The following is a 53,783-nucleotide window of genomic DNA, read 5'->3' as shown; positions in this document are numbered from 1 at the left end:
TTGCAGGATTTCCAGACCGTGGGCGAGTCGCTGGCGATGTTCGCCAGTCTCTATCGGCGCACGGCGGAGCGCGAGGAACTGATCCGGCTGTGCAATCTGGCCGAGATTCTGGAGCGTGATACCCGCAAGCTTTCGGGCGGTCAACGGCAGCGTCTGCTGCTGGCGGTCGCGCTGGTCAACGATCCCGAGTTGGTGTTTCTGGACGAACCGACGACCGGACTCGACCCCCAGGCGCGGCGCAATTTCTGGGGCCTGATCGAACGGGTCCGCCGACGCGGAACGACCGTGGTGATGACCACGCATTACATGGAAGAGGCCGAGCGGCTGTGCGACCGGGTCGCCATCGTCGACCGGGGGCGTCTAATTGCCGAGGGAAATCCGCGCGAGCTGATCGATGCACAGTTTCCCGCGCGCCTGATCCGTCTGCCGGATTCGGCTTGGCCGGCGGGAGTTCCGCTGCCATCCGGCGCCGTGGCGCGCGACGGCGAGATCGAGATCCAGACCGACGAGGTGCCGCCCATGCTGGCCGAACTCGAACGACTCGGCGCCGATCTGGCCGGTCTGCGGGTGGCGATTCCGAACCTGGAAGACCTCTTTTTGAAACTGACCGGGCATGCGTTAAGAACTTAAGCGATTTCCGGGAAAGTCTTTACCAGAATCAACGCTGCAAATGAACAGGATTGCTCAGGATGAACAGGATAGAAGCCATTGTTTTTAATCCTGTCAATCTTGAAACATCCTGTTAATCCTGTCCATTTTGAAGCCTTTGGCATGGGTATAAACTTTCCCGGAAATCACCTTAGGTGCTTCCCTGAAAACAATCTGCCTTAAACGATTCGCAGGAAACCGTCACGATGGACGATCTGGATATCCGCTGGAAACAGCGTTTCGAGAATCTGCGGGCCGCGTTTCTCATCCTGCAACAAGCCGTCGCGGCGAACGCGGAAACGCCCGACAATGATCTGATTCGGATGGCGCTGATCAAGGCATTTGAGATGACGTTCGATCTGTCATGGAAAACCCTGAAGGACTATCTCCACTACAACGGCATCGATGCAATCATGCCGCGCGAGGTTATCAAACAGAGCTTTGCCAATGATCTCGTGGCGGATGGGCAGCTCTGGATCGAGATGCTGGAGGATCGTAACCTGATGGCGCACGTCTACGATGAAGCCCGCGCGCTCGCGGCGGTCGAGCGTATCCGCGCGCGTTATCTCATGGGGCTGGAACAACTCCAGCAGTTTCTCGGCGCGAGGTTGGTCTGATGTTCGGCCTGAGCCCGGAAACCCTGGCGGCGATCGACGCCTGTCTGCGGCGCTACCCTGATCTGGTCTGGGTCAAAGTCTATGGCTCGCGCGCCAAGGGCACCTACCGACGCGGTTCGGATATCGATCTGGCCTTCGGCAGCCCCACCGACCGCTCGGCGGAACTGCTCGCGGCGCTCGACGACCTGCCCACGCCCTACCGGTTCGACGTGACCCATTACGAGAGCCTGAGACATACTGGCCTGAAGGAGCATATCGATCGGGTCGGGGTGGTCATCCTGAACCGCGCCGGCGATACCGTCCCTGGGTCCGGGCGGGACCGCACCCAGGCGCAAGCCCCGCCTTCCCCGCCGGAGGGGGTTTAACGATCATGTGGCACCGAATCCTTGCGATCCTAGTCGCGCGCAACCGCGAGTTCTATCGCGACCGCGCCGGACTGAGCTGGAACATCCTGATGCCGATCATGATGGTGCTGGCCTTCGCCTTCATCTTTCGGGCCGAGCCGGAGGATCTGCTCAAGGTTGGCGTCGTCACGCCGGACGGTCAATTGACCAGCGTGTCCTCGCCCTTTCTCGACCTTGAGTACATCGCCTTCATCCCCTTGACCGAGCCGGAATCGGCCATCGTGAAGGTCGAACGGCATCAGTTGGATCTGCTGCTCGATCCGCGCGAGGCGCCGGTTTATTGGGTCAATCCCGAGTCGCCCAAGGGTTCTCTGGCCGAGCGTCTTCTGCTGGGGAGCGCTGCGTCGCCAATCGGGCCGGCGCCGCAACGCCAGACCGTGAGCGGCGAGGCGCTGCGCTATGTGGATTGGGTGCTGCCCGGTGTGCTGGCGATGAACATCATGTTTTCCAGCTTCTGGGGCGTCGGCTGGGTGATCGTGCGCTATCGCAAGAATGGCGTGCTGCGCCGGCTCAAGGCGACGCCGCTCAGTCCCTGGGAGTTTCTGACGGCGCAGGTGCTCTCGCGGCTGATCGTGGTGCTGACGGCGAGTCTGGTCGTCTATCTGGGCGCCGCGCTGCTGCTGGACTTTCCGATGCGCGGCTCCTATCTGGCGCTGGCGCTCGTCTATCTGGCCGGCGCACTGTGTCTGATCAGCATGGGGCTGATCGTGGCGGCGCGTCTGCGCACCGAGGAGGTGGCCGACGGTCTGCTCAATCTGGTGTCCTGGCCGATGCTGCTGCTGTCGGGGGTCTGGTTCTCGATGGAGGGCGCGAGCGCGGCGGCGCAGGCGTTTTCGCGCCTGTTGCCGCTAACGCATCTGGTGGAGGGTGCGCGTTCGGTGATGATCGATGGGGCGGACGTGATGGGCGTCCTGCCTCAGATCGGACTGCTTAGCGGGTTGGCCGTGCTCTTCTTGAGCTTGGCCGCTTGGCTTTTCCGGTGGGAGTGACCGGGAGACGCTGCCGTGTTTGCAGGCTCTCGTCAAACCGTTGGGTCTTGCGATAGGTCCGACGCATGGTCCAGACGGAAACCCACCATAAACATCGGCTTATAGTGGGTTTATCAAAGAGGATTTTACCGCGCGTCAAGCGGCCAGTGCCAGCCTCCGGGAGGCGGCCACCGCACCTGCGTTAGGAATCCTTGCGCGGTGGCAGGCTCAGGACTTCGAGTTTGACGCTGCTCACTCCCCTCTTGATCATCCCCAGCTCGCTGGCGGCCTCGCGCGAGAGATCGATGATCCGGCCCTTGACGAAGGGTCCGCGGTCATTGACCTTGACCACGATGCTGTTGCCCGTCAGGGTGTCGGTGACGCGGATTTTGGTGCCGAGCGGCAGGGTTTTGTGAGCGGCGCTGAGCCGGTTTTTGCTGTAACGCTGGCCGCTCGCCGTCTTTTGGCCATGCAGGCTGTCGTGATAGTAGGAGGCCATGCCTTTCTGGGTGTGACCGGGGTTCGGGCGAGCCTGGGACTCGAAGGCGATGGGAAGCAGAGTCGTCAGGAGCGCGGCGGTTGCCAGGGTCTTTTTCATGAGGCCAATCTCTTTCAATGGACCGGCGATTCCGAAAGTCAAACAGCTCGGGATCGTGGTCGTTGAACTAGGAATGGCTCTAGTCTACGGGAAAACCCTACATGGGGTAAACCCTATATTTGCGGATTGGTCCATTTTGTTGCAACCGCTCGCCGGTCCGCGCGGTTGCAAGGCGCTTTATTTACGCTGGCATACGATTTGCCCGTTCAGTCGGAACGCTTGGAATCGCGCCGCCCGTTTCGCGCGCGGCCTCGTCCGCAAGGCGGGCACCCCACGCTTTTTATTTCGATTTAAGGTCTAAATAACGGCGTAGCCCCTTATCGAAGGTTTCGACCGGCTGCTGTCTGGCGGCAGCGTGAGCGGCGATCAAGGTGTCGACAAAACTCAGGTTGGTGTCGGCGTAAATGGCCAGCGATTGACGAAGGATTGGAAGTCCTTCGCCAGCGATGCCAGGGAAACCAAGTAGAATCGCAAGCTTCGAGGCGATTTCGGCACGCGGTACCTGGTAGATCCGTTGCATGACGTAGACGCATTCGGCGAGCACGGACTCAGGAATCAGAACCCGTCGCCCGCCAGTACGGACAGCGTCAAGGATTGCCTTGGAACGGAGATGCAGTTCCGGGTGATCCGCCAGCAGATACCGGAGGATGACGTTGGTATCAATCAGACTGATATCGCTCACGTAGCTCTGCCTCCCAAGCCGCTGCGCGCTCATTCTCGACCGGCGCTCCCTTGGCGTAGCCGGACAGACAGCCGGCGAGGTCGGGTATGGCTTCAATGCGCACGATGCCGTCCTCGATGACGAGCCGCACGAAATCCGACTGGAGGAGATCGCGAACGTGTTTGGGTAGAGTGATCCGGCCCTTGCTTGAGATCTTCGCGGTTTGCTCGAAAACGGTCATTCGATTCGCCTGGTGAAAACTGGTTTTACTGAAATGTAGCAGATGGCAACGGATACGCCCCGGCATGTCTCCGGGGCATGTGGAGGCTTCAACCCTCTCGTCCGACCGGCCGCGCCCCGCTCAACCGCTGACCACTCATCTCCGCCATGACCCCGACCAGATCGGCCGGCAGACGCTGCCAGGCGCTGACGAGCGAGACCAGCACCGAGGCCAGATAGGGGATGGACTGCACCGCCAGCACCGCGACCCAGATCCGCACGTCGAGCATGTAGGCATCCTCGCGCAGCAGGATCAGACCGGCGGCGAGCAGGAAGGCGAAGGCGAAGAGTCCCTCCTCGCGGGTGTCCGAAAGGGCGCGGATGACCGCCGGTGCCTCCGCCATCTTGGGCGTGCGGAAGAATCCCAGCTTGCCGGTGACGAGTCCGCCGAACATGGCGCGCGAGATGGTGTGCGACAGTGCCAGACCCGCCAGCCCGGCGGCGAGGCTCTGGCGCAGCGTGGCCGTGACCCGGCGCCGGTAAAGCACCAGGCTCTTCGATATCTTGAACACGAACAGCACCAGCGGAACCAGCGCGACCGTCAGGTAGGGCGGCGTGATGGTGTCCGGGAACATCACCATGGCGACCGACCAGGCGAGCGCGGCGAAGTTGAACAGCAGATTGAAGCCGTCCGCGAACCAGGGCAGCCAGCCCGCCACGAAGTGATAGCGTTGCCCGGCGGTGAGCGCGGTCTTGCGCAGCCCGAGCAGCTCGCGCCGATGGCGCAGCAGGATGCGCACCGCGCCATAGGCCCAGCGATAGCGCTGTTTCTGGAAGTCGGCGAAGGTGTCCGGCATCAGCCCGCGACCGTAGGTGCAGGGGATATAGAGCGCCTTGTGTCCGGCCTCGAACAGCCGCAGACCCAGCTCGGCGTCCTCGGTGATGCACCACTCGGCCCAGCCGTTGACCGCGTCGAGCGTCTGGCGCCGGATCATGGTCATGGTGCCATGCTGGATGATGGCGTTGCGCTCGTTGCGCGTGACCATCCCGAGATGGAAGAAGCCGCGATATTCGGCCATGCACATGGCCTTGAAGGCGTTCTGATCGGCGTCGCGATAATCCTGCGGGGCCTGCACGATGGCGACTTCCGGATCGGCGAAGCCGGGAACCAGATGACGCAGCCAGGTCGGGATCACGAGATAATCGGCGTCGATGACCGCGATCACCTCGGCGGCGGGGTCGGTCTGGCGCAGGGCGAAGTTGAGCGCCCCGGCCTTGTAGCCGGCGAGCGGGTCGACATGGAAGAAGCGGAAGCGTTCGCCAAGCGTCGCGCAGTGCGCCTGGACCGGCTCCCAGACCTTGGGATCCTTGGTGTTGTTGTCGATCACCAGCACCTCGAAGCGCGGGTAATCGAGCGCGGCGAGCGCGTCCAGGGTCGCGCACAGCAGTTCCGGCGGCTCGTTGTAGGCCGGCACATGCACCGAGACGAAAGGCAACTGCTCGTCCGGCACCGTGCGCAGCGGGAAGGGACGGCGCCATTTATTCAGCCAGATGGATTCGGCCCATTCGTGCGCCTCGGCCATCAGCAGCACGATGACGCCGATCCCGCCGATCAGCAGCAGTACCCCAACGATGGCCGTGGCGGGCGTCATGTACTGGCGGGTGTAGTCGTAGACGATCCAGACGGCGGCGGTGGAGATGGCGTAGGTGACGAGCGCCAGAAACCCCTTGCCGCGCTTGGCTAGCGTCGCGCTGTCCCGATAGAGGAAAACCAGCAGAAGCACGCCCATGACGACCGACAGACCGGCCAGTTCGCGCCATTGCGGGATACGCACCACCGGCTGACTGAACTCGAACTTGGCTTGACGGTTGGCGTTGTAGACGCCCCAATAGTTGCCGGTAGCCCCTTCGGTCTTGGCCTTCCAGGGCTGATCGAACGCCTCCATCACGTAATAGACATAGTTTTCGGCCTCGGCGCGGGCCAGGAAGCGGCGCAGAAAGCGCGTCTGATTGGTCGGCGACGCCTCCGCGCCGCGGTTGCGCCGACCGTTACTGGGCCAGCCGACCTCGCCGATGACGATGGGTTTGTTCGGGTAGGCTTCCTTCAGTTCGTTGTAGCGGCTGACGGCATAGTCCACGGCCTGATCGACCGGCAATCCTTCCCAGTAAGGGAGCAGATGCACGGTGATGAAGTCGACATGCTCGACCAGCTTGGGATACTTGAGCCAGACATGCCAGGGTTCGGCGGTGCTGACCGGCAGCCAGGTGAGCTTGCGGACACGGTCCAGATAGCCGATCAGCTCGGACAGCGGAAGGTCCCGGCGCAGAATGGACTCGTTGCCGACGATGACCCGCACGAGGTTGCGATGGCCCTCGTCGAGCAGCTCGGCCAGACGCTTGATTTCGGTCTCGTTGGCCGCGGGATCGGGACCGATCCAGGCCCCGAGCGTGACATTCAGATCATGGGCCGCCGCCAGCCGGGGAATCTCGGCCAGCGTACCCTCGACCGTGTAGGTCCGCACCGCATGGGCGCGCCCTTCCAGCAGGGCCAGATCCGCGTCGATCTCCTCCACCGAGGGGAATTTTTTCAGGCTCGGATCGTCGCCGGCGCGCATGGGCGCGAAGGAAAAGCCCTGAATCCGGTTCGGCCAGGGCGGCTCTTCCGAAGGCTGGTTCAACAGCCACCAGGCGGCGGCGGTCAGCGCGGCGATCAGGAATGGGATGACGAGATTGGTAGAGCGATTCATGCGCTAGTTCGCTTAGTCACGAGTAAAAATACGTTAAACAACGCCAACGACAACGACAATGGCGCCAAAGGTATTCGCTAATGGGCTTGTTGAGCTGATTAATGAACCGTTCCTTCGTTCGCTTGCTTGGGCGCGGTCGGTGTGTCGGGTGTCGTTCGGCGCGGTTCGACCGCGAACCATTGCCAGGTGCCGGCCAGGGGCGTCAAGGACCATTCAGGACCAATGGCGTCCCGCAATTGATCCGACGGGGTCAGAGCGATGAGGGTCGCGAAACCGGCGGGAACCGTGATTGGCTGGTCCCAGGGCTGCCCCCAGAGACGCACTCTCGGGTCAAGACGACCGGCGAGCGAGATCAGCTCGCCCAGCGCGACCCCGCTGTCGCTCGCCACGATCAGGGTCGAGTCCGAGGCATTGGCGATGCGGGCGATGTCGGCATTGTTCGCGCTGAAGTTCTTGGTCGACCAGGTCGCGGCGCGTTGGATGGCGAACAGCGACCAGCCGCCGAGTCCGACTAGCAAGGCCAGAGCTATAAGCCCGGAACGGCGCGACCAGGCGCCGGACGGCGCGGCGATGGCGGTGCCGATGACCCAGGCGACCATGATCTGAATGGCCAGCAGCGCCGGCAGGGCATAACGCGCGTGCAGCGAACGGCTGCCGCCGAGCAGCAAATCCGGACCCAGCGTGACGCCGATGTAGGTCAGCGCCATGGCGACCAGCAGCCAGACCGCCGGACGCGGGGCGCGGCGGACGAAGCGCGCCAGCGCCCAGACGAGCGGAACGATCAGCAGGCTCCACCAGAGCACGGGCGTTGGGGTCAGGTCGACAAAGGTTCGGGTCGGGTGCAGCGCCCAGGCCGCGAGCACGTCGCCGATCCCGACCGGGCGTTGCATCCATTGCGTGAAATGACCGACGCGCCCGGGCTGGGTGGCGATCACCCACAGCCAGGGCGTGAACAGCATCAGACTGACGCCAACCGCGCTGCCCCAGCGGCGGGCCAGCCGCCCAGCCTGAACCCCGCCGGCCCGAGAGACCGGCAGTCCGTAGAGCGCATGCACCGGGATGGTCAGTACGAACAGCAGATGGGCATAGACGCCGAGCGTCATGAACAGACCGTAGAGCCACCAGTCCGCGCGCAGTTCGCGGCGCATCGCGCGCGCCAGCGCGGCGCTCGATGCCGCCGTCAGCAGCAGCCAGAGCGCGTACTGGCGCGCCTCCTGCGCGTAGAGGAACTGGAGCGGGGAACAGGCGACCAGGGCGGCGGCGATCCAGGGGACGAGACCGCGCCCGAAAAGCTCGCGCGTCAGCCAGTAAACGGCCGGGATCAGGAGGATGCCGCACACGGCCGAGACACCGCGCGCGGCGCTGACCGGATCGAGCGGCAGCGCGGTCGCCAGCCGTGCCAGCGCATAGTAAAGGGGGGCGTGCTCCGGGTGTCCGGCGAAGGCGCGGAAGGCGTCGGACCAAGTGTGCGCGGGGTCCGGGCGCTGAAAGCGCAGCAGATCGTCCGGGGTCAAGAGTTGTCCGCTGAAGATCGCGGTCTGGACCTCGTCGTGGCGGTAGCCGAACACGCGCAGCAGGGTAAAAACCTCGTCGTGCCAGACCAACAAATGATCAAGTCCGAACAGCCGTGCCGCGCCAGCGCAGAGAATGACGAACAGCAGACCGATCAGGAGCTTGGTGTCCGTGCCCGAGACGGAGCGCGGACCGGCGACGGAGAGCGAGGAAAAGGGGTGTTGCAAGGGATGGTCCTGAAGGGGTGAGCAGAAACCGGCCGGTTGGCCTGTGACGGCGTCGACGAATGGGCGCGTGCGGTCTCCGAACCGAGGAGGGCTTATCATAACTTGAATCGCGGGGGTCGCCGACGGTTGTCGGCTGCTGGGGCCGTCAATCCGCTATCGGCGTTCCCAGGAGCGAATGACGTAGTTATACGGATCGCTTTCGTGTCGACGAATCGGTACAAATGGCATAGAGCGAATGTCGTTGCCTCGCGCTAACGGTGCGGATGGCGACGCTGGAGCGTCGCGACGTGCTCCCACGCCGGAGCGCCACTGCCATTAAGTTAAGGATTTTCCGTTCGCCCTGAGCTTGTCGAAGGGTGGACGGAAAATCCTAAGCATCTGAGCGTAAAGCCGTTCATGGTTCGACCAGCTCACCACGAACGGCTTAACTTAATGGCAGTGACGCCGGAGCGCGGGAGCCAGAGGATCTCGCCACGCACGGAGCCAATGACGAGTCTGCGCTTTTCCAACAATCGCCTCAATCGCTCACATTTTGACGGAGAGGCCCATGGGCAGGAAAAAAACCGACAACGCGCACCTGGCCCCCCCTTCGGCGGACGCCAGGGCGGTCGATGCGTCATCGGCCGCGTCAACCGAGGTGCTAAACGCACCGCTCGACGCAGAACCGACCGACGTGCCGAACGCCGATGCCGCGCCAGATCCCGACTCGGAACCAAGCTCGGAGCCGGACTCGGAACCAGCGCCAGCCACCGAGCCGCCGTTCCCGATCGTCGGCATCGGCGCTTCGGCGGGCGGTCTGGCGGCCTTCGAGGCGTTTTTCTCCGCCATCCCCGCCGATCTTCAGACCGGCATGGCCTTCGTGCTGGTGCAGCATCTCGCGCCCGATCACAAGAGCATCCTGACCGAGCTGGTCAAGCGCTACACGAGCATGGCGGTCCAGGAGGTCGTGGATGGCGTGACGGTTCGCCCGGACCGCGCCTACATCATCCCGCCCAATCTGGACATGGCCCTGCTGAACGGCAAGCTGCACCTGTTGGAGCCCAAGGCACCGCGCGGGCTGCGTCTGCCTATCGACTTCTTCTTTCGCTCGCTGGCCCAGGATCTGCGCGAGCGGGCGATCGGCGTCATCCTTTCCGGCACCGGCAGCGACGGGACGCTGGGCGCGCGGGCGATCAAGGGCGAGGGCGGCTTGATGATGGTCCAGACGCCCAAGAGCGCGGCCTACGACGGCATGCCGCGCAGCGCGATCGCCACCGGACTGGTGGACTTCGAGCTAACGCCGGCCGACATGCCGGCGCAGATCATGGACTATGTGGCGCATGCCTTCGGCAAACAAGCGCGCGCGCGCGCCGCCGCGCGCCCCAAGGCCGAGGATGCGCTGAACAAGATCTGCATCCTGCTGCGCGACCGCACCAGCCACGATTTCTCGCAGTATAAACAGAGCACCCTGGAGCGGCGGATCGAGCGGCGCATGGCGCTGCACCGGATCGAGAAACAGGGCGATTATGTGCGTTATTTGCAGCAGGATCCGACGGAGATCGACGCGCTGTTTCAGGATCTGCTGGTCGGCGTCAGTTGTTTTTTTCGCGATCCCGATGCCTTCGCCGTGCTGGAGCGCGAGGTGATTCCGGGGCTGTTCGCCAACAAGCCGGCGGGCGCGCCGGTGCGGATCTGGGTGTGCGGCTGCTCCACCGGCGAGGAAGCCTATTCCATCGCCATCCTGCTTCAGGAACACCTGGAAACCCTGAAAAAGACCTATCGGGTGCAACTGTTCGCCACCGATCTCGACAGGCGGTCGATCGAGCGGGCGCGCGCCGGCGTCTATCCCGCGAGCATCGCCGCCGATGTCTCCGCCGAGCGGCTGGCGCGCTTCTTCTCCCAGGATGCCGAGGGCGTCTACCGCATCCAGAAGGTCGTGCGCGATCTCCTGGTGTTCTCCGAGCAGAATCTGATCAAGGATCCGCCCTTTTCCCGGCTGGACCTGATCAGTTGCCGCAACCTCCTGATCTATCTAAAAGGAGACCCGCAGAAACGGTTGATAGCGCTTTTTCACTATGCCCTGAAGCCGGGCGGCGTGCTGTTTCTGGGCAGCTCGGAGAGCGTGGGCGATGCGCTGACCGCGTTCGCGCCGCTCAACCGGAAGTGGAAGCTCTATGTCCGTCAGGATCTCTCGCTGGGCCTCGCGATGCCGACCCTGGACGAATACGTCCCGCCAACCCCGACCAACGGCTTGCGGACGACTGCGCCCTTGGGCCGGGTCAAGGCCGGGAGCGATCTGCGCGTCCTGACCGAACGGGCCTTGCTGACGCATTTCAACCCGGTCGGCATTCTGACCAACGGGCGTGGCGAGATTCTCTACATCCATGGCCGCAGCGGGCTGTATCTGGAACCGGCCGCCGGGGACGCCGCCATGAACATCCTCGACATGGCGCGCGAGGGTCTGCACCGCGAGCTGACGCTGTCGCTGCAGCGGGCGGTGGCGCGCAAGCAATCGGTCCATCTGCCGGGCCTGCGGGTCAAGAGCAACGGCGACTTCACCGCCGTCAACCTGACCGTGCATCCGGCCCCATCGCTCGATGGCAGCCCGCTCCCGGATCTGTATCTGGTGGTGCTGGAAGCGCTGTCGGCACCGGTGCCAGAGTCGCGCGCCGCGGGAGACGCCGCGGGGGGCGGGGACAGCGCCCCGGAACAGGCCGGGCGCAGCATCGCGGAACTGGAATTGGAACTGCGGGCCAAGGAGGAATATCTCCAGAGCACCCTGGAAGAGATGCAGACCGCCAACGAGGAACTGAAATCCACCAACGAGGAGATGCAGTCGGTCAACGAGGAACTGCAATCCACCAACGAAGAGCTGGAAACCTCCAAGGAGGAGCTGCAATCCCTCAACGAGGAACTGGCCACCGTCAACGTCGAGTTGCAGGACAAGGTGGCCGATCTGTCGCGTGTCAATAACGACATGAACAACCTGCTGGCCGGGACCGGGATCGCCACGCTATTCGTCGACCGCCAGTTGCGCATCACCCGCTTCACCCCGACCGCCACCCGGCTGATCAAGCTGATTCAGAGCGACATCGGGCGGCCGGTCGGCGATATCGTCTCCAATCTGAAGAACTATAATGCTTTGGTCGAGGACGCGCGGGCGGTGCTGAAGCGGCTGACACCCTGCGAAAAAGAGGTCCAGACCCTGCGAGGCGACTGGTATCTGATGCACATCGGACCCTATATCACCCTCGACAATGTCATCGAGGGTGCCGTGATGACCTTCATGGATATCTCCGCCCGCAAGCAGATGGAACAGGCGCTCGAAGAGGCCCGCGCCCTGGCCGCGGGCATCGTGGAGACGGTGCGCGAAGCGCTGCTGGTGCTGGATCCGGCGTTGCGCGTGATCTCGGCCAACCGGGCCTTCTATCAGCGCTTTCAGATCACCGAGGCGGAGACTCTGGGCCAACCCTTGAGCGCGCTGGACAACGGGCAATGGGACATCCCGGCATTGATGAATCTCCTCGGCGACATGCAGTCGCGGGAGGGCGGTTTCGAGGACTATCGGCTGACCCGCGAATTTACGCGGATCGGCCCGCGCGCCCTGCGACTCAATGCTCGCCGTCTCGACCTCGCGGGCGGTCAGCCGGGCGCCATCCTGCTCGCGATCGATGACATCACCCAACGGGAGTCTCCCGCCGACGCGGGACAGGCCCCGGAATCCGCGGCGCGCGCGCCTCCCGAGGAGCGCGATGGACCCTAACCACGAGCGACAGCACCTTATGGACCGCAATGACCACGAACCGCTCGCGCCGAGGCCATCGGCCACGGCCGGGCCAGTCCCCCGGCGGCGCAAGGGAGAACGGCGGAGAAGCTTGACCATCGACGATCTGGCATTGCTCGGATCCGATGAAATCCACCGTCTGCTCCAGGATCTGCATGTGCACCAGATGGAGCTGGAGTTGCAAAACGAGGAATTGCGCCGCACCCAGGAGGCGCTGGAACTGTCTCGGACGCGCTATTTCGACCTCTATGACCTGGCTCCGGTCGGGTATGTCACCATCGACGAACGGGGTCTGATCCACGAAGCGAATCTCGCCGCGGCCACCCTGCTTGGCACCACCCGCGGCGCCCTGGCCTTGCGGTCGCTGACCGGCTTCATCCTGCCCGAGGATCAGGAGCTGTTTATGCGCTGCCGCCAGACGACGTTTACCACGGGCAACTGGCAGACCTGCGATCTGCGTCTGCGCGGCACCGGCGGCACGCCCTTCCCGGCCCATCTGGATTTCGCCCTGGCGAAAGAACGGGACGGGGCGGCGGCGCTCTGTCTCGTCACCCTGAGCGATCTGAGCGAATGCCAGCTTGCGGAGGCGGCGCGCCTTGCCGAAACGGCCCAGCGCGAGGAAAACCAGCGCAAGGACCACTTTCTCGCCATGCTCGGACACGAGCTCAGAAATCCGCTGGCACCGATCCGTCATGTCGCCGAGATCCTGCGGCTTGCGCCAACCCAGGATCCGGCGCGAATCCATCAGATGGCGGAGATCCTGAACCGCCAGGTCGATCATCTCGCCCGGCTGGTCGACGACCTGCTCGATGTCTCCCACCTCGGCAGCGGCAAGACACACCTCGCCCTGAAGCCGTGCGATCTGCGCGATGTCGTGGAGCATGCCGCCGAGCAGATCCGCCCACTCATCGATGAACGCGGACAACGGCTGGCCCTGGCGCTCCCCGCCCTGCCCCTGCCCCTGAACGGCGATCCGGTGCGGCTGACCCAGATCGTCGTCAATCTGCTGCGCAACGCCAGTCAGTTCAGCGAGCCGGAGGCGCTGATCTCGCTGTCGTTGGAGACGGCGGACGGACAGGCGCTGCTCCAGGTGCGCGACACGGGGGCTGGCATCGATCCGTCCCTGCTGCCCCGGATCTTCGAGCCCTTCGTGCAGTCGGAGCAGACCGGCGAACGCCGCCAGGGCGGACTCGGACTGGGGCTTGCCCTCGTCAAGGGGCTGACGGATCTGCACGGCGGGAGTGTCGAGGCGACGAGCCCCGGACTCGGCCAGGGCAGTGCCTTCACCCTGCGCCTGCCGCTGTCGCGTCAGGCGGCGGGGAACCTGTCGCCCAAGCCCGCGCCGCGCGCTCCGATCACGCACCGGATCCTGATCGTCGAGGATCACCCCGATGTGGCCGAGGGCTGTGCCCTGCTGCTGCGTCTGCTCGGCCAACGGGTCGACATCGCGCCGGACGGTCCCAGCGCGCTCGCGGCCATCGACCGCCTGCGCCCCGATCTGATCCTGCTCGATCTCGGCTTGCCCGGCATGGACGGCTACGAGGTCGCGCGCCGGCTGCGCGCGACCGAACCCGGACGCGCCGCCTGGCTGGCGGCGGTCACCGGCTATGGGCGGCCCCAGGACTTCGCGCGGACCCAAGCGGCGGGTTTCGACGAGCATCTGCTCAAACCCCTGTCGCAGGATGACCTGGTTGCCCTGCTGGCGCGCTGTCCCGTTTTTCCTGATTAGCCCGACTGAGCGAATCACCGTTGAAGGAGCTGACCGCAATGCATCAATCAGACGACCCGTCCCAGCGCCCCGCTGCCTCGCGCCCCGCGCATGCGCAATCTTCGCAAGACCTGCGCCAGCGCGCGGAGACCCGGCTCAGATCCCACGAAATCCCCGCCGCGCCCGTCCCTGGCACCGCCGCGGGAGACGGTCCGCTCATGCCCGATGCCTACGAGCGGCTGATCCACGAGCTGCAAGTGCATCAGCTCGAACTGGAGATACAGAACGATGAACTGCGGCACGCGCAGGAGGCGCTGGAAATCTCGCGCGCACGTTATTTCGATCTCTTCGACCTGGCCCCGGCGGGCTATCTGACGCTCGACGAAGCGGGTCTGATCGAAGAGGCCAATCTGACCGCGGCCAGTCTGCTGGGCACGCCGCGCGTCAAGCTGATCGGTCGACCGCTGACCCGTTTCATTCACCCCGAGGATCAGGATGCCTACTACAGTTGCCGCAACCGGCTCTGGTCATCGGGCGAGCGGCAAGCCGGCGAGCTGCGTCTGCGGCACGCGAATGGACAATCGGTCTGGGTGCGCCTGGAGACCAGCCTCAGCCGGAACGCGACCAGCAAACACACGATGTGGCGCGCCATCCTGAGCGACATCACCGAGCGCAAGCGCACGGAGCAGGAGTTGCTCGACACCCTGCGGCTGCGTCTGATGGGCGAGATCGCCGAGCTGACCTTTCGGGAGTGGAACCCGACCACGGACGAGGTGATCTTTCCGCCGGAATGGCGGCGCCAAACCGGCTATCTCCCCAATGAATTGCCGACGCGGCTTGGCGAGTGGGCCGGACTGCTCCACCCGGAGGATGGCGAACCGACGCGGCTCACCCTGACGGGCTTTGTCGACGCGCCCGAGACCGGGGGCGAACTCCAATACCGGCTGCGACGCAAGGACGGACTTTACCGCTGGTTCGTGGCGCGTCCGAAAGCCATTCAGGACGCCGCCGGCACGGTCGAGCGCGTGCTGCTGGTGCAGCAGGATGTCACGGGCCGCAAACAGGCCGAGGATCAGGCGATCCAGGTCGCGCAGCACGATCCGCTGACCGGACTGCCCGGACGCGCACTGCTCGATCATGTGGCCAATCACATGCTGGCAAGCGCCCGCCGCGCGGGTCGCCAGTTGGCGGTCCTGTTTTTCGACCTGGACCGTTTCAAGACGATCAACGATGCCTATGGTCATCCGGTGGGCGATCAGCTCCTGCGGGCGGTCGCGCAACCCGAGCCCCTGGGAGCGCCGGCTACAAGCCGGCGTTCCCAGGGGGGACGCTCCCGGGGTCCAGCTCCGACCGGGTGGCGCTGACGGCGCGCAACCAGTGCCGCGCGGAATCATAGTCGAACTCCTCGATCATGCGTCCGATCTCGCGCGCCGGCTCGCCCAGGGTGGCGATCAGGAGCGCGGCGGATTCGCGAAAGACGCCATTGGCCAGGGTGTTGTCTTCGGTCAGCAGGGCATCGAGACGGGCGAGCGTCTCCCGTACCCGTGGCCAGTCCACCGCGATGTCCGGCGCATCGTCCGCGTCAGCGGGAAGGACCGCGGCCAGGTCAATGACCAGGGTGCGCAGTTCGTTGTCGAGCGCTTGCGCGCGCTGCTCGATCTCGCGCGCGGCGTGGCCTTCGCGGATGGCCTGTTCCAGTTCGGCGGCCAGGGTCGCCAGGCGCCGGGCGCCCAGCGTGCCCGCCACGCCTTTGAGCGAGTGGGCGTCGCGGCAGGCGGTGACGTGATCCTCGGCGCGCAACTGCTGGACAATGGACCGCGCGTCGTCGCTATGGCGCTTCACGAAGGAGGCGAGCAGACGCAGATAGCTGTCGAGGCGGCCCTGGACCGGCTTGAGTCCGAGATCCAGGTTGAGCCCCTGGATGGCTTGCAGACGGCGGCGAATCGCGTGCTGCTCGGTGGTCGGCGGCGGCGCGGTCGGTTCCGCCCGAGCGGACGGGTGCGCGGATTCGGGCAGCCATTTCAAGAGGGCGAGATGGAGGATGTCCGGATCCACGGGCTTGGCGAGATGATCGTCCATGCCCGCGCCGAGACATTCCTCCCGATCCTCCTGAAATGCGCTGGCGGTCATCGCCAGGATCGGCGTGGCCGCCCGTCCGGGCAGACGCCGGATCGCCCGGGTCGCGTCCAGGCCGTTCATGATCGGCATCTGCACGTCCATCAGAATCAAGGCGTAGGCGTTGCGGCGCGCCAGTTCCAACGCCTCGGCCCCGTTGCTGGCCAGGTCGACCTCAAATCCCAACTCCCGAAGCTGTCCCAGGGCGACTTCCTGATTGATCGGGTTATCTTCCGCCAGGAGCAGCCGGTGGTCCGCGGCTTCGTCCATCAGACGTGGTTCGGGCGCCATTCGCGACGGTTGCGGGTCGGCGCTGCGCGCGCTGATGGATCCGGCACACTTGCCGAGACGGGCGGTGAACCAGAAACGGCTGCCCTCGCCAGGCTGACTGTCCACCCCGATCTCGCCCCGCATCAGGTGCGCGAGACTACGGTTGATCGCCAGCCCCAGACCGGTGCCGCCATAACGGCGCGTGATGGACCCGTCCGCCTGCTCGAAGGCGCGAAACAGGCGCGCCTGATCGGCTGAAGCAATGCCGATGCCAGTGTCCTCGACCTCGAAACGGACCAGCAGATCCAGATCGGTGGTCTCCAGCACCCGGGCACGCAAGACGATCTCGCCCTGCTCGGTAAACTTGACCGCGTTGGTCATGAAGTTGAGGAGAATCTGACCCAGCCGCAGCGGATCTCCGATGAGTCGGCGCGCCAGCGCGGGATCGATGTCCTGACGGATCGGCAGACCTTTCGATGCCGCTTTTCCGGCGGTCAGAACCAACAGATGATCGAGCACCTGTTCGAGTGCGAAGTCGGTTTCGTCGAGTTGCACCCTCCCCGCCTCGATCTTGGAAACATCCAGGATGTCATTGACAAGTCCCAGCAGATGCTGAGCGGCCTCGGCGATCTTGCGCAGATGCTCCTGTTGCCTGGGCTCGCTCGCATGGAGCAGCGCCAGGTGGGTCAGCCCAACGATGGCGTTCATGGGGGTACGGATCTCGTGGCTCATGTTGGCCAGGAAGCGGCTCTTGGCATGGCTGGCCCGCTCCGCCGACTCCTTGGCCATGGCCAGGGTCGCCTCGGCGCGGCGACGCATCACGATGCGCCAGAGATCGTTGACGAGTAACTGGACCTCGTGTTCGTCGGCGTCGTCATAGTCAGTCGCCTTGTTTCCGACCCCGATCAGCACCCGAACCTTATCCCCTTCGATCACGGGCACGCTCAAATGGCGGATCAGATGGGCATGCCCTGGCGGATAACCCTTGCGGTCGCGCATGCCCTGATAATCGTTGTGCACCACCGGACGGCGCTCGCGCAGCGGATCGGCCCAGAGACCGGCCTCGGAGACCGGATAGTGGGTCTCGTGCAGCGCGGTGCAGTGATCCAGGGTCGCGGCGGACCAGACATAAAATTGGAGGGTCTCCTGGTCCTCGTTGACCAGATGCAGATAACCGATCTGGCTGTCGGTGAGGCGCACCGCCGTCTCGACGCCCCATTGCATGATCTCGCGCTCGTCCAGGGCGTGGGCGCGCTGGCTCATCTCGAAAAGCGCCTGGAGCCGGGCGCCGCTGACCAGCAGGCGCCGATGGGCGGACTCCAGTTCCGCCGTGCGCGCGACCACCAGTTGCTCCAGATGTTGGCGATGGGTCTCCAGGTCGGCGGCGATCCGTCGCTGCTCGGTGATATCGGTCCAGATCGCCGCGAGATACATCCGGCCACGGATGACCATGAGCCGATTGGAGATTCTGAACCAGAGCGTCGAGCCGTCCTTGTGCCGGTGCGGGAGTTCGAAGATGCCGCCGCCGCTCGCGAGAAGCGCATCCATCCGTTCGCTGACCTGCTCGGGAGTCAATTCGACCTGGATGTCGTCGAGCGTCAGCGCGGCGAACTCATCCCAGGCATAGCCCAGCACCCGATGCGCCGCGGCGTTGAATTCGGTAAACCGCCGGGTTTCGGCGTCGATCAGAACGATACCGTCCGCCGCCTGGCCGACGATAGCGTGGTAGATTTCCTCGCGTTCGCCGAGCGCCTCCTGGGTCTCGCGCGCCGCCGTGATGTCGCGGGCGATGCCGAGCACCCCAATCAGCGCCCCGCTGGCGTCGCGCATCGGGGTCTTGATGGTCTCGAACAGTCCGGTGTAGCCGTCGGCGGCGAAGGTCAGCGATTCTTCGTTGCGGCTCGGCGCGCCGGCGGCGATAGCCGCCAGGTCATGGGCACGGAAGAATTCGGCCAAGGGCGCGGGGACGAAATCGACATCCGTCCGGCCCAGGATGTCCGCCTCGGGGGCGCCGTAGAGACGCTCGAACATCGGATTGCAGGCCAGATAGACCCCGTTCGGATCCTTCAGCCAGACCAGATCCGGAATGGCGTTGATCAGGGTGCGCAGGCGCGCGCGCTCGTATTCCAGTGTGTCTTGCTGGAGCTGGTGCTCAGTGATGTCCCGCGACACCCCGATGATCGCCGGACGGCCATTCCAGCGGCCCTTGACCACTCGGGTATCGATCTGAATCAGGCGACCGTCGGCGCGCAGCAGCGGCAGGGGACAGTGGGCGCGCCGGCCGTCCAACATCTCGGCGACGAACCGCGCGGCTTCTTCCCGGATCTCGGGAGGGTGCACGACCCAGACCGGCTGGCCGTAGAGCGAAGCGCCGTAGCCCAGACCCTCCGCGACCGCCTGGTTGTAGTGCAGGATCTTGCCCTCGTGGTCGAGCACGAAAAGATAGTCGGCGATGGTCTCGAACAGATCCTTCAGGTTGATCTGCTGATTCAGCGCGTCTTCCTGGGCCAGCATCCGATCCATGGCGTGGGCGAACTGGCGCTCCAGGGTGTCCAGCGCGGTTAGCGTGACCGGCCCGATGGGCGCCTGACGGCTGACGAGCACGAGACAGGCGGCAGTCTCGCCGGCGACGAGGATCGGCAGGGTCAGGAACGAGCGGATGCCTTCCCGCTGGACGGCCGGCTCCCGGATCGGCACGGTATCGGTGCAGTATTCGCGGATCTGTTGGCAACTGCATTGCAGCCTGCCCTGCAAGACGCCGGGCGTCCGCCAGGCGGTTTCGGCCTGCTCGCCGACCCAGTCGAGAAAGGCGGCGGAAAGCGCCTGGTGCGCCACGAGCCGGTAGCCGCCGTCCGGTTCGCGCCAGTAGATCGCCCCGCCATCGAGTTCGGGCAGCCGCAGCGTACCGTCCAGGATCGCTTCCAGCAGACGCTCCCAATCCGGTTTTCCGGCCAGGAATTCGGAAAACTCCTGCTGGATCCGCGCCAGGAGATCGGCGTGTTTGCGCCCGCCAATCTCCTGCAGGGTTCCCGCCGTGCGCAATGCCCGACCCGCCTCGTCGCGCTCAATCACCCGGCCCCGCGCTTGGAACCAGATCCAGCGACCATCCGCCGCGCGCAGACGATAGTCCGCCTCGTACAGTGGGTTCTCCTCGGCGAGCGTCGCCGCGACCAGCGACTCCACCCTGGGACGGTCCTCGGGATGGAGCATCTCCAGCCAGCGATCCATCCGCTCCGGACCCGCGTCTGGGGCATAGCCCAACAAGGCTAGCAGGGACGGGGCCCAGGATTGACATTCGGTCAGGTGATCGTATTCCCAGACCAGGGTATCGGCGGCATCGAGCACCTGATCAAGATGCGTTGGGTCTTTCATGAGCGCGAACAGGGTGACTCTGATTAACAGCTATGCGGGCATGCTATGCCAGACCCGCAAGCCCGGCAAGCGGGAGCCGGGTCGCGGGTTTGTCATTAACGTCTCTGACGAAGGAAAAGGACGCGGCTTAGTCCGCTGCGTTCTCCAGATCTTCATACCGATAACCGACCCCGTAAACCGAATGAATCAGCTCGCGCTCGGGCAGCAGCTCGGCGAGCTTGCGCCTGAGTTTTTTCACATGACTGTCGATGGTGCGGTCGGAGACGATCCGCTGGTCCCGATAGATACGGTCCATCAGCCGGTCGCGCGAAAAGATCCGGCCGGGCGCCGCGTGCAGCGTCTCCAGCAGGGCGAATTCCACCGCTGTCAGCTCGAATGACGGGCGCCGCGACGCCCTCGCGGCGTGTTTTAATCGGAATGCGGACGACACCAGTTATTTTGTCTGGATCGGCTTGTTGTGCGTTTCGATGTCGCCGCTCAGAACGAGATGCTGTTGAAGCCATTCCCGAATCTGATAGCGTGAACGCGCCCCGCTGAAACGGGACAGTTCCCGCCCCTCCCAAAAGAGGATCACGGTCGGGAAGCCCCGCACCTTGTAGTGTCCCGCCTGACGCATGTTCTCGCCCTCGTCGACCTCCAGCTTGGCGAGCCGCACCTGGCCGTCGAGGTCCTCGATCACCCGCTCCAGATGCGGGGACAGCGCGCGGCAGGGCGCGCACCAGTCGGCCCAAAAATCCACCAGGATAGGATACGACCGGGAGGCGTCGAGCACCTCGGCCTGGAAGCGGTCGGTATCGACATCGAAGATGTTGGGATGGGGATGGTTTGGATGCGACATAGGGATGCAGGTCGAAGGATTCGTGGATCTGAGACTCGGAGTTTAATCTGCCAGGAACGAATGGCACGAAGATAAGCCCAAGTCGCGGAAGCCAGTCCGCCAGCCAGGCGTTCCAGGACCAACATCGCATCAAAGATCAAAGGCGTCGATCAACACCCCGCGGCGACGGCGTCCGGTTCTCGATCAAGTGTCGGAGACGAATCCAAGTTATTGATTTATATTAAATAAATAACAACTCAACCAAAACAACCGGGGCTACCTGTGGATAATTTGTGCAAAGAATAGTCGAGCAATATTGCACACTGGTTATCCACCGCTTCAGCCGGTGTCCATGCACTTCTTTTCTTTTATATAAGCCTATATTTCTAAAGTAATTTATACAAAAAATCAGTTTATCCACAGCACTTATTATTACAACATGTATTATTTATCTATTTTTATTAAAAACGGCCAGAAACCATCGAATCGCACATCCAGCGAGACTTTTTATCCAGCGATCCGCCGATCACGGGTATAAAATGCGTCGATGGACGTTTCCCTTCTGCTCGACTCACTCAATGCAGCCCAACGCGAGGCGGTTTCCGCCGAAGCCGGCAATCTGCTGATCCTGGCTGGCGCGGGTTCCGGCAAAACCCGCGTGCTGGTGCATCGCATCGCCTGGTTGGTTCAGGTTGAGCAGGTGCCGCCCTGGGCGGTGCTGGCGGTGACCTTCACCAACAAGGCGGCGCGGGAAATGCGCGGGCGCATCGAGGACATGCTCGGAGAACCGGTCGGCGGCATGTGGGTCGGAACCTTTCATGGCCTTGCCCATCGCTTTCTGCGCGCCCACTGGCAGGATGCCAAACTGCCCCAGCACTTCCAGATTCTGGATGCGGACGATCAGTTCCGGTTGGTCAAACGTATCCTGAAGGCGCTGCAACTCGACGAGGCACGCTGGCCGCCGCGCCAGGTGCAGAGCTTCATCAACAAACAGAAGGACGAGGGTCTGCGCCCCCAGCATCTGGATGCGGGCGGCGATTTCTTCCTGGACAAGATGATCGGCGTTTATCGCGAGTACGAGTCGGTGCGTGCCCGCGGCGGTCTGCTGGACTTCGCGGATCTGCTGCTCTCGGTGCTCGAACTGCTGCGCGAACGGCCGGACATTCTGCATCACTATCAGGAGCGTTTTCGTCACATCCTGGTCGACGAGTTTCAGGATACCAACGCCATCCAGTATGCCTGGCTGCGACTGCTCGCGGGGCGCAACGACAATCTCTTCGCGGTCGGCGACGACGATCAGTCCATCTATGGCTGGCGTGGCGCGAAGGTCGAAAATATCCAGTCGTTTCAGCGCGACTATCCCAATACGCGCACGGTCCGTCTGGAGCAGAATTATCGTTCGACCGGCAATATCCTTGCCGCGGCGAACGCGCTCATCGATCACAATCCAACCCGTCTGGGCAAGAACCTCTGGACCGAGGACAGCGCCGGCGAGCCGCTCCGTCGCTATACCGCTTTCAACGAGGTGGACGAGGCACGCTTCGTCATCGAGCGCATCCGCCGTTTTGTCGAGACCGATGGCTGTCGGCGCGACGAGTGCGCGATCCTCTACCGCACCACGGCCCAATCGCGGCTGTTCGAGGAGGCGCTGATCCAGGCCGGAATTCCCTATCGGGTCTATGGCGGACTGCGCTTTTTCGAGCGCGCCGAAATCCGCGACGCGCTCGCCTATCTGCGCCTCGTGGCCAACCCGGACGATGACGCCGCCTTCGAGCGCGTGGTGAATACGCCCACGCGGGGCATCGGCGAGCGTACGCTCGATCTGTTACGTCAGCAGGCGCGGGAATCCCGCGTCTCGCTCTGGCGGGCCGCGCTGGATCTGACCGCCACCGACACGCTGGGACCGAGAGCGAGCGGCGCGTTGCGCAAATTTATCGCACTGATCCAGGCGCAGACCGGAGACAACGACAGCCGGACACTGGCCGGACTCGCCAGACATCTGATCGATGTCAACGAACTCTCAACTTTCTATCAAAAAAACAAGGACGGCAAGGGTCAGGATCGGATCGAAAATCTGGAACAGTTGGTGGAAACGGTTGCGCGTTTCGAGCATGAACTGGACGAGGAGTCGGGCGATGCGCTCGGTGCTTTCCTGGCCCATGCCGCGCTGGAGGCTGGCGAGACCCAGGCCGACCGGCTGGAGGATGGCGTGCAACTCATGACCCTGCACAGCGCCAAGGGTCTGGAATTTCCGATCGTCTTTCTGGTGGGCGTCGAGGAAGGTCTCTTCCCGCACAGTCTCTCCGCCGAGGATCCGGCCCGGCTCGAAGAAGAACGGCGCCTCTGCTATGTCGGCATGACCCGTGCCATGCGGCAATTGTTCGTCACCCATGCCGAGAGTCGCCGTCTCTACGGACGCGAGGACTATCCCTCGCCGTCGCGTTTTCTGCGCGAGATTCCACCCGAACTGGTGGAAGAGGTGCGCGGTGGCGGTGTCGCCCGTCGCCCGGCTGCGACAGTCCCGATGCGGGGCCAGGCCGGGACGCCGGTCGCCGGCGGCTTTCAACTCGGTCAGCGGGTTCGGCATCCCAAGTTCGGCGAGGGCGTGATCCTGCACCAGGAAGGTAGCGGGACCAATGCCCGTCTCCAGGTCAATTTTCGGGAGGTCGGCCCGAAATGGCTGGTGCTGGCCTATGCGCGTTTGGAGCCAGCGGGATAGACGCGATTGAATCGGGCTGGGGTAGCCGGCCAATCCGCCCTACAATAGATCGGATCATCACAACCCTGCGGCCACCGCCTATCATGTCCGACACCGAAAACTTCGAAGATCTGCTCAAACAATTCGATCAAGCTCACCCGCAAACCCAGAAGGGCGAACCCGCCATCGGCGACAGGGTGAGCGGCACCCTGGTGGCGATCGGCGAGGACTACGCCTTTGTCGACCTGGGCGCTAAGTCCGAGGGACGCCTGGAAATCGCGGTCCTCAAGGATGCCGAGGGGCAGCTCAAGCATGCCGTGGGCGACCTCATCGAAACCCTGGTCACCGGCAAGGACGAGGACAGCGGCATGCTGCTGCTCGGCAGCCAGCAGGGACATCGTTATCATGGCGTCGACGAGGTGGAACACGCCTACCGTCAGGGCCTGCCGGTGCAGGGTCAGGTGAGCGCCGCCGTGAAGGGCGGGGTCGAGGTCCAGGTGGCCGGGATCCGGGCCTTCTGTCCGGCGTCGCAGATCGATATCCGCTTCATCGAGGATCTGTCCGAGTTCGTCGGTCAGCGTTTCGATTTCAGGATTACGAAATTCGAGGGCGGCCGCCGGCCCAATCTGGTGGTCTCGCGCCGCGCGATTCTGGAAGACGAGCAGCGTCTCCAGGCCGAGCAGACCCGCGCCCAGCTCACCGAAGGCGCCGTGCTGACCGGAACCGTCACCTCGTTGAAGGACTATGGCGCCTTCGTCGACATCGGCGGTCTGGAGGGCATGATTCATATCAGCCAGCTCGCCTTCGGTCATGTCAAGCACCCGAAGGAGGTGTTGCAGGTCGGTCAGCAGGTCGAGGTGAGCGTGCTGCGAATCGATCCGCCGGGCGAGAAAAACAAGCGCGAGAAGATCGCGCTCTCGATCCGCGCCCTCGGTCGCGATCCCTGGCAGGACGCGCTCGACAGCTTTCCGGTGGGTACCCGCGTCAGCGGCACGGTGTTGCGCCTTCAGCCCTTCGGCGTCTTCGTCGAGCTGGCCCCTGGCATCGACGGCCTGGTGCATATCAGCGAATTGGGCGCCGGTCGGCGCATCAATCATCCAAGCGAGGTCGTCAATCCGGGCGACCGGGTCGAGGCGACCGTGCTGGGGGTGGATCTTGAGCGCCGCCGGATCAGCCTTTCGCTGGACGAGAAGCGTCAGGCCGACGTGATTCCCGATGCGCGCACCGTCGCCGCGACTCAGGCAACGGCCAAGGCAGCCGAAACCCCCCTGGGCAGTTTTGGCGAACTCCTGAAGGCCAGCATGAACAAAGGTCGCTGAGCGGTGCGGTTGGGTTGGATGCGGGAGGACGCGACCGGAATCTCGGGCGCCATCGAGCCGCCGCCGCTCGCGCTCTACATCCACACCCCCTGGTGCGTTCGCAAGTGTCCCTATTGCGATTTCAATTCGCACGCCGCCGGTCGGTCGCCGCCCTTTGTGCGCTATGTCGCCCAACTGCTGGCCGATCTGGAGAGGGAACTCCGCGCGCCGGCGGCGCAGCGTCCGCTCGCGTCCATTTTCATCGGCGGCGGGACGCCGAGTCTCTTTCCCGGCCCGGCGATCCGGGCATTATTAGACGGCATCCGTGCGCGCGCGCGACTGGCTCCCGAGATTGAGATTACCCTGGAGGCCAATCCGGGGGCGGCGGATGCGCACCGGTTCGCGGCCTATCGCGCGGCGGGCGTGAACCGCCTGTCGATCGGCGTGCAAAGCCTGTCGGATCGCCAGTTGGCGCGATTGGGTCGAATCCACCGTGCCGGCGAGGCGCGGGCGGCGGTCGCCGCGGCACGGGCGGTCGGTTTCGACAATCTCAATCTGGACCTGATGTTCGCCCTGCCCGACCAGACCCTGCCCGAGGCCGCGGCCGACCTGGAGGCGCTGATCGAACTGGCGCCGGAGCATGTCTCCTACTATCAGCTGACGCTGGAGTCCGGTACCGACTTTTTTGCCCATCCGCCTACCCTTCCCGATGCCGATCTGGCGGCGGATCTGGCCGTCCAGGGGCTGGAACGTCTGTCCCTGGCCGGATATCGTCAATACGAGGTGTCCGCGTATGCCCGCGCCCAACGGCAATGCCAACATAATCTCAATTACTGGCGCTTTGGCGACTATCTCGGGATCGGCGCCGGCGCCCATGGTAAACTCACGGTGTCGACCGACGCGAGCAGCGGCTGGCGTATCCGGCGATCCGTCAAGGATCCTCACCCGCAAACCTATCTTGAGACGCCTTCCGAGCGACTGACCGGAAGGCGGTCGGAGTTGACCGAACAAGACTGCGTTTGCGAGTTTATCCTGAACGCGATGCGACTCACCCAGGGCTTCGAGCCTGGGCTGTTCAGCCAGACCACGGGGTGGCCAATCGCGCGCCTCGCGGATCGTTTGGAGCGCGCGGCGGCGGACGGGTTGCTGATCCTGAGCGCGGACCGGATTCGGCCGACGACGTTGGGGCGCGATTTTCTCGACGATCTGGTGAGTCGATTTCTGTTTCACGACTCTCAAGCCAATGCGGGATAAGTTCCGCCGGCATGCGTTTTTCGCCTAAACTGCCGGCAGCGCCCAGCCCTGTCGGTTTCGACCAAGGCATGGCATTGGCTGAAAACGTGTTTTTTGCTCGGGACGCGGTCGTCAAGTTGCAGCCTGGCAACCTCAATGGTAACCTCGCCCGTTTTCCTAGAATTCTAAAGCCCAAGCTGGGCAAAAAGGTCATCATGAAAGAAGGAATCCACCCGGAATACACCGATGTCAAGGTGGTATGCAGTTGCGGCAATGAATTTATGACGCGCTCCACCAAGGGGAAAGACCTGCATGTGGAGGTTTGCTCCGCCTGCCATCCCTTTTATACCGGTAAGCAGAAAGTCTTGGATACCGCTGGGCGCGTCGATAAGTTCCGTCGGAAATATTCGCGCTGAAACCTCCCGCGCGGAGAAGTCGTACCCGGTGCGCTTCCGCCGACGAACGCTCCGCGCGCATCCCTCCATAGAGCGTGTTCGAGCGATCGCTGTACCTGATGTGGTCGAACGATGGCGGTCGGCGACCTTTCCTTGATACCCTCGCTCCGGGTGACGCCACGCAGCGCGAGCATCCTTGATCGTCGGATTGAGCCAGCAGGGTTCTCGCGCTCTGCCGTATCGATGGTGAAACCCCGGAGACCGCATGGATCTCATCCATACTCTGACCGGAGTGAGAACGACGTGAAAAAAATTACCATCATCGGCGCTGGACGTGTCGGCGAGACCACTGCCCAAATTTTGGCGGAGGAAGAACTCTGTCGCGAAATCGCGCTCTTCGATGTGCGTGAGGATGTGCCAGAGGGTGTCGCGCTCGACATTCTTCAGACCGCGCCTTTCTTTAAGTTCGATTGCGCGCTCGAAGGCAGTAACGATCCGCGCATTCTGCGGGGTTCCGAATTGGTCATCGTGACCGCCGGCTTCCCGCGCCAGCCCGGCATGTCGCGCGCGGATGTGCTGGAGAGCAATGTTCGTATCGTCGACGACGTCACGGATCACATCATGGCCTATGCTCCGGACGCCATGGTGCTCGTTGTCTCCAATCCAGTGGACACGCTCACCTATCGGGTCGCGCAACGCACCGGCTGGGGCCGCGGGCGGGTGTTTGGACAGGCCGGCGTGCTCGATGCCTCGCGCATGGCGAGTTTTATCGCGCAAGAAACGGGGTTTTCCTCCCGAGATATCACGACCATCGTGATGGGTGGCCACGGCGACACGATGGTTCCTGTCACGCGGTTTTGCACCATTAATGGGATTCCGATCGCTCACTTTCTGTCGGAGGACCGCATCGAGGCCATCGTCGAGCGCACCCGCAAGGGTGGCGCCGAAATCCTCGCCTTGCGGAAGAATTCCAGTGCCTATGACGCCCCCGGCGCCGCGGTGGCCGCCATGGTTGACGCCATCGTCAATCATCGACGGAGACTGCTACCCTGTGTTGCCCTGCTTGAGGGCGAATACGGCGAAACCGATATTGCCATGGGCGTTCCCTGCATTCTGGGCGAAAAAGGCATCGAGTCGATCGTCGAACTGGACTTGAATCCGCGCGAACGAGCCGATTTCCTCCGCTCCGCCGCCTCCGTGCGGGCAGAAATCGAGCGTCTCGGCGAACTCGATGGCGCACGGTCAGCGGCGCGAAAATCATAAAAGGCACGTAAAATGCCTTCTCCCTCCCCGAGGGAGAGCGGGATTTGAAGCGCTTGTGACAAGACTGTCACGCGAAGGCATCAGTCGGCGCGTCCATTCTCGAAACCCAACACGAACCGCCTTGAAGGTGATGGCACCCCAGGCGGCATGTCCAGGAGCGAGCTTATGGCGAACGAAACCATCACCATTACCAATAACGCCACCGGGGAGCGCTTCGAGTTCCCCCTGAAACAAGGGACCATCGGACCTTCCGCGGCGGACATTTCATCGCTCTACAAAGAAGCCGGCATCTTCACCTTTGACCCTGGCTTCATGTCGACCGCAAGCTGTCACAGCGCCATCACCTACATTGACGGCGAACACGGCGTTTTGCTGTATCGCGGTTATCCGATCGAGCAACTGGCGACCAAGGCGAGTTTTCTGGAGGTCGTCTATCTGCTGCTTTATGGCGAACTGCCCAACGAAAAATCCCTGGTCGGCTTTGAAAAGCTGATCAACCGTCACACCATGCTCAATGAGAACCTTAAGAATTTTCTCGACGGGTTCCATTACGACGCGCATCCCATGTCGATCCTGATCGGGGTCGTGGGCTCGCTCTCCGCCTTCTACCATGACTCCTTGAGCGTCAACGAATACCACGACCGCGAGATTTCGGCCCATCGTCTGATCGCGAAGCTCCCCACCATTGCCGCCGCTGCCTACAAGCACAGCATCGGCGAGCCCATCATGTATCCGCGCAACGATCTGCGCTTCTGCGCGAATTTCCTGCACATGATGTTCGCCACCCCCTGCGAGGACTATAAACCGCGCCTGGTGGCCGAGAAGGCGCTGAATCTGTTGTTTATCCTGCACGCCGATCACGAACAGAACGCCAGCACCTCGACCGTGCGTCTGGCGGGCAGTTCGGGGGCCAATCCCTTCGCCTGTCTCGCCGCCGGCATTGCCTCGCTGTGGGGGCCAGCGCATGGCGGCGCCAACGAGGCCGTGCTCGACATGCTGCTGGAGATCGGCAGTGTCGACAACGTTCCGCGCTATATCGAAAAGGCCAAGGACAAGGACGATCCTTTCCGCCTGATGGGATTCGGCCATCGCGTCTATAAAAATTACGATCCGCGCGCCAAGATCATTCGCGAGGTCTGCCATCAGGTGCTGGAGGAACTGGCCGAAGCCGACAATCCGCTGTTCGATCTGGCGATGAAACTGGAAGAAATCGCGCTCAACGACGAGTATTTCGTCGAGCGCAAGCTATATCCGAATGTGGACTTCTATTCGGGCATCATCTATCAGGCGCTCGGGATTCCGCGCAACATGTTCACGGTGATGTTCGCGATCGCGCGCACCGTCGGCTGGGTCTCGCACTGGATGGAGATGATGTCGGATTCCAATAATCGCATCGGCCGGCCCCGGCAAATTTATTGCGGACCCAGCCAACGCGATTATTTACCCATCTCGCGGCGTTAGGCGGGAAGCGGCATCCGCGAGCAAGCGCCGCACTTCCTCGTGATCGGCACCACGCAGCGGCTGTTCCGTGACCGGGTCGAGCGGTGGGTTGCGCACGGCTCGCAGGGGCAACACGATCAATTTCACGGGCATCCCGCCGGCCATGAAGCGGAACAGCGGATGCGTCTGGCGCTGACCGTCGGGATAGCGGAAACCGCGTTCGGCGTCCTGCCAGGGAATCCGCTGTTCCATCAGCGCAAACAGCACCTCCTCGGGACGTTCGGCGAACAACAGCAGTTCGATGCCGGTATGGGAGTCACCCGCGCCGCTCAGCGCGGGTCCGATCAGCCGCGGCCGGAAATCCTGAAAGGTTTTCATGGCCTCCAGGGCATTCTCGCGCAGGTCCAAACAGTCCCGTTCATGGGCGTGACCGAGAAAGAGTCTGCGGTGGGCCAGCACCGCTTCCTGAACCGCCTCGTTGGATGGCCACTGACGTCGGTCGGGATTTCCCATTCGCTCCGCCGCCTTGCGTTTTGCCCGATCAAAGTCGGACAGTCCCTGTTCGACCATGATGCGAGCGGCTTCATAGGCCAGACGCTCCTTGAGCGAATTGGTTCGCACACGTGCGGACATCGATTTCTCCTCAAGGCTTAGTCGGCCCATAGCCTCTAATGACCATCGTTTCCTGACTTTATCTGGCACGGGGATCCAGCTTTGTTGCGTCGGGATCCGCATCGTTTTCCGCCAAGGGTACTCGATCACGTTTCCGGAATCACACCGGGCAAGACGCTGGCACCGATCTATAATCGCGCTTGGAGTCCTTGAGCGTCGCAGCGCATGAATAGCCCGAGCAGGCGCCAGGTCAGGGATGCAGCCAATTCACGCGAACCAAACTTGCGTTATAAATCCCTGAATTTTAACCGTTTTGCGCAAAAAGCCCTGCCGTTCAGGGCGGAGATGGAGAGCGCCAGCCGTCGTCGGCCCTTCCTCTTAGCGAGGTGTCTGCTGCTGTTCGATGTACTGGCGTACGATGCCGATCGGTGTGCCGCCGCAGGACGCGGCGAAGTAGGAGGGGGACCAGAGGACGCCCTTCCAGTAGCACTGCTCGATGTCCGGGCGTTCCTGGCGCAGCCGGCGGCTGGATACGCCTTTAAGGCTGTTCACCAGGGCGGAGACCGCCACCTTGGGCGGGTACTCGACCAGCAGGTGCACATGGTCGTGCTCGCCGTCCATCTCGGGGAGGATGTTAAACATCATGGTGCTCGCGAAATCAGCCAGATTTGTTATCTTTAAGCTCCATTAAGGTTATTCTTGTCTCACGAGAAAATGACCCAGCGAGATATTTATGTTTGGCTTCAGCCGCAAAAATAACCCCCTCCTGGGGATTGATATCAGTTCAACCGCGATTAAATTGGTCGAGCTTTCAAAAAGCGCTGGAGCATCTTCCGCCTTATTTCGAGTCGAGCATTCCGCCATCGAGCTACTGCCCCTGGGTGCCGTGTTGGAAAAAAAGATTGCGGATCCGGAGTTGGTCGGTCAGTGCATTCGCAAGACGCTGATCAAGGCTGGAACCAAAACGAAGCGGGCGGCCATTGCTGTCGCCGGCTCGGCGGTCATTACGAAAGTGATCTCGATGTCGGCATCGCTCAGCGATGCGGAGATGGAGAGCCAGATTCAACTGGAGGCCGACCAGTACATTCCCTATCCCCTGGAAGAAGTCAATCTCGATTTTCAGGTGATCGGCACATCCCCGAACAGCCCTGAAATGGTCGATGTTCTGCTGGCCGCCTCCCGTCGCGAAAACGTCGATGACCGCGTCGCCGCGCTCGACATTGCTGGGTTGACGGCGATCGTGGTCGATGTCGAAGCCTTCGCCATGGAAAACGCCTGTTCCCTTCTACCGATGAAATCGCCAGCGGAGGAAGGGAATCATCGAACGGTTGCGATCGTGGATATCGGCGCCAGCACGACGACACTCCATGTGCTCAATAAGGGTCAAATCATCTATACCCGAGAGCAGAATTTCGGTGGCCAGCAATTGAAGGACGAAGTTCAGCGCCGCTATGGCCTCTCGCGCGAGGAAGCGGCACAGAAAATCCTGAACGGCGACGTTGCGGAAACCTATGAGGCGGAGGTTCTGGATCCCTTCAAAGAGGCTCTGGCTCAACAGATCGGACGCGCGCTCCAATTTTTTTACTCCGGAACGACCTTCAATCGGGTCGACCAGATTGTGCTCTCAGGCGGCCCAGCCAGTATCCGCAAGATCGATATCCTGGTCGAGGATCGGCTTAAACTACCGACTGTCGTCGCTAATCCCTTTAGCCAGATGTCTCTGTCTCCCAGCATCAAATCCCAGGAACTCATGCGAGAGGCGCCCGCCATGATGGTCGCCGTCGGTCTTGCCCTGCGAGGATTCGACGAGCAGCGAGGAGTCAATTAAGTGGCACGGATCAATCTACTTCCCTGGCGCGAAGCGGCGCGTCAACAACGGCAGAAGGAGTTTTTGATCGCCGGCGGCATCGCCCTCGGTCTCACTCTCGCCGCCGCGGTCCTGGTCCATCTTTTTTATGAAGACAGAATCGGTGGTCAACAATCGCGCAATCAGTATCTCGAAAGGGAAATCGCTCGTCTGAATATCAAGATCAAGGAAATCCAGGACCTGGAAAAGACCAAGGCCGACTTATTGTCGCGCATGGAGATTATCCAGCAGTTGCAAAAAAGCCGTCCTGAAATCGTCCGGTTATTCGACGAGTTGGTCACGGCGATCCCCGAGGGCGTTTATCTGACGAAAATCGAACAGACTGGGCGTTCGGTTGTCATCGAGGGTCGCGCCCAATCGAACGCGCGCGTGTCCGCCTTCATGCGCAAGGTCGAAGCCTCCCGGTCGATCGGCAAGCCGCGTCTCATGCTGATCGAAAACAAAGACAAGACGGACACGGGTCTCAGTCATTTCCGTCTCTCGTTCGATCAGATCAGCCCGAGTTCGGAGTCTGAAGCAAATGACGGGAAAGCATCCGCATCCACAATCGGAGCTGCCAGACGGCAGCTTGTCCATGTCACACCGCAGAGCATTCGGTCATGGACTTAAATGAACTCAATCAGCTTGATGTCAACAACTTTGGCGAATGGCCCGTCCCGGTCAAGGCCATCATTATCCTGATCGCCTGCCTTGCACTCGGTGGTCTCGTCTATTATCTCGACACCCAGGATCAGCTTACTCGTCTCGATCAGGCGCAGGCGTCCGAGCGCGATCTGCGCGCCAGCTTCGAGACCAAGCAGCGCAAAGCGGCCAACCTGGACGCCTATCGTCAGCAGCTCGCGGAGATGCAGGAGTCATTTGGCGCCATGCTGCGTCAGCTCCCCAACAAAACCGAGGTCGCCTCGCTGCTGGTCGATGTCTCCCAGACCGGGCTCGCCAATGGGCTCGAATTCCAGCTCTTTCAGCCGGAAGACGAACGCACCAAGGACTTCTACGCGGAGCTACCCATCCGCATCCGCGTGACCGGTACGTATCATGATTTTGGGCGTTTCATCAGCGGTCTCGCGGCACTGCCCCGCATCGTCACCGTCCATGACGTGCAGATCACCGCTGGCGAAGCCGCCAAGCCTGGCACCCGATCTATCGCCGAGGACAGCAAGCTGACCCTTCAGGCAACCGTGAAGACGTATCGATATCTGGACGAGGAGGCGGCACCATGAACCGCCATCGCATCGAGACGATCTTCCTGCTGACGCTGTCGTCCATCTCGATCAGCGGCTGTGGCGGAAATGGGATGAGCGAACTTGAAGCCTACGCCCGGTCGATCAATGCGCGTCCTCCGAGCCCGATCGAGCCGCTTCCAGAGATCAAACCGATCGAAACTTTCGTGTATGTGCCGGGAGAACGTCGGGATCCCTTTACTCCCGACGCTCAAGCCATGCCGCCCGAACCGGTGATTGAGGACAACGGTCTGGCGCCGAATCCCAATCGGCGCAAGGAGGAGTTGGAGAGCGTCCCGCTAGACTCGCTGCGCATGGTGGGCACGCTCGATCAGGACAACATGCGCTGGGGACTGATCCTAACCAAGGAAGGCATTATTCACCGCGTAACGGTGGGGAATTACCTGGGCATGAACAATGGGCAGATCACCAATATCGGCGAGGATGCCATCCAACTGACCGAAATCGTCTCCGATGCGCCCGGCCAGTGGCGGGAACGTCAGGCCACGGTTGCGCTGACCCAATAAATTCGTGGAGGGAAGACCGATGATCAGCCTGTTTCACAGAGGTCGGGGGGGCAGACTCTGGCCCATCATGTCCGCTCGCATGACGGCGCGAGCCTATGCCCTCGGCCTTCCGATTCTCCTGTTGGTCATCGGCACTCAAGCGGGGGCGGCCGATTTAACGGATGTTCAGTTCGCCGCGCTCCCCGGCGACCGTGTCGAGATTCAGCTCATCCTCTCCGGACCCGTGGCCGCGCCCGAAACCTTTTCGACCGAGTCGCCGGCGCGGATCGCGCTGGATTTCCCCGGTGTGACCAGCAAGCTTGCCAGCAAGTCGGTTCCGATCGGCATGGGTGCGGTGCATAGTTTGGTCGCGGTCGATGCGAGCGACCGCACCCGTGTAGTACTCAATCTGACCGATTCGGTTCCTTACGAGGTCAGCACGGCAGGCAATCGCGTCACCATTCAGGTGAACACTCAAGGCAGTGTCGCCAGCGCGCCGCCCGAGACGCCGCCAGCCGCCGCCAGTCAGACAGAGACGCGGACGAGTCAACCGCAGCCCGCTTGGAACCCTCGCGCCCATCCCGCGCGGTCCGCTGCTTCCGGACCCGCGTTACGGGATGTCGATTTTCGGCGCGGCGCCAGCGGCGAGGGTCGGGTTGTCATCCGACTGCCGAGTTCGGACACCAGAGTCGCGGTGCGCGAACAGGGTAGCCGAGTCTTTGTCGATCTCCACGATACCTCGCTCCCTCAACGGCTCTTTCGCCGACTCGATGTCATGGACTTCGCCACGCCGGTCACCGCCATCGAATCCCGTCCCAACGGGCGCAATGTCGAAGTCGAGGTTCAGACCGAAGGCGATTTCGACTACATGGCCTACCAGACCGACGAACTCTTTACCCTGGATTTCCGCCCTCTGACGCCCACCGAAAAGGAAGATATGGCGCGGCAGAAGGTGGTGTACGAAGGCGATCGGTTGTCCCTGAATTTTCAGGACATCGAGGTGCGGGCGGTGCTTCAGGTACTCGCCGATTTTACCGATATGAATCTGGTCGCCAGCGATAGCGTGCAGGGCAACATCACGTTGCGGCTCAAGAATGTCCCCTGGGATCAGGCGCTCGACATCATTCTCAAGACCAAGGGTTTGGCCATGCGTCAGACCGGCAATGTCATCATCGTCGCGCCTGCCCAGGAGCTTGCCGCGCAGGAACAATTGCAGATGGAGTCGCTGCAAAAAGTCGAGGAACTTGCGCCGCTGCGCACGGAGTATATTCAAATCAATTATGCCAAGGCTTCGGAAATTGCCGCTGTTTTGCAGGGAGCCTCGAAATCGATGTCGGCACAGGTGAGCCGGGCGGGAGGTTCTAGGTCGACGGCCGGTTCCGCCAATCGTGGTTCTGGCGTTCAGCAAGCCTCCAACAGTGCGTCCGGATCCAATCAGGGGATTTTGTCGCCGCGTGGATCTGTGACGTTCGACGCGCGGACCAACACTTTGATCGTTCAGGATACATTAGCCAATCTTGAGGAAGTCAGACGCGTCGTCAGTTTGCTCGACGTACCCGTACGACAAGTCATGATCGAATCTCGAGTTGTGATCGCGAACAACGATTTCGTTCGTGACCTGGGTGTGCGTTTTGGTGTCTCCGGCTCGATGGGTTCGATCAACAATAATGAATTGCTGATTGCCGGCGGTCAGCCAGGAAGCCTCGCCGTTGGCGGCTTCGATAAAGGACCATTCGGGCTCAATGCCGACACGGGAACCCCCTATAACTCTGGGCTGATCGATGCCGCAGGTAATCAGACACTGATCACGAACTTGCCCGCGAATACGATTTTCACCCCATCCGGGTCTCTGAATTTTCTGCTCGGCAAGGTTGGCTCCTACCTGCTTCAACTGGAACTGTCAGCGATGCAGCGAGAGGGTCGAGGCGAGATCATCTCAAGCCCCAGGGTGATTACCTCAGACCAAAGTCAGGCGACAATCAAAGTCGGAACGGAGATCCCCTATCAGGAGGCCACTGGCGAGGGGAATACCACAGTGGCTTTTAAGGAGGCCGTACTTCAATTGGACGTGACGCCTCACATCACGCCGGATGATCGGATTATTATGGATCTCAAGGTGAACAAGGATTCACCGGATTACACGAACAGCGTATTAGGTGTGCCGCCGATTAACACCAGGGCAGTGGAAACGAATGTACTGGTCGATAATGGTGAAACCGTCGTGTTAGGCGGTGTTTTCGAGCGCGAAAAATCCTTCACGAAAGAGCAGGTGCCCTGGCTCGGCGACGTTCCGGTGCTTGGTCGCTTGTTTAAGCAGGAGGCGCGTCAGGACAATAATTCTGAACTGCTGATCTTCGTCACACCCAAGATCCTCAAGGGCGATGTTGCTGCGGCACGTTGATTCTCGTGACACCGCTTAGCGGTGTCACGGCTTTTCCGGCGCTCCGCGCCGCGAATGCCAAGATTCCGATTTCAAAAGAGCGCGTTTTTTTCGATTATGCCGACCGCATATTGAATCAATGTCGCTAGAATGGTCAAAGTGGCGACCCCTTGACGGCCGCTCCCGATCCATCCGTCGCTGGACAGGCTTAGATACGCCCGCCCCTCCATCCAACGCGCGCGGACATGGGCTCCGCACCCTTGCTCGCGTGCCGAAAATCTGGCATATCGTTCGCTATGATGCGTGCACAGAATATATTTATCGTCGGCCCCATGGGCGCCGGCAAAAGTACCGTCGGTCGGCAACTCTCCGAGTCGCTGTCGTATACCTTCAAGGACAGCGATCAGGAGATTCAGCGCCGCACCGGCGTGGATATCCCGACCATCTTTGAATTCGAGGGCGAGGAAGGTTTTCGCAACCGCGAGCGTCAGGTCATCGAGGAATTGGTGAGCGAAGAACGGATCGTGCTGGCCACCGGGGGCGGGGCGATCCTGAGCGCGGAGAATCGTCAGAACCTCTCTTCCCGAGGGGTGGTGATCTATCTGCATTGCAGCCCCGAGCAGCAATACGCCCGCACCGCCCGCGATCGCAACCGTCCCTTGCTTGAAACCGAGGATCCGCTGGCCAAACTACGCGAGATCATGGAAGAGCGCGAACCGCTCTATCGCCAGGTCGCCGACATGGTGGTCTCCACCGAGAAACGGGGTACCAGTTCGGTGGTCAAGGAAATCTGCCGCAGACTCGCCTCCGAAGAGATCTGAACGGGGAGATTGCAATCATGAAAACGCTCACGGTCGCCCTTGGGGCACGCGCCTATCCCATCCAGATCGGGACGGGCCTGCTGTCGGATCCGGAGCGGTATCGACCCTACCTCCAGGGCGCTCAGGTGATGATCGTCACCAACGAGACGGTGGCGCCGCTCTACCTGGAGCGTCTCCGGCAGGCCCTGACCGAGTATCAGGTGCGCGAGGCGATCCTGCCCGATGGCGAGCAATACAAGACGCTCGATGTCTGGAATCGGATTTTCGACGCCCTGCTGGATGCCCGGTTTGGACGCGACTGCACGCTGATCGCCCTGGGTGGCGGGGTGGTCGGCGACATGGCCGGTTTCGCGGCGGCTTGTTATCAGCGCGGCGTGGCCTTTATCCAGGTGCCGACGACCCTGCTCGCCCAGGTGGATTCATCGGTCGGGGGGAAGACCGGGATCAACCACCCCGCCGGCAAAAACATGATCGGCGCCTTTTATCAGCCGCGCGCCGTGATCGCCGATACCGCGACCCTCGAAACCCTGCCCCAGCGCGAATTGTCCGCCGGTCTGGCGGAGGTCATCAAATACGGTTTCATCCGCGACGCGGCCTTCCTGGATTGGCTGGAGGCGCACCTGTCGGAAGTCCTCGCTCGGGAGCCGGACGCACTGTCTCATGTCATCCAGCGCTCCTGCGAGATCAAGGCGGAGATTGTCGCCGCGGACGAACTGGAAGCCGGTCAGCGCGCGCTGCTCAATTTCGGTCACACCTTCGGCCACGCCATCGAGACCGGCATGGGCTACGGTCAATGGCTGCATGGCGAGGCGGTCGCGGTTGGCATGTGCATGGCCGCGGATCTGTCGGCGCGGCTGGGCTGGCTGTCGGACACGGACCTCGAACGGGTGCGTCGGCTCGTGGCAAGCGCGGGTTTGCCCGTCGATCCGCCGCCCGAGGTCTCCGCGGAGCGTTTCCTGGAATTGATGGCGGTGGATAAGAAGGTGCTGAACGGTCAACTGCGCCTGGTGCTGTTACGCCAGCTTGGCGAGGGTGCGGTCACCGGGGATTTCGACCCCGATGTGTTGAGTGCCACGCTCCACGCTTGGGGGCATTGAGCATGCGCGGCCAGCAATTCTCAGTGGAGTCTGACCGCTTCGCCTTTTCTGCCCGGAAAGCAGAATTAGGGTGAGATGAAGCCGTTCTTGGTTCGAGGGCCTCACTACGAACGGCTTCACGCGCTAAGAGTCTGTTCAAAAAGTTCTCATTGAATTACATATGGTTCCTGAACATGGCACCGACGGAAACCTAGTTTGTGCCTTAAACGCGTGGAGAGCGTAACCGCAACCATTTAATCTCATTAGGAAAACTTTTTAAACAGACTCTAAGACCCCGGATTTCCGGTCCGTCCTGCCGGCTTCATTTCTTACACCAATGTTCTTCAATGGTCATCAGGGTCAACCGCAATGCTGCAAACTTATACGGCAAAATATACGCGTCTTGGCGAGGGATACATGGGACAGATGATCGAATGGCCGGAGGTGGTCTCCGAAGGTGACGATCTCGAAGAATGCCGGGCGATGCTCCGCGATGCTCTGCGCGAGATGGTACTAACCTATCGGGATCTTGGCCGGGAAATTCCCATTGGGAACGCGTTGCTCGAACAAGTGCCAGTGGAGACGGATCTTGTCGGTCAAGCGGCGTGAGTTGGTGGACTATTTTGAAGTGAATGGTTTCAGCCTGCTGCGGGAAGGTGCTAACCACTCGATTTTCACGAATGGCAAAAAAGTGATTCCGATCAAAAGACACAGGCAACTCGACCGCATCACTGCAAATGAACTCTGCAAACAAGCGGGGCTTGCTCCGAAATACTGAGTGGCAAAGTCAGGCTCGTCTGTGGTATGCCCCGTGCTTAAGCGTTATCCTTGGCGACCTTTTACACCCAGGTATCAACGAGGTCAGAGATGCGCCTTCGTGCCTTTCCTCCCGCACAGGGTCTCTATGACCCAGCCAACGAGCATGACGCCTGTGGCGTCGGCTTTGTCTGCAACATCAAAAACGCGAAGAGCCATGCCATCGTCCGGCAGGGGCTCGAAATCCTTGAGCGTCTGCACCATCGCGGCGCCGTGGGCGCTGACCCCAAGGCCGGCGACGGCGCCGGTATCCTGGTCCAGATTCCCGATGCCTTTTTCCGCGCCGCAGTGGATTTTGAATTGCCGCCCGCCGGCAGTTATGGCGTCGGCATGGTCTTTCTTCCGAAGGACGAGTCGGCGCGCCTGAGCATGGAGGAGACCGTCGGCCGACGTTTCCAGGAAGGCGGCCAGACCTTGCTCGGCTGGCGCGACGTGCCGGTCGACAACCGCGACCTCGGGTATAGCGTGCTGCCCTCCGAGCCCGTGGTGCGTCAGGTCTTCGTCGCCTGCGGCGAGAACTGTCCCGATCAGGACGCCTTCGAGCGCAAGCTCTTCCTGATCCGCAAGCGCATGGATAACGAGATTCGCGGCGCGGGTTTCGACAAGAGCGCCTATTACGTCGTCTCGCTGTCGTCGCGCACGGTCAATTACAAGGGCATGCTGCTTGCCCATCAGGTTGGGCGCTATTATCGGGATCTCAGCGACGAGCGCTTCGCCTCGGCCCTGGCGCTGGTCCATCAGCGGTTTTCGACCAACACCTTCCCGACCTGGAATCTGGCGCAGCCGTTTCGCATGATCTGCCACAACGGCGAGATCAACACCTTGCGCGGCAATCTCAACTGGATGGCCGCGCGCCGTCACACGATGCGCTCCGAGCTGATCGGCGAGGAACTCGACAGCATCTGGCCGCTGATCCCCGAGGGTCAGTCGGATTCGGCCTGTTTCGACAATGCGCTGGAACTGCTGGTCATGGGCGGCTATTCGCTGGCCCATGCCATGATGCTGCTGGTCCCGGAAGCCTGGTCGGGCAACAAGCTGATGGACGCCAAGCGACGCGCCTTCTATGAATATCACGCCGCCCTGATGGAGCCCTGGGACGGTCCGGCCGCGCTTGCCTTCACCGACGGGCGGCAAATCGGCGCGACGCTCGACCGCAACGGTCTGCGTCCGGCGCGCTATCTGGTCACCAACGACGACCTGGTGATCATGGCCTCCGAGATGGGCGTGCTCGACATTGCCGAGGAGCGCATCGTCAAGAAATGGCGTCTGCAACCCGGCAAGATGTTCCTGATCGACCTGGAGCAGGGCCGCATCATCGACGATGCCGAGATCAAGGCCGAACTGGCCTCCGCGCAGCCCTATGGCGAATGGCTGGCCAAGACCCAGATCCATCTCGACGAGCTGCCGACCGATGTGGCGCCGATGGCCCCGGACGCGGCGACTCTGCTCGATGCGCAACAGGCATTCGGCTACTCGCAGGAGGATCTGAAGTTCCTGCTGACCCCGATGGTGGTCACGGGACAAGAGGCGGTCGGTTCCATGGGCGCGGACAATCCGCCGTCCGTGCTCTCCAGCCGCCCGAAGCACCTGTCGAGCTACTTTCAGCAGAACTTCGCCCAGGTCACGAATCCGCCCATCGACCCGATCCGCGAGGAATTGGTGATGTCGCTGGTGTCGCTGATCGGCCCGCGTCCCAACCTGCTCGGGATCAACGAGGCGGGCACGCACTGGCGTCTGGAGGTCAATCAGCCGGTCCTCACCAACGAGGATCTGGAGCGGGTCCGCCATATCGAGGACAACTCGGGCTCGGCCTTCCGCACCCGTACCCTGCACATGGTCTATCCGGCGCCGGATGGAGCCGACGGCATGGAACCCGCGCTCGCCCGGCTCTGCCACGAGGCGGAACAGGCGGTGCGCGACGGCTTCAACATCCTCATTCTCTCGGATCGCAACACCAATCGCGACCACATTCCGATCCCGTCGCTGTTGGGCACCTCGGCGGTGCATCATCATCTGATCCGCCAGGGTTTGCGCACCAGCGTGGGTCTGGTGGTCGAGACCGGCTCGGCGCTGGAAGTCCATCATTTCGCGGCACTGGCCGGTTATGGCGCCGAGGCGATCAACCCCTATCTGGCCTTCGACAGCATCCAGTCGCTGCTGCCGCGTCTGCCGGAAAAACTGACCTTCGAGGAGGCCCAGTACCGCTATATCAAGGCGGTCGGCAAGGGTCTGCTCAAGGTGATGTCGAAGATGGGCATCTCCACCTTCCAGTCCTATTGCGGCGCGCAGATCTTCGACGCGATCGGGCTCAACAGCGACTTCCTGAAGCAATACTTCACCGGGACGCCGACGACCGTGGAAGGCATCGGGCTCGCCCAGGTCGCCCGGGAAGCGGTGCGCTGGCACGCGCAGGGCTATGGCGGCGAGCAGATCTATCGCAAGCATCTGGATGTCGGCGGCGACTATGCTTACCGGCTGCGCGGCGAGGATCACATCTGGACGCCCGAGACCATCTCCACGCTCCAGCATGCGACCCGCGCCAACAACGCCGAGACCTTCGCGCAGTTCTCCCGGCTCATCGACGAGCAGTCCGAGCGGTTGCTGACCTTTCGGGGTCTGATGGACTTCCGTTTCGCCGAACAGGCGATTCCGCTCGACGAGGTCGAACCGGCCAAGGAAATCGTCAAGCGGTTCGCGACCGGCGCCATGTCCTTCGGGTCCATCTCCTACGAGGCGCACTCGAATCTGGCCAAGGCGATGAACGCCATCGGCGGTAAATCCAACACCGGCGAGGGCGGCGAGGAGCCCGAGCGCTATCGTCCGCTGGCCGATGGCAGCGCGAATCCGGAACGCTCGGCCATCAAACAGGTGGCATCCGGGCGGTTTGGCGTCACCACCGAATATCTGGTCAATGCCGACGACATCCAGATCAAGATCGCCCAGGGCGCCAAGCCGGGCGAGGGCGGTCAGTTGCCCGGCCACAAGGTCAGCGCCCAGATCGCGCGGGTGCGTCATTCGACGCCGGGCGTGGGTCTGATCTCGCCGCCGCCGCACCATGACATCTATTCCATCGAGGATCTGGCGCAGCTCATCCATGACCTGAAAAACGTCAATCCGAAGGCGCGGATCTCGGTCAAGCTGGTCTCCGAGATCGGCGTCGGCACGGTGGCGGCGGGGGTCTCCAAGGCCCACGCCGATCATGTGACCATCGCGGGGTATGACGGCGGCACCGGCGCCAGTCCGCTGACCTCGATCAAACACGCCGGTTCGCCGTGGGAAATCGGTCTGGCCGAGACCCATCAGACCCTGGTGCTCAACAATCTGCGCGGACGGATCGCGGTGCAGGTGGATGGCGGCATCCGTACCGGTCGCGATGTCGTCATCGGTGCATTGCTGGGGGCGGACGAATTCGGCTTCGCCACCGCGCCGCTGATCGTCCAGGGCTGCATCATGATGCGCAAGTGTCATCTCAACACCTGTCCGGTCGGTGTCGCGACCCAGGATCCCGAGCTGCGCAAGCGTTTCACCGGCAAGCCAGAACACGTCATCAACTACTTCTTCTTCGTCGCCGAGGAAGTCCGACGCCTGATGGCGCGCCTCGGTTTCCGCACCGTCGACGAGATGATCGGCCAGTCTGACCGGCTGGAGATGCGCCGCGCCATCGACCACTGGAAGGCACAGGGGCTGGATTTCTCGCGCCTCCTGCACCGCCCGCACGTCGGGCCGGAGATTGCGATCCGCAACCGCGAGACGCAGGATCACGGGATCGATCAGGCGCTGGATCATGAGCTGATCCGTCAGGCCCAACCCGCCCTGCAAGAGGGCAAGCCGGTACGGATCGAGATCGCCATCCGCAATTTCAACCGCACCTTCGGCGCGCTACTGTCGGGTCGGGTGGCCGAGCGTTACGGTCACGCCGGTCTGCCCGAGGACACGATCCACATCAAGGCCCGAGGCACCGCCGGTCAGTCGCTCGGTGCCTGGCTGGCGCGCGGGGTGACCGTCGAACTCGAAGGCGAGGGCAACGACTATGTCGGCAAGGGACTGTCGGGCGGGCGGATTATGATCTATCCCCCGGCCGAGTCGGCCATCGAGCGAGCCGAGGACAACATCATTGTCGGCAACACCGTGCTCTACGGCGCCATCGGCGGCGAATGCTACTTCCGGGGCGTCGCCGGCGAGCGCTTCTGCGTGCGCAACTCGGGCGCGACGGCGGTGGTCGAGGGGGTCGGCGATCACGGCTGCGAGTACATGACTGGCGGCGTGGCCGTGGTGCTGGGTCCGACCGGGCGCAACTTCGCCGCGGGCATGTCCGGGGGCATCGCCTATGTGCTGAATGGAGACGGTAGCTTCGCGGATCGCTGCAACCTGTCGATGGTGGAACTCGAACCCATCGCTCGCGAGGATGAGGCGCTGGAGGCGCTCGATCATCAGGGCGGGGATCTGGAGACCCACGGGCGCGTCGACTTGAGCCACGACATGAGCAGGTTCGACGCGCGGCGTCTGAAACAACTGATCGAACAGCATCTGCACTACACTAACTCGGAGGTGGCGCGGCGGATTCTGGCCGATTGGGAGAACTCTCTGCCCAAGTTCGTCAAGGTGATGCCGGTCGATTATCGGCGCGCGCTCCAGGAGATGCAGGCCAATCAAAGCCGTCCGCCACGGACGATCAAGCCGTCGAAGGGGGTTGTGGATCATGGGTAAGCCAACCGGATTCATGGAATACGACCGTCGCGACCGGCGCTATCAGCCGGCCGCCGACCGGGTCGTCCATTACAACGAGTTCGTGATTCCGCTCGCCGAGCCGGAATTGCGCGAACAGGGCGCGCGCTGCATGGATTGCGGCATCCCGTTCTGTCATCAGGGCTGCCCGGTCAACAACATCATTCCGGACTGGAACGATCTGGTGTATCGGGGCGACTGGCAGGCCGCCATCGAGGTGCTGCACTCGACCAATAACTTCCCCGAGTTCACCGGACGCATCTGTCCCGCGCCCTGCGAGACCGCCTGTACCCTGAACATCGACGACACGCCGGTCACCATCAAGACCATCGAATGCGCCATCGTCGACCGTGCCTGGGCCGAGGGCTGGATCAAGCCTCAAGTCCCCGAGCGGCGCACCGGCAAGCGGGTGGCGGTGGTCGGCTCCGGTCCGGCCGGGCTGGCGACGGCCCAACAACTGGCGCGCGCCGGTCATCAGGTGTCGCTCTTTGAGAAGGCCGATCGGATCGGTGGACTGCTGCGCTATGGCATCCCGGACTTCAAGCTGAGCAAGTCGCTGATCGACCGCCGCATGGCGCAGATGCGCACCGAGGGGGTGGAGTTCCATACCAACGCGCATATCGGCGTCGAGATTCCAGTCAGCAAACTGCGCGCGGATTATGACGCTGTGGTTCTTGCTGGCGGTTCGGAGCAGCCGCGCGATCTGCCGGTGCCGGGGCGCGAACTCGCCGGGGTGCATTTCGCGATGGACTTCCTGACCCGTAACAGCAAGCGGGTCCAGGGCTCTCCGGTGCCCGACAGTGACTTCATCAGCGCCCAGGGCAAGCATGTCGTCGTCATCGGTGGCGGCGACACGGGGTCGGACTGCATCGGCACCTCCAACCGGCACGGCGCCCGCTCGGTCACGCAGATCGAGATCCTCGATCGGCCGCCCGTGAAAGAGAACAAAGGGCTGACCTGGCCCGACTGGCCGAACCGGATGCGCACCTCCAGTTCGCAGGAAGAGGGTTGCGAGCGGATGTGGAATGTCGCGACCAAGGGCTTCCGGGGCGATGCCGAGGGTCGGGTCGTGGCGCTCCAGTATTGCCTGGTGCGCTGGGAGAAAGACGCCGAGGGACGCTGGAAGATGGAGGAGATTCCGGGTAGCGAGGGCGAACTCAAGGCCGATCTGGTGCTGCTGGCGATGGGTTTCATGCATCCCGTGCATGCCGGCATGCTGGATGAACTGAAGACCGCGGCGGGATTGGAACTGGACGCGCGCGGCAACGTCAAGGGCGTGACGGATGGACCGAACGCCTACCGCACCTCGGTCGATGGCGTGTTCAGCGCGGGCGACATGCGCCGCGGTCAGTCGCTGGTCGTCTGGGCCATCCGCGAGGGCCGCCAATGCGCTCGCGCGGTTGACGAGTGGCTGATGGGGACAACCGGTCTGCCACGATAGGGGCGGCGGGTTTTCTGCGATGACCAAAGGCGGCTATCTGGCCGCCTTTGCGTTAATTGGACATACGCTTTAACCTCAATAGAGCTGTTGAACCGCAAAGAACGCAAAGGATTGCATTGTTTTGCCTCGATGACGGTCGTCAGTACTGCAAGGCGTTGTTGTTCTTCGCGTCCTTTGTGCCTTTGTGGTTCCAAATGCCGGATGTAGGTTGAACCTTGACCGTGATGGAGATCGTGATGACGACACTCTACGAATCCGACTTCTTTGCCTGGACCAATCGACAGGCCGCTCTACTGCGCGCCGGAGACCTTGGCGCGGTGGACATCGAACGGATTGCCGAGGAGATCGAGAGCATGGGCCGCCGCGAAAAACGCGAACTCTTCAGCCGTCTTGCGATTCTGCTCATGCACCTGCTGAAATGGCGTTTCCAGCCGGCTTTGATCGGCAATTCCTGGCGTGCCACCATCAAGGTCCAGCGCCGCGATCTGTTGCGTCTGTTGGCGGATAATCCCAGCCTGAAATCGCAGCTGCCGACAATGATCGTCGATGCTTATGGCGATGCGATCCTGATGGCGATCCGCGAAACCGGCCTGGACGAAACGGCATTTCCACGCGATTGTCCCTGGGGCTTCGACGAACTGATCGATCCGGATTTCTGGCCTGGTTAAGCACGGCGCCCTGAGTCAACAAATCCGTCGCCGGGGCTTATCATACGACCGAGCCCCGTCGCCGAGACGGGGCCGGTTTCGCTCGCTGTCCTCGCGGCGTTCGCGAATCGCCAATCAGAAATACCGGAGTGCCCCATGGATCGTCAACAAGCCGCTCATTTCATGCTCGAATGTCTGCGCAAGATGGTTGTCAAAAAAGGTTCTGACCTCTTCATCTCCGCCGGCTTTCCGCCCGCCTGCAAGATCGACGGTCGCATGACGCCGATGAGCAGCCAGATCCTCAGCGGCGAGCAGACCAATATCCTGGTGCGTTCCATCATGAACGACCGTCAGGTGCGCGACTTCGACGCGCATAAGGAATGCAATTTCGCGGTTAGTCCACAGGACATCGGCCGTTTCCGGGTCAATGCCTTCGTGCAGCAGGGGTTGTGCGGCGCGGTGTTGCGGACCATCAATGCCGGGATTCCGACTCTGGAGGAGCTGAACCTGCCGCACGTCCTGAAAGAGATCGTGATGAACAAGCGCGGTCTGTTGCTGCTGGTCGGCGGGACGGGATCGGGCAAATCGACTTCGCTGGCGGCCATGATCGGCCATCGCAACGAACACAGCTATGGCCACATCATCACGATCGAGGATCCGGTCGAATATGTGCATCCGCATCGCAACTGTCTCATCACCCAGCGCGAGGTCGGCGTCGATACCGAGAGTTGGGATGCCGCGCTGATCAACACCCTGCGTCAGGCTCCGGACGTGATCCTGATCGGCGAGATCCGCACCCGCGAGACGATGGAGCACGCGATCAATTTTTCCGAAACCGGACATCTCTGTCTGTCGACGCTGCATGCGAACAATGCCAATCAGGCGCTCGATCGCATCATCAACCTCTTTCCGGAAGAGCGCAGGAGTCAGCTGCTGATGGACCTCTCGCTGAATCTCAACGCGGTCATTTCGCAACGTCTGCTGCCCTGCACCGACGGCGGGCGTATCGCGGCGGTCGAGGTCATGATCAATTCGCCGCTAATCCAGGATATGATTTTCAAGGGCGATGTCGGCGGCATCAAAGGCATCATGAAAAAATCCCGCGAACTCGGCATGCAGACCTTCGATATGTCGCTGTTCGACCTTCATGAAGCGGGTAAGATCAATTACGAGGACGCCCTGCGCAATGCCGATTCCATGAACGGACTGCGCCTGGCGATCAAACTGGAAGGTCGGGAGGCACGCGGCAAGAACCACTTCGCCGAGACGGATGGCTTGACCATGGTTGGAGACGAGGAAGAGGATGCCTTCGACTCAACCTTGTTCGGCGAGGCTCTGCCCGTCTCCCGGATCGAGGAACCGCCCGCGGGGCTTGTCAATCCGGCCGGACCGAAGGCGAGACGATAACGCGGTCAACAGGCAGACAGTTACCGATGGACATCATCCCTTATCTCGAAATGATGATCCGGCACAAGGCGTCGGATCTCTTTTTTACCGCCGGCGCGCCGGTCAAGATCAAGATCGAGGGCGTCATCCGCTCCATCGGAGACACGGTCCTGACGCCGGCATTCTGTCGCGAGGCGCTGGCGTCCGTGATGGACGAGCAGCAGTTGCGGGAACTGGAGCAGGAGCGGGAACTGGACTTTGCCATCGCCCTGGAGGAGCGCGCCCGTTTTCGCGTGAATGCCTATTATCAACGCGGCCAGACCGCCATGGTGTTGCGCTACATTCGCGCCGAGATTCCCACCCTGACTGAGCTTGGCCTGCCGCCGCTGCTGTCCCAGCTCATCATGAACCGGCGCGGGATTATCCTCATGGTCGGGGCCACCGGCTCCGGCAAGTCCACGACGCTGGCGGCCATGCTCGACCATCGCAACGCGAGCGCGTCGGGGCATATCATCACGATCGAAGACCCCATCGAATTCGTGCATCCGCACAAGCAGTGCATCGTCAGTCAGCGCGAGGTGGGGCTCGATACTAAAAGCTATGCCCATGCGCTGAAGAGCGCACTGCGCGAAGCACCGGACTTGATCCTGATCGGCGAAATCCGTAACCGCGAGACCATGGATGCCGCCATCGAATTGGCGGGAACCGGCCATCTGGCGGTCTCCACGCTACATGCGAACAACGCGCATCAGGCCTTGGAGCGGATTGTCAATCTGTTTCCTCAGGAGATGCACAAAACCCTGTTCATGGATCTGTCGATCTACCTCAGGGCCATCCTCTCGCAACGTCTGGTGCGCACCAAGGCCGGGACGCGCCGCGCCGCGATCGAGACGCTGGTCAACACGCCCCACATCGCCGATCTCATCCGGGACGGTCGCGTCGACGCGATCAACGAGGCCATGCAGCAGAGCGGCCACGAAGGGGTCAAGACCTTCGACGAAGCGCTCCTGGAACTCTATCGCGAGGGTGCGATTACCTTGGAAGAGGCCCTCGCCAACGCAGATTCGGCTCCGAACCTGGAGGCGAAGATCCACTTCGGTTAGAACTTGAAATTCAAACCACGCACCTTGGAGCGAAAGTCTTCCGTGACCGATTCGATGTCCTGGTCGCTTGAGATGACCTTGGGCGTCAGTACCACGACTAACTCGGTACGGTCGGCCTGCTTGGTGCGTTCGCCGAAGAGCGCTCCGACAAAAGGCAGACTGTAGAGCCCCGGAACGCCTTGCTTGCCATCGGTGCGCTGGTCCTGGATGAGTCCGCCGAGCACAACCGCCTGATTGGAACGTACCGCCACCGAGCTGGTGATGTTACGGGTTTGGAAGGTCGGCGAATCGAGAGTGGAACTTTTGGTTGGCGCTACCGTGCTGACCTCCTGCTCGATCTCCATCTGGACAAGCCCGCCCGGAGTGACACGCGGTTTGACCGACAGCATCACTCCGGTATCCCGGTATTCGATGGTGTTAATCACGCGATCCGTCGTCGAGGTGCTTTGCTGTTGCGAAGTCGCCACGGGGACTTCCTGGCCGACCTGTATTTTCGCGGTTTGGTTGTCCAACACCATGACGGATGGGGAAGACAGGACATTGACGAGATTCTCGCCCGCCAAGGCGCTCAAGGTGGCGCGGATGGTTCCAGGGTTTGAGATCAAGGCCCAGTTGAATCCGGGAAACGAGGTCTTGATGCCCGCCGTGGTTGCATCGTCGAGACTGCCGTCGAGCGAAGCAAAAGCTTTGCCCTTGACCGAGGGACCAAACAGTTCCCATTGGACGCCGTACTGGAGATTGCCAGTGAGTGTAATTTCGACAATGGTTGCCTCGACCAGAACCTGAAGAGGCACGATATCGAGTTGCTTTAATGCATCCAGTATTTTCTTGAAATCTCGCGGATTGGATCTGACCAATAAAGAGTTGTTGACTGCATCGGCGACGATACTGACGCTCGATGACATCTCGATTTCGCGCGATGAAGCTTTCAGGGGTTGATTGGATTGATTGCTCTCGGAATCCGTATTGGTGGCATCCGCTGTTTTCTTGGATCCGATGCTCGAACGCTCGAGTCCAGGCGCTACGCTGCCCTTGGACCGATTGCGGTCGCTACTGCTCGCGCCTCCGAACAATTCTGAGAGGATGTCGGCAAGCGCCCCAGCGTCTCCGTGCTTGACCCGATAGACAAACAGACGTTCCGCGGCATCGCCGCTAGCTTCCGCCATATCCAGCCGTTCGATCCAATTGCGGGCCTGTTGGATGTAGCGCTCTTGGGGCGAGACGACGAGGAGCGCATTCGCGCTTTCGATCGGCACGAACCGGAAAAGCCCCTTGAGCGGATTGTTTCCGCCCTCGTCGGCCAGCAAGCTTTGAAGTTGTGTCACGACTTCGTTGGCTTTGGCGAATTCAAGGACAAAAAAACCAACCGAGAGACCGGACATCCAATCCACATCGAAGACCCGAATGGTATCGAGCAGATTTCCCATCTCGGGACTGGTTCCTGCGATCACCACCAGGTTACGCAGATTATCGATTCGAATGACGCTGCCTTCCGGCGCTAATGGTTGAAGGATACTACTCATTTCCTCGGCGCCAATATAGCGCAGCGGGACGACCTGAATGCTGTAGCCCTGGGGAAGCGCTCGCGTTGATTCGCCAAGCTGTGGAACCACCTTGCCTTGGATGGCATTGGCGACTGGCACCACTTCGTAGGTGCCATCGCGAAAGACGATCGCCGCATTATTCATCCGCAACAAGGTTTCGAGGGTCGGAATGAGATGCTCGCGCCTTAATGGCCGTCCTGTCTGCAAGGAGGTAACCCCCTGAACCGATGGGTGAAGGACATAGTTGACCTTCAGCAAATCTCCTAAAATGACCTTGACGACCTCGCGGATATCGGTGCCGTCGAAGTTCAGGGTTACATCGCCGGGCGTGGTATCGACGCTGGGTGGCGTGATCTTGCGGACAAAGGTGCCAGATCCTCTTTGCAGCGAATCGACGGTCTTCGGTGCTCCAGCGTCGTCACCGCCAAGCGCGATGGTCTCGGCGCCCGTCCCGCCGCGTTCTTTGAATGCATCCCGCTTGAGCGACTGATCGCGATCGACGATGTGTCCGCCCGGATCGCCAACCTTGACGGTGGGATCCCAATAACTGCGTTCGCATGCGCTCAGGTAAAGTGCAAAGCCGACCAGCACGATTGCTCGCAGCCAGCGTCCGTCCTGGATTCGGCGGAGATGGTAAGTGTTGGAGTACATTGGGCCTCGATATTGACGGTCGCCGCATCACGACCTATCGATCAATGACTGGGGGTTCCGCGCGTGCTGGCGCCCTGACTGGGCGTCGCGGGATTGGCGTCGGTGCTGCTGGAGTTGCTTTGCTATAGTCGCGCAATATTAGCGCATACTCTTCACCCTGTCGCTCCAATAGGACACGGTCGTCCAGAATGTCGCGGACAGACCACCCTTCGAGATCGTCACCAATGCGCAGGCGTTGCAGTTTTGGTTGACTGGGATCCTTCACCCAGGCGGAGGCGAGCGTCGGCGTGAGCATCACGGCACTCAAATCCAGGGTATCCAATTCAACGTTCGTCCCTGGATCAGTCGTTGCCGCTGGCGTTTCGTCAGGGGGCGGCTCAGGTTTTCGGTCAGGCCGGAACAGCGGGCGCTCGGTGATACTCGCGAAATTGTCTCTGTCGTCGGGCGGTTTTAAGTTGGCCAGGGGATCCTGCCCCGCTTCTGTGACCGCTCCTGCGTCCGTGGCCGATGTCTCATCGAGGTCAATACTCGAAGGCGGTGGAGGCCAATCCTTCCACTGCAGGATCAGGAGCGCTAGCAGCGCTAACGCGAACATGCCAGGCAGCGCCTTTGTCAAGTGTCACCTCCAGCGAGCGCAAAGCCAAAGATATCCAGTCTGACCGTCAATTCTCCGGCCGGATTCGTCGGTGCGCGACGCATCATCCCACGTGCATTCTGCGTCGGAAGCTGCGGGCGCGCCGAGGAACGTACCGAGATCTGTTCGACAAAGAGGAAGGGTCGGGCTTGTTCGATCTGCAGCAGCACATCGAGCAGCGCCTCGGTCGTGCCCTGAATCTGGGTGCGAACACGCACTCTTGGCGGATCCTGGTTTTTATCTTCCGGAAGCAGTTGGGTACTGACTAACCGGCCCTTGGCGGCCATGACGATTTCCTGAACCTGGCTTTGGAGTTGAGCCCCGGCGAGAGAGGGTGTTGGCGCCTTGAAATAAAATTCTTTAAAGGCTTCGTTTTTCCGCACGCGTTCCAGTTCGTCTTTGAGGCTGGGTAGCGTTTGTACCAACCGCCGATAACGGGTCAGTTGTTCTTCGCTGGTCGCCATGCGTTGGTCCAGACTCGCAAGCTCGTCCGCCCATGGAATCAGGATGCCCGCGAGAAGCGTTAGCGGAACCATGACCACCACAATCCAGACGAGTGCGCAAAAGATTTTTGGAGAAGGATTTGGCATCAATCTTCCCCCTGGTTGGTAAAACGGAAAGAAATATTGAAGCGTTCACTGCCGGTGCGGGCGATTTGCGTGACCGGGGACTTGAACGAGACGCCATCAATGCCGGGCGCCTGTTCGAGGATAGCGATCAGGGCCGTTGCCTGTCCCGATTCGCCGCGCAGATCGACCTGGCCCTGATTGTATTCAAAACTCTGGATCCAGGTGTCATCGGGAAGACGGTCCGTCAGTTCGCGCAGCATTTTCAAAATCGGCGGTTGATCCCACTTCTGTTGGAGAACCGCAGTGCTGCCCCGGCGGGCCTGTTCCAGCTCCTGTCGCAATTCATCCACGGCAACGGCTTGGGTACGGGTGTTGCGCACCTCCGTCTCCAATGCTTGGGCGATGCGGTTCTTCTGCCACACCGGAGTCAGTAGAATGCTCAAGGCCAACAGGATCGTCATGATGGCCAATACACCGTTCATGCCGAATGCATTCTTGCGGCGGCTTGGACGTTCCTGCACTGGCATCAGATTGGCGCGCGGCCAGGCGCCCCGCCAACTGATCCGGTCAATCGGTGAGCCTGCATCGGCCATGCGTTTGATCCAGCCCTCAAGATGATCGCGTCGGCAAAGCGCCAGGTCGAGGGTCAAACGGTTGGCTTGCTTGGAGCCGGGGCGCAGCGTGTAGTCGAAGACCACTTCATGTGGCTGAAAGGGCGAAAGACGATCCAGCTCGTGTTGCAGTACCTGATGCAGATTGCTCCGCACCTGAGCGGGAAACGAGACGGTCCTGGTCAGAATGGCATCCTGGGGCAGCAAAAGCACCGTCGTATGTCCATGGTCCCTGCCTCGCTCATCGACAACGCCAGGCAGCGTCGTGGTGGCGTTGAGATCGAATTCTCCGATCGCCTCTTGTGCCTGACCGGTCGCTAGTAATAAATGCCCTGTTGTGTCATCAACCTCGACAATCAGACGCCGATGGCGACTCGCGAGAGCTTGCCTGACAAACGTCGGCAGGCAAACCGCAAGTCGCTCCAGGAGATCCTGTAGCCCTTCGGGAGCGTCAGGCCCCGTTCGGGGCAGACCCTGGAGAAGGCGGTTCAAACGATCGGTGAGCGTCATGAGCGGGATGCGGCTCCAAACAGAGCTTAAACAGGGTTTTGGCGATGGATCGCGAGTGCTCGCAATGATCTAAACCGTGCCCGGTATCGTTGCGATCGCTCGGTTTTGTGCGCCAGCATACAGGACCGTCCGGGTAGACGCTGTTTAACCACTCTCTGACTCCAATGACGGATTGGATGGCGCTTCGGAATCGAGTCCGAAACGCCGCCAGTGAACCAGATAAGGCGGTTGCTGACCAGGCATCAGTTCCATCAGCGCCTCCATCCGACGCCCCTGCCGCCCGCTCAATTGCTCGGTCACCTGGATGCGATAGATCGGTCCGCCACGATCCAGTGTCAGGGGTTCTCTCGCGCCGGGAACGGTCGTCAAGTCCCGCTCGGCAATCTGAAGTTGAGCATCTTCCAGCGAGAGTCCCTGAGTCGCGGCAAGGACGGCAGGGGAAGCAAACTCGACGACCAGGTCTTCTCCCTCGCCTTCAAGGGTAACCTCTGGAGCCAGCCGCCGGTAGATATCCTGGGTCATCCCGAGAACCTGGCGTAATTCCTCGACGACGATAAAGGGTTCATCCTTAGCACCGAAAGCGATCCCTGCGTTTTGATAGTCGTCATCTTCCGCGCCGTTAAGCTGCACGAGATCGTCCTCGTCACGCCAGTCGACGATGGCGGCTGCTAGCGGTTCCGCTTGATCCTCGGGTGCCTGAAGAACCTTCAGCAGGGTGGCAAGCAGTGCCGGCTCGGCCTGATTCAGATTGATCCGAGACAGTTCGTTAAAGACCGCGATCGTCATCTCCGCGCCCGCGAAATGCCAGATTCGAGGCGAGCCATTCGGTCGCCAAACGGACGTTTGCGCCTCTTCGTCATCCTCGAGCGGCGGCGGTTCGTCCGGAGCGGAGTCGAGGGACATGAACTGTAAGGCCGTATACGCGATCGCGGCATCGCTCATGACTCGAAAACGGGTTTCCGCGACATGATTGTCGGTGAGCGCGATTTCGGTGCGCTGGGCGGCGGTCATACTGACCGCCATGACCGTGAGCAGGGTCAGCACCCACATGACCAGCATCAAGGCAATGCCGCGTTGACGAGTCGGGTGAGTCATCAGCTTGGTTGTGAGGGAAGGGCGATGACGAGATCGGGCCATGTTCGGGAGAGCGTGGTCAGACGGATGCGTATTTTGGTCGGTAAACTCGATTGATCGAACCAGTCCGGATGCCAGTCGGGGTCCGTCTCTTCATCGCGAATGCCATAGTAGGCGATGTCGAAAACGTCAACATGATCAAGCAGCAGGGTTCGACCGAATGCCCCACCGGCGGCATCCATCTCGGATGGAAGGTCGTTCATCGACATGGCCTGATCTTTTCCCAGTGGCACCCAAGGTGGGAATTCGTCGCCGCCATCCAGGATCTCCGGGTGCAACAGCCAGCGCGTCAGCATGAGTGCGCGAAAGTCTCCATGGTCCTCAAGTGTCAGACTGAGGACATAGAGACCGGAAACGCCGACATGTTGCGACAAGGGCGCGGTAAATTCGATGTGCTGGGCATCTCCGCCAAAAATCACGACGGATTCGCCATCGATGATGGTGGTCACGAACCTCGCCTGACTCAGGGTGCGACTTAAAAAGCCATGTGCGAGACGGAGTGCGCCAACTTGTTCGGCGGCGGCATCGATACTTTCCCAGGCACGCGAACCTAGACG

42 protein-coding genes and 1 pseudogene (1 of these 43 only partly in view) are annotated in these 53,783 nt (G+C 61.8%); 27 read left to right on the top strand and 16 right to left on the bottom strand.

Features of this window, described 5'->3' with window-relative positions:
- The 4 genes from QZY07_RS15160 to QZY07_RS15145 all read left to right on the top strand — a co-directional run.
- Positions 1–630 (top strand): ABC transporter ATP-binding protein (locus QZY07_RS15160; RefSeq protein ID WP_295404424.1); only part of this gene is annotated, 630 nt, incomplete at its 5' end.
- Positions 631–854: 224 nt separating this feature from the next.
- A complete protein-coding gene (locus QZY07_RS15155; protein WP_295404421.1) occupies positions 855–1,265 on the top strand; it encodes a nucleotidyltransferase substrate binding protein in 411 nt (136 codons plus the stop codon).
- Positions 1,265–1,630: a nucleotidyltransferase domain-containing protein gene (locus tag QZY07_RS15150; RefSeq protein ID WP_295404418.1), complete on the top strand. Its 366-nt coding sequence runs from the start codon at positions 1,265–1,267 to the stop codon at positions 1,628–1,630. The genes QZY07_RS15155 and QZY07_RS15150 overlap by 1 nt, the downstream gene beginning before the upstream one ends.
- Positions 1,631–1,635: 5 nt before the next feature.
- Positions 1,636–2,658, top strand: coding sequence for an ABC transporter permease (locus QZY07_RS15145; RefSeq protein ID WP_295404415.1), 1,023 nt, complete (start codon positions 1,636–1,638; stop codon positions 2,656–2,658).
- A 181-nt stretch (positions 2,659–2,839) separates the two neighbouring features.
- Here QZY07_RS15145 and QZY07_RS15140 read toward each other — a convergent pair whose 3' ends face one another.
- The 5 genes from QZY07_RS15140 to QZY07_RS15120 all read right to left on the bottom strand — a co-directional run bounded on the left by QZY07_RS15140 (position 2,840) and on the right by QZY07_RS15120 (position 8,601).
- A complete protein-coding gene (locus QZY07_RS15140; RefSeq protein WP_295404412.1) occupies positions 2,840–3,235 on the bottom strand; it encodes a septal ring lytic transglycosylase RlpA family protein in 396 nt (131 codons plus the stop codon).
- Positions 3,236–3,515: 280 nt separating this feature from the next.
- Positions 3,516–3,917: a PIN domain-containing protein gene (locus tag QZY07_RS15135; RefSeq protein WP_295404409.1), complete on the bottom strand. Its 402-nt coding sequence runs from the start codon at positions 3,915–3,917 to the stop codon at positions 3,516–3,518.
- On the bottom strand, positions 3,895–4,137 hold the full coding sequence (locus QZY07_RS15130; RefSeq protein WP_295404407.1) for an AbrB/MazE/SpoVT family DNA-binding domain-containing protein: 243 nt from the start codon (positions 4,135–4,137) through the stop codon (positions 3,895–3,897). The genes QZY07_RS15135 and QZY07_RS15130 overlap by 23 nt, the downstream gene beginning before the upstream one ends.
- Before the next feature lie 88 nt (positions 4,138–4,225).
- The gene (locus tag QZY07_RS15125) at positions 4,226–6,862 is read right to left on the bottom strand and encodes a glycosyltransferase (RefSeq protein ID WP_295404404.1); all 2,637 of its coding nucleotides are present in this window, start codon (positions 6,860–6,862) and stop codon (positions 4,226–4,228) included.
- Positions 6,863–6,960: 98 nt separating this feature from the next.
- Positions 6,961–8,601, bottom strand: coding sequence for a glycosyltransferase family 39 protein (locus QZY07_RS15120; RefSeq protein WP_295404401.1), 1,641 nt, complete (start codon positions 8,599–8,601; stop codon positions 6,961–6,963).
- 547 nt (positions 8,602–9,148) lie between these two features.
- Here QZY07_RS15120 and QZY07_RS15115 point away from each other — a divergent pair.
- From QZY07_RS15115 to QZY07_RS15105, 3 genes are all read left to right on the top strand, one after another.
- Entirely contained in the window at positions 9,149–12,343 is a 3,195-nt protein-coding gene (locus QZY07_RS15115) for a chemotaxis protein CheB (RefSeq protein ID WP_295404398.1), read from the top strand.
- 112 nt (positions 12,344–12,455) lie between these two features.
- Complete coding sequence (locus QZY07_RS15110) at positions 12,456–14,093, top strand: ATP-binding protein (RefSeq protein WP_295404395.1); 1,638 nt, start codon at positions 12,456–12,458, stop codon at positions 14,091–14,093.
- A 38-nt stretch (positions 14,094–14,131) separates the two neighbouring features.
- Positions 14,132–15,436 (top strand): sensor domain-containing diguanylate cyclase, encoded by a 1,305-nt coding sequence (locus QZY07_RS15105; protein ID WP_295404394.1) that lies wholly within the window; start codon positions 14,132–14,134, stop codon positions 15,434–15,436.
- Here QZY07_RS15105 and QZY07_RS15100 read toward each other — a convergent pair.
- From QZY07_RS15100 to QZY07_RS15090, 3 genes and pseudogenes are all read right to left on the bottom strand, one after another.
- A complete protein-coding gene (locus QZY07_RS15100; RefSeq protein ID WP_295404392.1) occupies positions 15,375–19,829 on the bottom strand; it encodes a PAS domain S-box protein in 4,455 nt (1,484 codons plus the stop codon). The two genes, QZY07_RS15105 and QZY07_RS15100, sit on opposite strands and share 62 nt — an antisense overlap.
- 127 nt (positions 19,830–19,956) lie before the next feature.
- Positions 19,957–20,202, bottom strand: a pseudogene (locus QZY07_RS15095) (winged helix-turn-helix domain-containing protein); the annotation flags it as partial.
- Between the two features lie 60 nt (positions 20,203–20,262).
- Positions 20,263–20,667, bottom strand: coding sequence for a thioredoxin domain-containing protein (locus QZY07_RS15090; protein WP_295404389.1), 405 nt, complete (start codon positions 20,665–20,667; stop codon positions 20,263–20,265).
- A 526-nt stretch (positions 20,668–21,193) separates the two neighbouring features.
- Here QZY07_RS15090 and uvrD point away from each other — a divergent pair.
- The 6 genes from uvrD to QZY07_RS15060 all read left to right on the top strand — a co-directional run bounded on the left by uvrD (position 21,194) and on the right by QZY07_RS15060 (position 28,994).
- Positions 21,194–23,365 carry a DNA helicase II gene (gene uvrD / locus QZY07_RS15085; RefSeq protein WP_295404386.1) on the top strand — a complete coding sequence of 724 codons (2,172 nt, stop codon included), beginning with the start codon at positions 21,194–21,196 and terminating at the stop codon, positions 23,363–23,365.
- 83 nt (positions 23,366–23,448) lie between these two features.
- On the top strand, positions 23,449–24,663 hold the full coding sequence (locus QZY07_RS15080) for a S1 RNA-binding domain-containing protein (protein WP_295404384.1): 1,215 nt from the start codon (positions 23,449–23,451) through the stop codon (positions 24,661–24,663).
- 18 nt (positions 24,664–24,681) lie between these two features.
- Positions 24,682–25,896 carry a radical SAM family heme chaperone HemW gene (hemW, locus tag QZY07_RS15075; protein WP_295404381.1) on the top strand — a complete coding sequence of 405 codons (1,215 nt, stop codon included), beginning with the start codon at positions 24,682–24,684 and terminating at the stop codon, positions 25,894–25,896.
- A 194-nt stretch (positions 25,897–26,090) separates the two neighbouring features.
- Complete coding sequence (gene rpmE / locus QZY07_RS15070) at positions 26,091–26,291, top strand: 50S ribosomal protein L31 (RefSeq protein WP_295404430.1); 201 nt, start codon at positions 26,091–26,093, stop codon at positions 26,289–26,291.
- Positions 26,292–26,573: 282 nt separating this feature from the next.
- A complete protein-coding gene (gene mdh / locus QZY07_RS15065) occupies positions 26,574–27,533 on the top strand; it encodes a malate dehydrogenase (protein WP_295404378.1) in 960 nt (319 codons plus the stop codon).
- Between the two features lie 165 nt (positions 27,534–27,698).
- Positions 27,699–28,994 carry a citrate synthase gene (locus QZY07_RS15060; protein ID WP_295404376.1) on the top strand — a complete coding sequence of 432 codons (1,296 nt, stop codon included), beginning with the start codon at positions 27,699–27,701 and terminating at the stop codon, positions 28,992–28,994.
- On the opposite strand, the gene QZY07_RS15055 is transcribed toward QZY07_RS15060, so the two are convergent.
- Together QZY07_RS15055 and tnpA are read right to left on the bottom strand one after the other, a co-directional pair.
- Entirely contained in the window at positions 28,974–29,606 is a 633-nt protein-coding gene (locus QZY07_RS15055) for a hypothetical protein (RefSeq protein ID WP_295404373.1), read from the bottom strand. The genes QZY07_RS15060 and QZY07_RS15055 overlap by 21 nt on opposite strands.
- A 357-nt stretch (positions 29,607–29,963) precedes the next feature.
- Complete coding sequence (gene tnpA / locus QZY07_RS15050; protein ID WP_295404427.1) at positions 29,964–30,260, bottom strand: IS200/IS605 family transposase; 297 nt, start codon at positions 30,258–30,260, stop codon at positions 29,964–29,966.
- Positions 30,261–30,318: 58 nt separating this feature from the next.
- Between tnpA and QZY07_RS15045 the strand changes: the two genes are divergently transcribed.
- The 14 genes from QZY07_RS15045 to QZY07_RS14980 all read left to right on the top strand — a co-directional run bounded on the left by QZY07_RS15045 (position 30,319) and on the right by QZY07_RS14980 (position 47,573).
- Complete coding sequence (locus tag QZY07_RS15045; protein WP_295404371.1) at positions 30,319–31,413, top strand: pilus assembly protein PilM; 1,095 nt, start codon at positions 30,319–30,321, stop codon at positions 31,411–31,413.
- The gene (locus QZY07_RS15040; RefSeq protein ID WP_295404368.1) at positions 31,414–32,061 is read left to right on the top strand and encodes a PilN domain-containing protein; all 648 of its coding nucleotides are present in this window, start codon (positions 31,414–31,416) and stop codon (positions 32,059–32,061) included.
- Positions 32,052–32,672 carry a type 4a pilus biogenesis protein PilO gene (locus QZY07_RS15035; RefSeq protein ID WP_295404365.1) on the top strand — a complete coding sequence of 207 codons (621 nt, stop codon included), beginning with the start codon at positions 32,052–32,054 and terminating at the stop codon, positions 32,670–32,672. Before QZY07_RS15040 ends, QZY07_RS15035 begins: the two co-directional genes overlap by 10 nt.
- Positions 32,669–33,199, top strand: coding sequence for a pilus assembly protein PilP (locus QZY07_RS15030; protein ID WP_295404363.1), 531 nt, complete (start codon positions 32,669–32,671; stop codon positions 33,197–33,199). The genes QZY07_RS15035 and QZY07_RS15030 overlap by 4 nt, the downstream gene beginning before the upstream one ends.
- 19 nt (positions 33,200–33,218) lie before the next feature.
- Positions 33,219–35,579, top strand: coding sequence for a type IV pilus secretin PilQ (locus tag QZY07_RS15025; protein ID WP_295404360.1), 2,361 nt, complete (start codon positions 33,219–33,221; stop codon positions 35,577–35,579).
- Between the two features lie 275 nt (positions 35,580–35,854).
- On the top strand, positions 35,855–36,379 hold the full coding sequence (aroK, locus tag QZY07_RS15020) for a shikimate kinase AroK (RefSeq protein ID WP_295404357.1): 525 nt from the start codon (positions 35,855–35,857) through the stop codon (positions 36,377–36,379).
- A gap of 17 nt (positions 36,380–36,396) precedes the next feature.
- Complete coding sequence (gene aroB / locus QZY07_RS15015) at positions 36,397–37,476, top strand: 3-dehydroquinate synthase (protein WP_295404354.1); 1,080 nt, start codon at positions 36,397–36,399, stop codon at positions 37,474–37,476.
- A gap of 348 nt (positions 37,477–37,824) precedes the next feature.
- Positions 37,825–38,064 (top strand): type II toxin-antitoxin system HicB family antitoxin, encoded by a 240-nt coding sequence (locus QZY07_RS15010; protein WP_295404352.1) that lies wholly within the window; start codon positions 37,825–37,827, stop codon positions 38,062–38,064.
- Entirely contained in the window at positions 38,045–38,233 is a 189-nt protein-coding gene (locus QZY07_RS15005; RefSeq protein WP_295404349.1) for a type II toxin-antitoxin system HicA family toxin, read from the top strand. The genes QZY07_RS15010 and QZY07_RS15005 overlap by 20 nt, the downstream gene beginning before the upstream one ends.
- Positions 38,234–38,322: 89 nt before the next feature.
- Positions 38,323–42,978 (top strand): glutamate synthase large subunit, encoded by a 4,656-nt coding sequence (gene gltB, locus QZY07_RS15000; RefSeq protein ID WP_295404347.1) that lies wholly within the window; start codon positions 38,323–38,325, stop codon positions 42,976–42,978.
- Positions 42,971–44,437, top strand: a complete 1,467-nt coding sequence (locus tag QZY07_RS14995) for a glutamate synthase subunit beta (protein WP_295404344.1) — start codon at positions 42,971–42,973, stop codon at positions 44,435–44,437. Before gltB ends, QZY07_RS14995 begins: the two co-directional genes overlap by 8 nt.
- A 236-nt stretch (positions 44,438–44,673) precedes the next feature.
- On the top strand, positions 44,674–45,105 hold the full coding sequence (locus tag QZY07_RS14990) for a DUF29 domain-containing protein (RefSeq protein WP_295404341.1): 432 nt from the start codon (positions 44,674–44,676) through the stop codon (positions 45,103–45,105).
- Positions 45,106–45,240: 135 nt separating this feature from the next.
- Positions 45,241–46,491: a PilT/PilU family type 4a pilus ATPase gene (locus QZY07_RS14985; RefSeq protein WP_295404338.1), complete on the top strand. Its 1,251-nt coding sequence runs from the start codon at positions 45,241–45,243 to the stop codon at positions 46,489–46,491.
- Positions 46,492–46,517: 26 nt separating this feature from the next.
- Complete coding sequence (locus QZY07_RS14980) at positions 46,518–47,573, top strand: PilT/PilU family type 4a pilus ATPase (RefSeq protein WP_295404335.1); 1,056 nt, start codon at positions 46,518–46,520, stop codon at positions 47,571–47,573.
- On the opposite strand, the gene gspD is transcribed toward QZY07_RS14980, so the two are convergent.
- From gspD to QZY07_RS14950, 6 genes are all read right to left on the bottom strand, one after another.
- Positions 47,570–49,768, bottom strand: a complete 2,199-nt coding sequence (gspD, locus tag QZY07_RS14975; protein WP_295404332.1) for a type II secretion system secretin GspD — start codon at positions 49,766–49,768, stop codon at positions 47,570–47,572. The genes QZY07_RS14980 and gspD overlap by 4 nt on opposite strands.
- 34 nt (positions 49,769–49,802) lie before the next feature.
- Positions 49,803–50,384 (bottom strand): type II secretion system protein N, encoded by a 582-nt coding sequence (locus QZY07_RS14970; RefSeq protein WP_295404329.1) that lies wholly within the window; start codon positions 50,382–50,384, stop codon positions 49,803–49,805.
- Positions 50,381–50,992, bottom strand: a complete 612-nt coding sequence (gene gspM, locus QZY07_RS14965; RefSeq protein WP_295404326.1) for a type II secretion system protein GspM — start codon at positions 50,990–50,992, stop codon at positions 50,381–50,383. Before gspM ends, QZY07_RS14970 begins: the two co-directional genes overlap by 4 nt.
- Positions 50,992–52,092 (bottom strand): PilN domain-containing protein, encoded by a 1,101-nt coding sequence (locus tag QZY07_RS14960; RefSeq protein ID WP_295404323.1) that lies wholly within the window; start codon positions 52,090–52,092, stop codon positions 50,992–50,994. The genes gspM and QZY07_RS14960 overlap by 1 nt, the downstream gene beginning before the upstream one ends.
- 144 nt (positions 52,093–52,236) lie before the next feature.
- Positions 52,237–53,187, bottom strand: coding sequence for a type II secretion system protein GspK (locus QZY07_RS14955; RefSeq protein WP_295404319.1), 951 nt, complete (start codon positions 53,185–53,187; stop codon positions 52,237–52,239).
- Positions 53,187–53,783: the 3' portion of a prepilin-type N-terminal cleavage/methylation domain-containing protein gene (locus tag QZY07_RS14950; protein WP_295404316.1), read on the bottom strand. 111 nt of this gene lie beyond the right edge of the window; 597 of the gene's 708 nt are visible here — the last part of the coding sequence; its start codon lies beyond the right edge, outside the window — the gene reads right to left on this strand; its stop codon occupies positions 53,187–53,189. Before QZY07_RS14950 ends, QZY07_RS14955 begins: the two co-directional genes overlap by 1 nt.

Source organism: uncultured Thiocystis sp. (assembly GCF_903866365.1).
Lineage (GTDB): Bacteria > Pseudomonadota > Gammaproteobacteria > Chromatiales > Chromatiaceae > Chromatium.
The sequence above is the reverse complement of the archived record's forward strand: the minus strand, read 5'-3'. Positions and strand labels throughout refer to the sequence as shown.

What these genes read in the sequence shown, in the direction of transcription:
- gltB (WP_295404347.1), top strand. Translation starts at nt 38,323, where the DNA reads ATGCGCCTTCGTGCCTTTCCTCCCGCACAGGGTCTCTATGACCCAGCC.
- rpmE (WP_295404430.1), top strand. Translation starts at nt 26,091, where the DNA reads ATGAAAGAAGGAATCCACCCGGAATACACCGATGTCAAGGTGGTATGC.
- QZY07_RS15030 (WP_295404363.1), top strand. Translation starts at nt 32,669, where the DNA reads ATGAACCGCCATCGCATCGAGACGATCTTCCTGCTGACGCTGTCGTCC.
- gspM (WP_295404326.1), bottom strand. Translation starts at nt 50,992, where the DNA reads ATGCCAAATCCTTCTCCAAAAATCTTTTGCGCACTCGTCTGGATTGTG.
- QZY07_RS15025 (WP_295404360.1), top strand. Translation starts at nt 33,219, where the DNA reads ATGATCAGCCTGTTTCACAGAGGTCGGGGGGGCAGACTCTGGCCCATC.
- QZY07_RS15155 (WP_295404421.1), top strand. Translation starts at nt 855, where the DNA reads ATGGACGATCTGGATATCCGCTGGAAACAGCGTTTCGAGAATCTGCGG.
- QZY07_RS15090 (WP_295404389.1), bottom strand. Translation starts at nt 20,667, where the DNA reads ATGTCGCATCCAAACCATCCCCATCCCAACATCTTCGATGTCGATACC.
- QZY07_RS15105 (WP_295404394.1), top strand. Translation starts at nt 14,132, where the DNA reads ATGCATCAATCAGACGACCCGTCCCAGCGCCCCGCTGCCTCGCGCCCC.
- QZY07_RS15080 (WP_295404384.1), top strand. Translation starts at nt 23,449, where the DNA reads ATGTCCGACACCGAAAACTTCGAAGATCTGCTCAAACAATTCGATCAA.
- QZY07_RS15045 (WP_295404371.1), top strand. Translation starts at nt 30,319, where the DNA reads ATGTTTGGCTTCAGCCGCAAAAATAACCCCCTCCTGGGGATTGATATC.
- uvrD (WP_295404386.1), top strand. Translation starts at nt 21,194, where the DNA reads ATGGACGTTTCCCTTCTGCTCGACTCACTCAATGCAGCCCAACGCGAG.
- QZY07_RS14980 (WP_295404335.1), top strand. Translation starts at nt 46,518, where the DNA reads ATGGACATCATCCCTTATCTCGAAATGATGATCCGGCACAAGGCGTCG.
- QZY07_RS15055 (WP_295404373.1), bottom strand. Translation starts at nt 29,606, where the DNA reads ATGTCCGCACGTGTGCGAACCAATTCGCTCAAGGAGCGTCTGGCCTAT.
- QZY07_RS14995 (WP_295404344.1), top strand. Translation starts at nt 42,971, where the DNA reads ATGGGTAAGCCAACCGGATTCATGGAATACGACCGTCGCGACCGGCGC.
- QZY07_RS15125 (WP_295404404.1), bottom strand. Translation starts at nt 6,862, where the DNA reads ATGAATCGCTCTACCAATCTCGTCATCCCATTCCTGATCGCCGCGCTG.
- QZY07_RS15035 (WP_295404365.1), top strand. Translation starts at nt 32,052, where the DNA reads ATGGACTTAAATGAACTCAATCAGCTTGATGTCAACAACTTTGGCGAA.
- QZY07_RS14985 (WP_295404338.1), top strand. Translation starts at nt 45,241, where the DNA reads ATGGATCGTCAACAAGCCGCTCATTTCATGCTCGAATGTCTGCGCAAG.
- QZY07_RS15115 (WP_295404398.1), top strand. Translation starts at nt 9,149, where the DNA reads ATGGGCAGGAAAAAAACCGACAACGCGCACCTGGCCCCCCCTTCGGCG.
- gspD (WP_295404332.1), bottom strand. Translation starts at nt 49,768, where the DNA reads ATGTACTCCAACACTTACCATCTCCGCCGAATCCAGGACGGACGCTGG.
- aroB (WP_295404354.1), top strand. Translation starts at nt 36,397, where the DNA reads ATGAAAACGCTCACGGTCGCCCTTGGGGCACGCGCCTATCCCATCCAG.
- QZY07_RS15060 (WP_295404376.1), top strand. Translation starts at nt 27,699, where the DNA reads ATGGCGAACGAAACCATCACCATTACCAATAACGCCACCGGGGAGCGC.
- QZY07_RS14960 (WP_295404323.1), bottom strand. Translation starts at nt 52,092, where the DNA reads ATGACGCTCACCGATCGTTTGAACCGCCTTCTCCAGGGTCTGCCCCGA.
- QZY07_RS15010 (WP_295404352.1), top strand. Translation starts at nt 37,825, where the DNA reads ATGCTGCAAACTTATACGGCAAAATATACGCGTCTTGGCGAGGGATAC.
- QZY07_RS14990 (WP_295404341.1), top strand. Translation starts at nt 44,674, where the DNA reads ATGACGACACTCTACGAATCCGACTTCTTTGCCTGGACCAATCGACAG.
- QZY07_RS15140 (WP_295404412.1), bottom strand. Translation starts at nt 3,235, where the DNA reads ATGAAAAAGACCCTGGCAACCGCCGCGCTCCTGACGACTCTGCTTCCC.
- QZY07_RS15145 (WP_295404415.1), top strand. Translation starts at nt 1,636, where the DNA reads ATGTGGCACCGAATCCTTGCGATCCTAGTCGCGCGCAACCGCGAGTTC.
- hemW (WP_295404381.1), top strand. Translation starts at nt 24,682, where the DNA reads ATGCGGGAGGACGCGACCGGAATCTCGGGCGCCATCGAGCCGCCGCCG.
- QZY07_RS15100 (WP_295404392.1), bottom strand. Translation starts at nt 19,829, where the DNA reads ATGAAAGACCCAACGCATCTTGATCAGGTGCTCGATGCCGCCGATACC.
- QZY07_RS15150 (WP_295404418.1), top strand. Translation starts at nt 1,265, where the DNA reads ATGTTCGGCCTGAGCCCGGAAACCCTGGCGGCGATCGACGCCTGTCTG.
- QZY07_RS14955 (WP_295404319.1), bottom strand. Translation starts at nt 53,187, where the DNA reads ATGACTCACCCGACTCGTCAACGCGGCATTGCCTTGATGCTGGTCATG.
- aroK (WP_295404357.1), top strand. Translation starts at nt 35,855, where the DNA reads ATGATGCGTGCACAGAATATATTTATCGTCGGCCCCATGGGCGCCGGC.
- QZY07_RS15130 (WP_295404407.1), bottom strand. Translation starts at nt 4,137, where the DNA reads ATGACCGTTTTCGAGCAAACCGCGAAGATCTCAAGCAAGGGCCGGATC.